Below are 57,671 nucleotides of genomic sequence, written 5' to 3'. Positions count from 1 at the left end.
CCCTCAACGCCTTATACCACCGACGCCAATGGTCGCGGGCCTGCGTGGGCAAACTCCCTGTTTGAGGATAACGCCGAGTTTGGGCTGGGCTTCCGCCTGACGGTGGATCAGCACCGTGTACGCGTCATGCGTTTAGTGGAACAGTTTGCTGATAACATTCCGGCTGAACTGAATGACGCCCTGCACGCTGAAGCTACGCCAGAGGTGCGCCGTGAGCAAGTTGCAGCACTGCGCCAGCACCTGAAAGATGTCGACGGCGCACAGCAGTTGTTAACCGATGCCGATGCGCTGGTCGAGAAATCTATCTGGCTGATTGGCGGTGATGGCTGGGCTTACGATATTGGTTTTGGGGGACTGGATCACGTCCTGAGCCTGACCGAGAACGTCAATATTTTGGTACTGGATACCCAGTGTTACTCCAATACAGGCGGACAAGCGTCGAAAGCTACACCGCTCGGGGCCGTCACTAAATTTGGTGAGCATGGCAAGCGCAAAGCTCGCAAAGATCTTGGCGTCAGTATGATGATGTACGGGCACGTATATGTTGCACAAATCTCTCTGGGCGCGCAGTTGAACCAGACGGTGAAAGCTATCCAGGAAGCGGAGGCCTATCCAGGTCCGTCGCTGATTATCGCCTATAGCCCATGTGAAGAGCATGGTTACGATCTCGCATTAAGCCATGATCAGATGCGTCAGCTCACGGCAACCGGGTTCTGGCCGCTGTACCGCTTTGATCCACGTCGAGCAGATGAAGGTAAGCTGCCGCTGGCGCTGGACTCTCGCCCACCGTCAGACGCCCTGGCCGAAACATTGCTTAACGAGCAGCGCTTCCGTCGCCTGAATGCCCAACAGCCAGAAGTCGCAGAACAGCTCTGGAAAGACGCCGCAGCCGATCTGCAAAAACGCTACGACTTCCTTGCGCAGTTGGCTGGAAAAGCGGAAAAGAGCGGTACCGAGTAATGCTTTTATCTCAGTATTAACCTGGAACCCAAAAAAAAAGCCCGAACAGTTGTTCGGGCTTGTCAATTTATTCGCTGGCTAATTAATAATAGCTATCAATACGTCAACGAAAAATAAAACGTGACAATAAAGGCATATAACACGCGCAGAATAGCCCAACACACTTAAATTGTATAATTTTTATTTTATATATTTACCAACAATACATTCACCACAATTATCACCATTTCCGTAGAATTATTTCTTTAAGGTTTTACTTAAGGCGTAACAATTCATATTTATCCCTTTACGGAACTTCTCCTTTAGCATGCTTTTACTCCCTACATGGGTAGTCACAGGTTAATAAAAAACTAAAGGATTATTTCAATGAACAGAAAAGTACTGGCTCTCGTAATTCCTGCCCTGCTGGCTGCAGGCGCTGCTCACGCTGCTGAAGTTTATAATAAAGACGGCAACAAATTAGATCTCTATGGCAAAGTAGACGGCCTGCATTATTTCTCTGATGACGCTAACAGTGATGGCGATCAGACTTATATGCGTATGGGCTTCAAAGGCGAAACTCAGGTTAACGATATGATTACCGGTTACGGCCAGTGGGAATATCAGGTTCAGGCTAACGGCACCGAAGGTGATAAAGGCGACTCCTGGACTCGTCTGGCATTCGCAGGTATTAAAGTCGGCGACTACGGCTCATTCGACTACGGCCGTAACTACGGCGTAATGTACGACGTTGAAGGCTGGACCGATATGCTGCCGGAATTCGGTGGCGACTCTTACACCAAAGCAGACAACTTCATGACCGGTCGTGCGAACGGCGTGGCGACCTACCGTAATACCGACTTCTTTGGTCTGGTTGACGGTCTGAACGTGGCGTTGCAGTATCAGGGCGCGAACGAAAATCAGTCACCAGAGCAGGAAGGCACCAATAACGGTGGCGACGATCGTAACATGAAGAACTCCAACGGTGACGGCTTCGGTATCTCCTCGACCTACGATTTGGGGATGGGTGTAAGCTTCGGTGCAGCATACACCTCTTCTGACCGTACTAACGAGCAGGTTAACGATTCTACGGCGGGCGGTGATAAAGCTGACGCGTGGACAGTCGGTCTGAAATACGACGCGAACAACATCTACCTGGCAACCATGTACTCCGAAACCCGCAACATGACCCCTTATGGTGGCTCAAACGGTAGTGATAATACGATTGCCAACAAAACTCAGAACTTTGAAGTGACTGCGCAATACCAGTTCGACTTCGGTCTGCGTCCGGAAGTGTCTTTCCTGATGTCTAAAGGTAAGGATCTGGGTGTAAACGGATCTGATGGCGACCAGGATCTGGTGAAATATGCATCCGTTGGCGCTACTTACTACTTCAACAAAAACTTCTCCACCTATGTTGATTACAAAATCAACCTGCTGGATGAAGATAAAAACTTCTACAGCCAAAACGACATCTCTACCGATGACGTAGTAGCACTGGGTATGGTTTACCAGTTCTAATCCGTCAGCCCGCTGGCAACAGCGGGCTCTCTTTATGTTCTAACAATTCTGTTTTATCCAGATCAAAACATTATATCTGTTGCGCTAAAACACATCTTTGATAGATGATATCTTGCATTAAGACCTGTAGTAGAGGATACCTGCAATGAATCATCATCCTGTAAAATCATCCCGTATTGCGGTGATGCTGCCAACTTACTGATTTAGTGTATGATGGTGTTTTTGAGGTGCTCCAGTGGCTTCTGTTTCTATCAGCTGTCCCTCCTGTTCAGCTACTGACGGGGTGGTGCGTAACGGCAAAAGCACTGCCGGACATCAGCGCTATCTCTGCTCTCACTGCCGTAAAACATGGCAACTGCAGTTCACTTACACCGCTTCTCAACCCGGTACGCACCAGAAAATCATTGATATGGCCATGAATGGCGTTGGATGCCGGGCAACCGCCCGCATTATGGGCGTTGGCCTCAACACGATTTTACGTCACTTAAAAAACTCAGGCCGCAGTCGGTAACCTCGCGCATACAGCCGGGCAGTGACGTCATCGTCTGCGCGGAAATGGACGAACAGTGGGGCTACGTCGGTGCTAAATCACGTCAGCGCTGGCTGTTTTACGCGTATGACAGGATACGGAGGACGGTTGTGGCGCACGTCTTCGGTGAACGCACTCTGGCCACACTGGAGCGTCTTCTGAGCCTGCTGTCGGCCTTTGAGGTCGTGGTATGGATGACGGATGGCTGGCCGCTGTATGAATCCCGCCTGAAGGGAAAGCTGCACGTAATCAGCAAGCGTTACACTCAGCGCATTGAGCGACATAACCTGAATCTGAGACAACATCTGGCAAGGCTGGGACGGAAGTCACTGTCGTTCTCAAAATCGGTGGAGCTGCATGACAAGGTCATCGGGCATTATCTGAACATAAAACACTATCAGTAAGTTGGAGTCATTACCCCGTATTGCATCCGTCGGCTATGACGAATCCTCCCGTACGCTAGAAATTCGCTTTCACCAGTTGTCTACTCTGCAATATCAGCATGTCCCTGCTCGTATTTTTCGTGATTTCCTGAGCGTCGTTTCTAAAGGTCGATTTTACGATGGAGTAATAAAAGGAAAGTTTCCTGAAATAAAAATAAAGTGATGCCAAAATGTGATCTTTGTCATTGTACATAAAGTGCCATTACGCGGTAAGCTTTGGGTGGATACTTAAACAGGAGGTTTTATGAACAGAACGATTCTTGTACCCATCGATATTTCAGACTCAGAATTAACTCAACGTGTTATTGCCCATGTTGAAGCAGAGGCAAAAATTGACGATGCACAGGTTCATTTTTTGACCGTAATTCCGTCACTGCCCTATTATGCTTCCCTGGGATTGGCCTACTCGGCAGAGTTACCGGCCATGGAAGATCTGAAAGCCGAAGCAAAATCTCAACTGGAAGAGATTATCAAGAAGTTCAATATCCCAACGGACAGAGTGCACGTTCATGTCACAGAAGGTGCGCCAAAAGATAAGATTCTGGAGATGGCCAAAAAATTACCGGCTGATATGGTCATTATTGCCTCACATCGACCTGACATCACTACCTACCTGCTGGGGTCTAACGCCGCAGCCGTGGTGCGTCATGCGGAGTGTTCGGTACTGGTAGTCCGCTAAGCTGTCTGGCCCGCACATCGCTGCGGGCTTTTTGTTTCTACCTGTTATACCCCACGATTCCTGTCCTAAATGTGCTGACATTTTTCCCGCTTATCCGTACCATACACGCCACAGTTTTTATATCAGACTTCTTTTGCCGGACTATCCGGCGTGATGCATACTCTTCTGATGCCACACTATGAATTGAGCCTCTATTAAATGTCTCAAAATCAAGATATTAGTTGGGATAAACCGCCACTCATTAATACTCTCGTTTAGACTGCAGCCACCAGCAAAATGTTTAAACCACTCACCCAGCTAGTCCAGCCAATATGACGCAGCATTACATGCCTAATCTTAAGTATTCTTTTCCATCAACTAACCTCACCATTCTGTATGATTCTTAGCCTCCTCCTTTGCTTTTGCCGTCTGTTTTCAAAAGGACTTAAAAATACTCATCTACACATTTTTATTGCCGATAACTTTAGTATCAAACTCACGTCATAAAATACTGATGGCCGGCAGGCGAGGAATAACATGAAACTGATCAATTACGATAAAAATGCACTTCAGCAAATCCACGACTGGAAAAACCCACAACGCGGTTTTCTGGCTAAATCATTTGATTTAATCAGTAAACCTCTTAACAGCGCCGGAGAGTTGATGCTTTCTACACCGGTCGTCGGCGAAGCCATTCAATCTTCTGTGCAGGGTCTGGTGGGAGTCTGTAACGATGCCGCACTGTGGTCAGTGCGACCAGAGGCGATTTTCGAAGAGTTCCGTAATGACGGGCATGTCCACATCAATCGATATGAAGATATTGAAACGTTGCGTCTTGAGGACATCGATAAAACCGTTGGCTGGCTGGCAGCTAAGTATAAGGGCATCGCACTGGCGGAAGGTGCAGGCACGGGCATGATGGGGATTGCAGGGATGGCTATCGATATACCTACTCTCATTACATTGAATCTACGAGCCATTGGCGAATATGCGACGTATTACGGTTTTGATATCACCCGTCAAGAAGAACGACTTTTTGCCTTTAATATTTTGGGGCTATCTTCTGCTTCATCGACTATGGCGAAAAATGTCGCCATGGCACAACTGGTAAAAATATCGCAACAGGTCGCCAAGAAAGTGGTCTGGGAAGAGTTGGAAAAACAAGTGTTTGTGAAGATTATTAAGCAGATTGCCAACAGTCTTGGGATTCGACTCACCAAAGCAAAACTAGCTCAAACGATTCCCGTCGCAGGCGCGGCCGTTGGTGGAGGTTATAACGCCTATTTCACCAGTAACGTCTGCGAAGCGTCCTACCATCTATATCGTGAGCGCTTCCTGGCGATGAAATACGATCCGTCTGTGATTGATCTCACGGTAAAGCCTGCGGATGATTTTTTCCCCGGCGACGGCGATCCGGTTTTCGAATGAGCAGAATATCCTCCGGCATAGCCGGAGGTTTTTCTGATACGCCTATCAGGCTCTCTTACCAGCCGCGTCCTAACAGGCGCATACGATCTGACATTTGCATCAAACTTAGTTAATTACGGCCCGTAAACGGGCTATCCGGATACGAGAGTTATAACTGCGCATACAACATCAGACTGCTTTCCCCTTTCAGATCTCCCATAAAGCCGGATACGCTCATCTTCGGTAGGATTTCCAGAAGTATATGGATGTGATCCGCACACATTCTGCTTCTAGAACATTCACACTTCTCTATTCGCACAGCTTTCTTAAGATGCTGCCAATCGCTTTACGGAACCTCCAGCCTAGCTGGAGGTTTTCTGTGCACAATGAAAAAGGCCGCTGTAAGTATCCCGCGTAATCGTGCCATTCACATTTAGAGATCATCCGGCATAATCAATCTGCCAACGAAGGAGATCGCTATGCGTAAAGCCCGTTTTACTGAGCATCAGATCATCGCTGTGATTAAGTCGGTTGAAGCCGGACGAACTGTTAAAGATGTCTGCCGGGAGACCGGTATCTCTGAAGCCACCTACTACAACTGGAAGTCCAGATACGGCGGCATGGAGGCTTCTGATATTAAAAAGATCAAGGATCTTGAGGACGAGAACCGACGTCTCAAACAGATGTTTGCCGACCTGAGCCTTGAGAACCGGGCGCTGAAAGACGTTATCGAAAAAAAACTTTAAAACCAGCCTTTAAGCGTGAGCTGGTCACTCATCTGATAACGACATTTGGACTCAGTATCCGTCAGGCCTGCCGGAGTCTGAACCTGAGCAGAACGGTTTACCATTACCGTCCGGATACCACGCGTGACGAACCCGTTATTGTCGCGTTGCAGGCAGTGGCAGAGCGATATCCACGATACGGTTTTCCAAAACTTTTCCAGGTTCTGAGGCGGCAGGGACACCCGTGGAACCACAAAAGGATCCACCGTATTTATTGTCTGCTGAAGCTGAATTTTCGCCGTAACGGCAAACAGCGGTTGCCGGTGCGTAATCCCTCGCCACTGGCCACGCCGGAAGCGCTGAACCAGAGCTGGTCTGTCGATTTTATGCATGATGCCCTGGTCTGTGGCCGTCGTTTTCGCACGTTCAATGTCGTTGATGACTTTAACCGTGAGGCGTTGTCGATTGAAATCGATCTGAATCTGCCAGCTCAGCGAGTGGTCCGTGTACTCGACAGGATCGCGGCAAATCGCGGGTATCCGGTCATGCTGCGCATGGATAATGGTCCGGAATTTATCTCTCTGGCACTGGCTGAATGGGCAGAGAAACATGCAGTAAAACTGGAATTTATCCAGCCAGGTAAGCCGACGCAGAACGCTTTCATTGAGCGCTTTAACCGGACATACCGTACAGAAATACTCGATTTTTATCTGTTCAGAACGCTGAATGAAGTGCGGGAAATCACGGAGAAATGGTTGTCAGAATATAACTGTGAACGCCCGCATGAATCACTGAACAATATGACACCGGAGGAATACCGACAGCACCATTATTTGGCCGGGATCTCAAAAAATGCATGGAACTAAAACGGGTCTATTTACAGCAGACGCGTATTTGAATAAAAACCCCGTCAGCGCGGGGAGTGGATTGCTACTTTGTTTTTCTGCAAATCCCACAGATTGGATTTAACGACCAGACTAGAAAGTTGATGGTTAACTAGGGGTTTACGGAAAGCAGATATGAAAAAACCCCGGCGAATACCAGGGCCTATATTAATTTAATCAAGTTAAAGATAGTATTATCGGATTTTCACAACAGTAAGCGTTATATTACCTAACGCACCAGAGTCAACGTTACCGCCTTCAACTTGTACAACATATTTATTAGAGGCACTTGTATATTCTTTCTTATTGGTCTTTTTCCCCCAAGGGCAATCCCAATAAAAGCGGCCAATTTTTTCAGGGCCATTATACATAACGAAACTGCCCTCAGTGCCAACAGCAGCATCTGAACGCCCACATGCGCAGATCGTGGCCTCATCGGCAGTCGAAGAGCTGGTAATCACCATTGCATTTATTCTATCTGGTGATAACTCCTGATCTTTATTTCCTAGTTTATAAAATTTTCCACTATCGTGTGATGCGTTTCTAATGGATACGGATTGTCCTTCAGCGACAACTATTTTAATTTCTGCCCATTGAGCGTAAGCCATAATTCATCCTTAATTTTCATTGGAATATAAAATAATTTATCGTTACTCGACTGTATCGACGAATAATTAGTACCATTTAGATGGTGTTAAATTTGTGACAAACCACTCAATTTCAGACTTAACCAAAAATATCCACCAGCCATTTATACATATATTGACAAAAAGCAACCTGTAAATTTGGAACACAAAACAACCAAATTTATTTATTTCAAAAATATAACAATAGATTCAATTAATATTGTGAATAACTATATCAAGTCAAGCCACATTATATTTAACATGGTATACATGAAGAATAACTCTCTGAAAAAAAACTGAAGCCAGGAGTTTTTTGCACACCTTGCAAACCGACGATGTGACAGGGGTACTGGTGCAATGCACCTCGCGAATACTCCTATCGTATCGCCGGAAAGCAAAAACCCCGCGCTGGCGGGGTTCTCGTTGTGTTTAAATTGTTCGCTTAGCGCCGCTGCCATCATGGCGCAGCTCTGCCAAGCATATATAAATCATCCACTTTACTGGCCCGTTTTCAACGTTTTTTCTAGAATAAACACTTATTACTAATTTTTTAGTTCTGCGAGGCCTTGCCTCCCGTGCACTGATACTCAATATAGACATCCGCCTGCCTGCACCCCATAGGGCCAGGATCTGTGCATTGTGACGTTTGGCCACCGAATGCCTCGGCCCCCTCGTACCCCCAAATCCTGCACTTTTGTGCCGCCAGGGATTGCCCCTGCGTCATATCAACATTCGCCTTTTCAAATGCTCCGTAGCTATCACCAACGTGATAGCCCATTCTAATTGTCCCGTCGGCTTTGCTCCCACCGACAGGCGTCATCTGTTTTTGAACGGTGCAGCCGGATAGCGCTAAAATACACAAACAACACAATGATATTTTTTTCATGATAAACCCTATTCATTTTAGGTTTTTTCATGATGAGCCATGAGTTTAGGGAAACATACTGCTACTCGCTGTTTTAGGATTACGTTTACCCGGTTCCTGGTTAGCGTTTATCAGTACGCAACTGACGACGAGCCTCCAGATACACCCGCGCTCCGAATATCTCAACGCACCAGCGCACGCGCTTGCGGGCCTCGTCTGCTGTCAGCCAGGGCGCAATCTGCTGAATATTCCGGGTCAGGTCCGAAATTTTTTTTCTCGTCGTGTAGTAGCTCGCACCAATAATATAAACCGGATCATTCTGTTCGAACGCCTCCAGCACGCACTGCTCCATAAAATCTGCATCATCGTCCGCTAACGCCTCGTTGAGAATACTAACTAGCGCTTTTGCGCACCCTAAGACAAAAATAATCTTTCACCATCGTGAATATGGCGCTACCGGGATCCAGAAAGTGCACTTTGTTTTCATGCCCAGGATGCGCAAGGGAGAACAAAAACCCTACTACTCTATGAGTAGCATAGGTGCCAGATGGAACGCTGCTGTAAAACGTGCTGGTATTCGTCGCCGTAATCCGTACCATACGCGGCATACTTTTGCTTGCTGGCTGTTATCGGCTGGAGCGAACCCATCATTTATAGCTAATCAGATGGGGCATGAAAACGCGCAGATGGTATACGAAATTTACAGTGCATGGATTGAAGAACTGAACAGCGAACAGGTGAAAATGCTCAACGCCAAACTTGCCCTGTAAAAAAATTTTGCCCCTTATATGCCCCTTTTGGAGTCAGAGACAGTAAATAATGCAAGAAAATCAACAAGTTACAAAGAAAGAACAATACAACCTGAACAAATTGCAAAAACGTCTGCGCCGTAACGTGGGCGAAGCGATTGCCGACTTCAATATGATCGAAGACGGCGATCGCATTATGGTGTGCCTTTCCGGGGGGAAAGACAGCTATACCATGCTGGAGATCCTGCGTAATTTGCAGCAAAGCGCCCCGATCAGTTTTTCCTTAGTTGCGGTTAACCTCGATCAGAAACAACCTGGCTTCCCGGAGCACATTCTGCCGGAGTATCTGGAGCAACTGGGCGTTGAGTATAAGATTGTCGAAGAAAACACCTACGGGATCGTCAAAGATAAAATCCCTGAAGGCAAAACGACCTGCTCGCTCTGCTCTCGCCTGCGTCGCGGCATTCTGTACCGCACGGCAACTGAGTTAGGTGCCACCAAGATTGCGCTCGGTCACCATCGCGACGATATCCTGCAAACGCTGTTCTTAAACATGTTCTACGGCGGGAAGATGAAAGGTATGCCACCGAAGCTGATGAGCGATGACGGTAAACATATCGTTATCCGTCCGCTGGCATACTGCCGTGAGAAAGATATTGAGCGTTTCTCCGAAGCGAAAGGTTTCCCGATTATTCCATGTAATCTGTGCGGCTCACAGCCTAACCTGCAGCGTCAGGTCATTGCCGATATGCTGCGCGACTGGGACAAACGCTATCCAGGGCGTATTGAAACCATGTTCAGCGCAATGCAGAACGTTGTACCTTCACATCTTAGCGATATCAATCTGTTCGATTTTAAAGGTATCAGGCACGGTTCAGAGGTTGTGGACGGCGGTGATTTAGCGTTCGATCGTGAAGAGATCCCGCTGCAGCCTGCGGGCTGGCAGCCAGAAGAAGATGATGCTCAACTGGATGAGCTGCGCCTGAACGTCGTGGAAGTGAAGTAAGTCGATAGTTCCGGATAAGCGGAGCGCCATCAGGCGCTCCGACGAGTGGTTATTTCAATAACCGAACCCGGCAAGTCTTGCCTTTTATCTTACCGTTTTGCAATTGCTTCCATGCCTTATGCGCTACAGTCTGGCGAACAGCGACATAGACATGCGCCGGATGAACGGCAATTTTGCCGATATCGGCGCCTTCCAGACCAATATCACCGGTCAGCGCGCCGAGAACATCGCCGGGACGCATTTTAGCCTTTTTACCGCCATCAATGCATAACGTCGCCATCTCAGCTTCCAGCGGCAGGATTGGGCCGTTAGCTGGGGCTGGCAGCCAGTTCAGCTTCAGTTGCAGCATTTCAGAAAGAATATTGGCCCGCTGCGCTTCTTCCGGTGCACAGAAGCTAATCGCCAGACCACTGTTGCCGGCACGCGCGGTACGTCCGATACGATGGACGTGGACTTCCGGATCCCACGCCAGTTCGAAGTTAACCACCAGCTCAAGTGATTTAATATCCAGACCACGCGCGGCCACATCGGTAGCAACCAGAATGCGCGCGCTGCCGTTGGCAAAACGTACCAGCGTCTGATCGCGATCGCGCTGCTCAAGATCGCCATGCAGTGAGAGCGCGCTTTGCCCCGCCGCATTCAGTGCGTCACACACGGCCTGACAATCTTTTTTGGTATTACAAAAAACTACGCATGATGCAGGTTGATGCTGACTGAGCAATTTTTGCAGCAGCGGAATTTTGCCATGGCTGGAAGTTTCGAAAAACTGCTGCTCAATCGCCGGCAGCGCGTCAACGGTATCAATTTCGATCGTTAATGGATTTTGTTGCACCCGGCCACTAATGGCGGCAATGGCTTCAGGCCAGGTCGCAGAAAACAGTAAGGTCTGACGCGAAGCTGGCGCAAAGCGAATGACATCATCAATCGCATCGCTAAAGCCCATATCCAGCATGCGATCGGCTTCATCCATCACCAGCGTATTCAGGGCATCCAGAGAAACAGTGCCTTTTTGCAGATGGTCGAGTAAACGCCCTGGCGTTGCGACAATAATATGTGGCGCATGCTGCAGGGAGTCACGCTGTGCGCCAAAGGGCTGCCCACCGCACAACGTTAAGATCTTGGTGTTAGGCAGAAAGCGCGCTAAGCGACGCAGCTCACCCGCCACCTGGTCAGCAAGCTCGCGCGTTGGGCACAGCACCAGGGACTGCGTCTGAAACAGCGCGACATCAACATGCTGTAATAATCCAAGACCAAAAGCCGCCGTTTTGCCACTGCCGGTTTTAGCCTGCACGCGAACATCTTTCCCCGCCAGAATTGCCGGTAACGCAGCAGCCTGAACAGGCGTCATTTCAAGATAACCCAGCTCGTTAAGATTCTCGAGTTGGGCAGCAGGTAAAACATTCAGGGTTGAAAAAGCGGTCACAATTTAATCTCGCGGTAAAAACTCACAATCAGCAGGCGCGTATCCTCGCAGATCTGCGCCCGCGATGCGACAATTTAATCGGCTCTTCATCCGGTGGCGGATCCGGCATTGGCTGCGGACGAGGTATGGGATCGGGAATGGGAACCGGGTCGGTCGGTAGCGAATCAGTGTGCGGCGTTGCAATCAGACAGTTCATATACCCCTCCAGTTATTCAGGTTGGCTCTTTTAGGGTAGACGCTGATTTCCTGCAGGCAAAAAAAAGCCGACTAATCTAAGTCGGCGTCGTACGAATCAATTGTGCTATGCAGTAATTCAAAAAAGGAAGTAAGACAATATGGAGCGCAACGCCCATCGCTTGACGTTGCATTCACCTGCGAGAGAGATATTGCCCCGAATAGGTAGATGGTTTATTGACTTCGCTCAAAAACCAGGACGTTTTCATGCGCAAAAGTCACTAAAAAACGTTGTTGTTACAACCATTTACTACGATGCAACCATAAAGTAACACCACCAATCAGGACCACTAACAGAATACAAAAAAGTGAGAAGCCAAACTGCCAGCCGCCGCCAGGGATACCGCCAAGGTTAACGCCAAACAGCCCGGTTAAAAATGTGCTGGGAAGAAAAACCATTGCCATCAATGACATTGTATACGTTCGGCGAGCCAGAGACTCCTGCATAACCTGCGCAATTTCATCCGCCATAATACCGGTCCTGGCAATACAGGCATCTATTTCATCCAGCCCTCTCCCTAGCCTGTCAGCGATATCCTGCATCCGCCGCCGATGGTCGTCGGTCATCCAGGAAAAACGTTCGCTCGCCAGCCGGGAATAGACATCGCGTTGAGGCGCCATATAGCGGCGCATCACAATTAACTGCTTACGCAGCAATGCCAGGAAACCACGCGGCGGAATCTGCTGATCGAGCAGGTTATCTTCCAGATCGATAATCTTATCGTGCAGTTGTTCGATAAACTCACTGGCATGATCGGTTAATGCATCGCAAACATCCACCAGCCAACTACCACAATCAGCCGCTCCCGTGCCTTCCTGGAGATCGCTGACCACATCATCCAGCGCCAAGACTTTACGCTGACGTGTTGAGACAATCAGACGTTCATCCATATATAAGCGCATCGCAACCAGTTGGTCAGGTCGCTCGTCGGTGCTGCCGTTAATACAGCGCAGCGTAATCAACGTACCTTCCCCTACTCGGCTTACGCGTGGGCGCGTGCTTTCACCCGCCAGCGCATCACGCACGTTATTGGGAAGTAAAGGCGTTGTCGCCAGCCATTGCGCGCTTTCAGGATGGGTATAATTAAGATGCAGCCAGCAGGGATGTTGACTGTCGATAACATCGTTATCTTCCAGTGGTTTCACCCCACCACGGCCATCCAACAGCCAGGCAAACACGGCATCCGGCACATTAACATCCGTTCCCTTAATGGCTTCCACAGCGCCTCCACAAACATTCAGCTTTTTTCGTTAGTCTAGCTGTCAGAATATGTTAAGCAATATCTCATTGTCCCATTGTGCTGAAATGATTCATAAAAAGTATCTGATAATAAGAAAAGCGCCGACGAATGCGGCGCTGGTTACGAGATGACCGTCTCAGGCCCGCTGGCGTCTCTCTGATTCAAGCGCATGACTTAAGCGAAATTTATGCGTTCGCGATTGAAGGTCAATCACCTGGTTTTTCAGGATACCTGATGAGTCAGAAAGCTCATCAACCATAATGGCATTACTTTGGGTGACGTTCTCCAGTTCGGCCAGAGCATGGGTAATTCTGATAATTCCTTTCTCCTGCTCCTGCGTAGTGGTTAATATCTCGCCCATCAGTTGGTTTAATTGCCCGGCCCCCCCGACAATATCATGCATGTTTTTCTCAGCTTCACGCACAATAGCAGCGCCTTGCTGAACATTTTGATGGGTTTGAGCAATCAGTTGCTTAATATTCTTAGCTGCATCTGCACTGCGGTGTGCAAGCATTCTTACCTCACCGGCCACCACAGAAAAACCTTTGCCATGTTCACCGGCCCTTGCAGCTTCCACAGCAGCATTCAATGCCAGAATATTGGTCTGGAATGCAATACCATCTATCAGCGTAATAATTTCTGTCATTTGCTGTGCGCATTCGGTGATTGAACGCATATTTGTCGCAACCTGCACCATTAATTCGCCACCTTGACGGGCGCATTGCGTGGCAATTGTTGCCTGGGCGCTGGCTATTTGCGTGTTATCAGCATTATTTCGCGTATTAACCGCTATTTCATCCATGTTGGCAGCCGTCTGCATTAATGCTCCGGATTGCTGTTCTGTTTTCACTGAAAGCTCGGCGCTGCGTTCCGCCAGCTGTTCAGAAAGCGTCATCGCCGTTTGCGAGGATGTCCTGATCTCATTAACGAGTGCTGAAATATTACTTGATAAGCTAGGTGATGCTGCCAACTTACTGATTTAGTGTATGATGGTGTTTTTGAGGTGCTCCAGTGGCTTCTGTTTCTATCAGCTGTCCCTCCTGTTCAGCTACTGACGGGGTGGTGCGTAACGGCAAAAGCACTGCCGGACATCAGCGCTATCTCTGCTCTCACTGCCGTAAAACATGGCAACTGCAGTTCACTTACACCGCTTCTCAACCCGGTACGCACCAGAAAATCATTGATATGGCCATGAATGGCGTTGGATGCCGGGCAACCGCCCGCATTATGGGCGTTGGCCTCAACACGATTTTACGTCACTTAAAAAACTCAGGCCGCAGTCGGTAACCTCGCGCATACAGCCGGGCAGTGACGTCATCGTCTGCGCGGAAATGGACGAACAGTGGGGCTACGTCGGTGCTAAATCACGTCAGCGCTGGCTGTTTTACGCGTATGACAGGATACGGAGGACGGTTGTGGCGCACGTCTTCGGTGAACGCACTCTGGCCACACTGGAGCGTCTTCTGAGCCTGCTGTCGGCCTTTGAGGTCGTGGTATGGATGACGGATGGCTGGCCGCTGTATGAATCCCGCCTGAAGGGAAAGCTGCACGTAATCAGCAAGCGTTACACTCAGCGCATTGAGCGACATAACCTGAATCTGAGACAACATCTGGCAAGGCTGGGACGGAAGTCACTGTCGTTCTCAAAATCGGTGGAGCTGCATGACAAGGTCATCGGGCATTATCTGAACATAAAACACTATCAGTAAGTTGGAGTCATTACCGATAAGCTATTGATGCCAGGAATTAGTCTACCCGCACAGTTATTACCAAACTCGGGAATACTGATTGCCAGATTCCCGGATGTTACCTCTTCAATGCTTCTTTTAACCGTATTAATCGGCATGACCAGATATTTCGTCATGTACCACCACAAACATAATATAGAAATAATGCTTACCGCATTAGTACCAATAATAATTTCTGGGGTAGCCGAAAAAATCATTTCAACAACATTGAGCGCAACCGCCGTAATGAGCAGAAATAAAATAATAAAGGTTCTGACGCTTATATCATTTAACATTTTAACCCTGTGCACCAAGAAATAACGTGGATGTTATTTTTATAGCATCTGCAATACAGATTTCCATTGCTCTGTGACGAAAGCTGAACTTTCAATGAGAGCCAGCAGACCTTTTACTTAAGTCAATAAATTACACTACCCATTCATAATAGTTCAGCACTTTATCCCGGCAATGGCGGTAATGTTCCCCACCATCAGATTATTGTGATGGCGAGCACGTGACGAGCATAAAACACACAGAAACATAATTTTTATGAATACTTATATAAGTAATGGCTTGTCATTTTCAATATCTTGCTCTTCGCTCTAATACTCATTGTAAAAACACAAGAACATTCCTGGTTTTATCAGGTTAACTGGACAAAACCTGCTAGATTTATCATCACGGCTTTTTTTCGATAGGTAGCAAGATGTTGCACGTGTCGTGGGACCCTGTATTGATTGGGATTTCCTTTGTTGTCGCGTTTATTGCCTCCTTTATTGCCCTCGACAGTGCGGGTAAGGTAGCAATCTCCAGCAAACGTGAATCTACCTTCTGGCGGCTATCTGGCGGCGCTACGCTGGGTATGGGGATCTGGTCGATGCATTTTATCGGTATGCTGGCCATGAAAATGACTATGCCGATCAATTATCACCTATCACTCACCGCGTTTTCGTTCTTTATTGCGCTCATTTCTGCAACCCTCGCCATCAATATCGCTATTTCCGGTAATACGCTATCAACAAAACGACTGGTCATTGCCACCAGCATATTGAGTGCCGGCGTTGTCACGATGCACTACGTTGGCATGTATGCCATTATCGAACATGTGGCCATCTCATGGGATCGCTCGCTGATTTTGCTCTCTGTGATTATTGCCGTCGTTGCGTCTGGCGTAGGTTTATGGCTCGCCTTCCATTTACGCCAAAACACTCGTCGTGTACTGATTAACCGACTTATTGCTGCCCTTATTATGGCGCTGGCAATTGCTTCTATGCATTACACCGGTATGGGAGCGGCAACGTTCACCCATTTTGGACACACTGCGCACGATGGGCTCAGTACGCTGGAACTCTCTGTCTGGGTCTGTGCCGTCACGCTAATTATTTTGGGTATCATGCTGGTCGTCTCGATGGTGGATTCACAACTGCGCACTTCCCGACTGGCTGACAACCTGCATCAGTTGAACTGCCAGCTTGAACATCAGGTCCACTTCGACGCGCTGACGGGACTTGCTAATCGAACGCAAATAGATACCCGCTTACAAGCCTGCCTGCGGCATTCCAAATTGCATCAACAGCATTTCGCGTTGGTATTTATCGACCTCGATCGTTTTAAAGTCGTTAACGATACCTGGGGGCATCACATCGGCGATCAACTGCTGATTGCCAGTACACAGCGTATCTACAGTTGCCTTGATGACTCAATGACGCTGGCAAGACTGGGGGGAGATGAATTTATCCTGCTGGTCCCAGACTGCAACCAGCAGGCTATCTCCGCCTTGCTTGCGCAAATTTCAGATGCGATCGGTGACCCCTTTACCTTATTCGGTCATACCATTCGGGTTTCGTTAAGTGCGGGAAGCAGTATTTATCCCGAACATGGCTCGACTCTGCATGAGCTAAAAGTGAAGGCTGATATGGCGATGTATCATGTCAAACAGGCGGGCAGAAACGGCTGGGCTATTTATAGTCCCCAGATGGAAGCTATCGCTGATACGCCGCCGACATTTCTACAGGAACTTTCACAAGCGCTTGAACGCAACCAGTTTGAGCTATGGTATCAGCCTAAATATACCGCCGGAGATCATTCTCTGACTGGTTTTGAAGCGTTATTACGCTGGCATCATCCGGAGCGCGGCATGCTGCTACCGGCTGAATTTCTGCCTGCGCTGGAAGAAACGGGCCTGATTATTCCCGTCGGCAAATGGGTTATCCAACAGGCATGTTTGCAGTTGCATCAGTGGACATTACAAGGGAATACAGAATGGACGCTCGCCGTTAACCTCTCCCCCGCTCAGTTTGAACAGCATGATATTATTGATGTTGTTTGTAACGCCCTGGCGCAATACCAACTTTCACCTGCCTGTCTCACGCTGGAGCTCACGGAGAGCACTGCACTTAAAAATTTAAAACGCAGTATTGAAATCCTGAATGCTTTTTCGGCTTTGGGGATCACCGTTTCTATTGATGATTTCGGCACTGGTTATTCAAATATATTGATGTTGAAGTCACTTCCGGCACGGGAATTAAAAATCGACAGGATATTTGTCAAAGATATTAGCGAGAACAGTAAAAATACAAAAATTGTGTCTACCATTATTGACATAGCTCACTCCATGAATATGCGCGTGGTGGCTGAAGGAATAGAAACCCAGGAGCAGGAATTACTTCTTACCCAGATGGGATGTAGCATGCTGCAAGGTTTCCTGTTTGCAAAACCGCTGCCAGCGCATAAGATTCATGAACTGATCCAATCAGAAAACAGCATCAAACAAAAGCCAGTCGTACAACCCTTGTCTCACCGACAATCAATAACTTTGTGAGACTGTAATATCTAAAATATTCGCCATTAAACGGGCAACACAGCAGATAAAGATAACGGGATTATCGATGAGCACAACCGAGCTGCATTCACTGGATTTGTTAACCTTTCCGGTGTGGATTGTTTCGCCACAAACCGAAGAACTGGTGTTCGCTAATATCGTTGCACGTGAGTTAATGCGGGATCTCTGTTTTTCCCCACTGCGCAAGGGCATATTCTCAACGCATTCTCAAAATGATTTAACCATGTATCTCAGTGACTTGAGCAATCATCATCACGTTGTTGAGATCCTCACGGTTTACCGCGATGGTGAGGAAATCGCGTTGGCCAGCCGCCTGTCCATTAAATCTCTGCCGGGCGTGGGGGATGTTATCCTTTTCGAAGGCATTGAAACGCCTACTGCGCAAGGTCTGAAAGCCAGCCGTTCAGCAACTTATCAACGAAAAAAACAGGGCTTTTATGCGCGTTTTTTCCAGACCAACTCCGCGCCAATGTTACTGATTGATCCGTCCCGCGATGGCCTGATCGTTGATGCAAACCTCAGTGCCCTGAATTTTTATGGTTACAACCTTGATGTGATGTGCCAGAAACATACCTGGGAGATCAACATGCTGGGCCGCCATATATTGCCGGTGATGCATGAAATCGCCCATCTGCCCGGCGGCCATAAGCCTTTGCACTTTGTCCATAAACTGGCAGACGGCACCTCACGTCATGTACAAACCTACGCCGGACCGATTGAAATTTACGGTAATAAACTCATGTTGTGCATTATTCATGACATTACCGAACAAAAACGGCTGGAACAGGAGCTTGAGCATGCCGCTCTGCGTGACCCTTTAACGGGATTACTTAATCGCCGACATTTTTATCAGGTAACCGAGCCGGAGCAGACGCATGCGGTATCATTGACGCAGGACTACAGCCTGTTATTGATCGACATCGATCGTTTTAAAAGCATTAACGATCTCTTCGGTCATTTAAAAGGCGATGAAGTGCTTTGTGCTCTGGCCCGCACACTGGAATCCTGTGCACGAAAAGACGATCTTATTTTTCGCTGGGGTGGTGAAGAATTTGTGCTGCTGCTGCCGCGAACCTCGCTGGATGTCGCCCTCAATCTTGCAGAAGTGATCCGCGCAACGGTAGCCAAGGTTACTCTCCCTGGTCTTCCCCGCTTTACCGTCAGCATTGGCGTTGCGCGGCACGAAACGAACGAAAGTATTGATGAATTATTCAAACGCGTGGACGACGCGTTGTACAAAGCCAAGCACGAAGGCAGGAACAGAGTACTGGCCGCCTGATGAATACGTTGATCAGCGGCTGCGCTTAGCGTGACGCTCCCAGTTTTCCTGTTTTGCCTGCGCGGTTTTACGTAATGCCACATAGCATGCCCCGCTGCCGCCGTGATGCGGCAAAGCGGCGCAGTAGGCCTGGACGTCATCAAATTCTGTCAGCCAGCGCGCCACATAGCTGCGAACAATATTGGCATGAGCGTTATCGTCACGCCCCTTACCGTGTATCACTAGCACATTACGTAATCCATCTTGCTGTGCCTGCAGAATAAAACTGAATAGCATCTGGCGGCATGTTTCTACGGGCTGGCGGATGAGATTAAGGCTCGCCTGCTGCGGATATCTTCCGGTTCGCAGTTTGTCAGTCACGCCGTGCTGTAAACCTTCGCGACGAAACTCAAGCGGCTCGTTCAACGGGATAATATCGAGAAACCCCGTCGTGAGAAAGTTATCCAGTTGAAGCGTATCGATACGCGCCGGAGTGCGGATATTACGCGTTGGCTGCCAGTGTACATCGGCGCAGCCCTTCAGTGGTTGGACATCCCCCATAGCATCCAGAAACAGCGAAGCATCATCAAGATTCATGTTTCTTCCTCCAGCGAATTACGACGAGCATTATCATAACCGCGCACTATTATACCGACAACGGTTTACGATTATTTCCAATAATTCACCTGGCTCGCTCCGCTGAAAAGATCTACTCACGACATACAGATATCCGTTTTTAGGGGTATAGCTGCAACTGTTGCTGCCGTGATAATGTGTAACCTCGCCTGAACGCTGTAATGAGAGAAACGGATGCTGAACTTACTGGAAGATACCATCGACACGCCGCTGGGCCCGCTGTGGGTTATTTGTGATGAGCAATTTCGCCTGCGCGCGGTGGAATGGGATCAGCACCGCGATCGCATGGAACAATTGCTGGATATTCATTACCGCACAGAAGGTTATCAGCGTATTACAGCCAAAAACCCTGGCGGATTAAGCGATAAACTGTCGGAGTATTTTGCCGGGAATCTCAGCATTATTGACACGCTGGAAACGGCAACGGCTGGCACGCCTTTCCAGCGTGAAGTCTGGCAAGCATTACGCACTATCCCGTGTGGGCAAGTCATGCACTATGGTCAACTGGCCGAACAGTTAGGGCGCCCCGGTGCAGCAAGAGCCGTCGGTGCGGCCAATGGCGCCAACCCGGTAAGCATTGTGGTCCCCTGCCATCGCGTCATTGGGCGTAACGGCACCATGACTGGATATGCTGGCGGCGTGCAGCGAAAAGAGTGGTTATTGCGTCACGAAGGTTATTTGCTACTCTAGATTCCAGGCAATTAATGCCTTATTCGTCACACTTTCGCATAATGTGACCACAAATTTAATGCGGTTAATCAAGGAGTTACAAACATTCATTCCGGTTATACCTGAATTATTCTCTATTGGGAGTAGCTCAGGCTTACGTGCTCACCAAAAAGATGTTAAAATTGACAAATATCAATTACGGCTTGAGCAGACCTATGATCCCGGAAAAGCGAATTATACGGCGCATTCAGTCTGGCGGTTGTGCTATCCATTGCCAGGATTGCAGCATCAGCCAGCTTTGCATCCCGTTCACACTTAACGAGCATGAGCTTGACCAGCTCGATAACATCATCGAGCGCAAAAAGCCTATCCAAAAGGGGCAAACGCTCTTTAAAGCAGGTGATGAACTTAAATCACTCTACGCTATCCGCTCCGGAACGATTAAAAGCTATACCATTACCGAACAAGGCGATGAGCAAATTACCGGCTTCCATCTGGCGGGTGATCTGGTCGGTTTTGACGCGATTGGCAGCGGACATCACCCGAGCTTTGCCCAGGCGCTGGAAACCTCAATGGTTTGCGAAATTCCTTTCGAAACCCTTGATGACCTGTCCGGAAAAATGCCGAATCTGCGTCAGCAGATGATGCGTCTGATGAGTGGCGAAATCAAAGGCGACCAGGATATGATCCTGCTGTTGTCGAAGAAAAATGCAGAAGAGCGCCTGGCGGCCTTTATCTACAACTTGTCTCGCCGCTTTGCCCAGCGCGGATTCTCGCCTCGTGAGTTCCGCCTGACCATGACCCGCGGCGACATCGGTAACTACCTGGGTCTGACGGTTGAAACCATCAGCCGCCTGTTGGGTCGTTTCCAGAAAAGCGGTATGCTGGCAGTGAAAGGCAAATACATAACTATTGAGAATAGCGACGCGCTGGCAGTTCTTGCTGGCCACACGCGTAACGTTGCGTAATCTTTCCGCAAGCATTTCTGTTATCCTTCTGTCAAATCGCTAAATTTTCCCGATTTATTGATCTGGCAGGAGGTTCTCCCCTGTTTCAATCCACATTATTGGGTTACTCTTTTAATTACAAACTGCGATGACAGTTGTAAGGAGACCCTGTATGGCTATGTATAAAAATATGCTGGTCGTCATCGATCCAAACCAGGACGATCAACCAGCATTACGGCGAGCTGTTTATTTGCATCAACGGATTGGTGGCAAAATTAAAGCCTTTTTGCCAATCTATGACTTTTCCTACGAGATGACTACCCTGCTGTCGCCCGATGAGCGTACGGCAATGCGTCAGGGGGTCATCAGCCAGCGAACAGCATGGATCCGTGAACAAGCAAAATACTACATCGAAGCAGGGATCCCTCTTGAAATTAAAGTGGTATGGCATAACCGTCCCTTTGAAGCCATCATCCAGGAAGTCATTAGCGCTCAGCATGACCTGGTCCTCAAAATGGCACACCAACACGACCGCCTCGAAGCCGTAATTTTCACGCCTACCGACTGGCATTTATTGCGCAAATGTCCAAGCCCGGTATGGATGGTTAAAGATCAGCCATGGCCTGAAGAGGGCAAAGCGCTGGTTGCGGTGAACCTCGCCAGTGAAGAGCCTTATCACAACGCGCTCAATGAAAAACTGGTCAAAGAGACGCTGCAACTAGCAGAACAGGTTAACCATACTGAAGTGCATCTGGTTGGCGCCTACCCTGTTACGCCAATCAATATCGCAATTGAACTACCTGAGTTTGACCCCAGCGTTTATAACGACGCGATCCGTGGACAGCATCTGCTGGCCATGAAGGCGTTGCGCCAGAAATTCAGTATCGATGAGAAAGTGACGCACGTTGAAAAAGGATTGCCTGAAGAGGTCATTCCTGATTTAGCCGAGCACTTGCAGGCGGGTATTGTGGTACTGGGTACCGTCGGTCGTACCGGTATTTCTGCCGCGTTCCTTGGTAACACCGCTGAACAGGTTATCGATCACCTACGCTGCGACCTGCTGGTCATCAAGCCGGATGAATATCAGACGCCAGTTGAACTGGATGATGAAGAAGACGATTAACCACACAACTCAATGCCGGATGGCGATCTCATCCGGCATAACAAACGCTTAGTGTTGCTCTTCGCCGCCGAGGAAATAGATTCCCAGCGGGATAGCCAACAGAATCGTAAACACCATGCTGTAGACACAAATCATTGCCGATTGAATGGCGTACATTGAAGCGGTCCAGTCGGATAGCGGAATGTCATACTGTTCAATCACACCACCGATCGTCGCTCGCGTCACGACCGACGCTGCGATAATAAACACCCCAAGCAGGCACAACAGAAACTTCCGTCCCTTCGCTGTCTTCAGCTTAGCCATGATCATAGTACTGTCCTTTTGCAGATGAAAACCTTGTTACTTTGCGCTAACAATACCATGACATCAACTGACTGTCTGCTACATAAACCGCTTTCAGGGTGGATACCAGCGCTATTTCGCCGAAAATAGCGCTAATTGCATTATATATCTCCCCTATGGATTAATGATCTGACCGCCAGAACTGAGTAAAATATTCGAGGATTAGGATATCAGAAGATATTTCACTACCACGGAGCTGTTGGAAGAATCATGATCGCTGAACTGTTTATAAATAATGCGTTTAATTTGACGGTAATTCTCAGCTGCTGTGCCGCGCTGGTTCTGATGAGCGTCTGGTATCATCGTGGAGAGCGTCGCTGCAAAGGATTCATATTTCATGCCGCGCAATTTCTTGTCTATGCCATTATCATCGGGACGTTAGGCAGTATTGCTAATAACGTTATCGAAAATTACAGCCTGAAATTTATCTCCTCCAGCGTGGTCGACTTTATCTGCACCTCGTTGATTGCGCTGATCCTTACCATCAAACTTTTTCTGGTAATTAATCAGTTTGAAAAGACGCAGATTAATAAAGGCAGAGATATCACCAGCGCGAGGATCCTGTCGCGAATCATCAAGATTACCATCGTGGTTGCCATCATTTTGCTGTATGGCGAACATTTCGGTATGAGCTTATCCGGCCTGTTAACCTTCGGCGGCATCGGCGGTATCGCTGTAGGTATGGCAGGCAAAGACATTCTGAGCAACTTTTTCTCAGGGATTATGCTCTACTTCGACAGACCCTTTAGCATCGGCGACTGGATCCGCTCCCCGGACCGCAATATTGAAGGTACAGTTACGGAAATCGGCTGGCGAATGACCAAAATAAACACCTTCGATCATCGTCCGTTATATGTCCCGAACTCGATTTTCTCCTCTATCAGCGTAGAAAACCCAGGAAGGATGACGAATCGCCGCATCAAAACGGTGATCGGGTTACGATATGAAGATGCTGATAAAGTCAGTGCCGTTGTCGAGTCGGTCAGACAAATGCTGCAAAACCATCCGGGAATAGACCAGAAACAAACCCTGCTGGTTTATTTTAATGAATTCGCCGATTCATCGCTGAATATCATGGTGTATTGCTTCACGAAAACCACCGTGTGGGAGAAATGGCTTGCGATACAGCAGGACGTTTATTTAAAGATTATTTCGATAGTCAAGGCAAACGACGCCGACTTTGCGTTCCCCAGCCAGACGCTGTATGTGGATAATCCTGAAGTATCGCCATCGACACACTAACAAAAGAAAAGGCGCGGAAATCCGCGTCTTTTTTCTGCACTTATTTCAATGAGGCAATATCAATGACAAAGCAGTACCAGCGCCAGCGTTGGAATATACGGATTCAGGTCATGTAGATACGGAACTGTATCAATAATCAGCTCAAACTGATTCACTTCGGGCATCGGATTCTTTACCTGCAGAACGCGTGCCCCGCACAGCTCAGGGGAGCAGGTTGTACTCAGCGTCGCTTACCGGTTCAAGCCACTCGTTCGATGCGCCAGCGGCCGGGATTTCCACAGCGATATGGGCAAACCAGCTATCACGCGCAGCACCGTGCCAGTGTTTCATTCCCGCCGGGATGTGTACGACATCACCAGTTTTCAGTTCGCGCGCCGGTTGATTCCACGCCTGATACCAGCCTCTGCCGCCGGTCACCAGCAAGATTTGTCCCCCTTGATGATGGATATGCCAGAAGTTACGACAGCCCGGCTCAAATGCTACGTTACCAATGACCACGCCTTCCATGGAGAGCATAGTCAGATAGCTGTCGCCAGTGAAATATTTCGCATACGCTTCATTTTTCTCTCCGCGAGGAAAGACGCTGTTACCATCAAATTGTTGATTCATAATCTCCGCGCCGGCGCTGGAGACGGTATTCCGTTGATTTTGCATTTCGACTCTCCAAAACGGTGGCAGCACGCGCCACCGGATGCTGAAAACTATAAAAATTATAGAGACTCGACAGGCGGGTGATTAGAGGTGAAAAGAAGGACAACCTTATGAATCATGCTCATCAATAGTCGGTAACAGGTACAACATTTCTACTGGAGATGGCGTGAAGCCTTAGGCCACAATTTCAATCAAATTGCCGTCAGGATCGCGTATCACCGCTTCGTAATAGCCATCACCGGTGGTGCGCGGGTCAGAAACTAATATCCCCTGTTCTTTTGCACGCATCGCCATGGCATCAACGTTTTCACTGCCGCCAACTGAAATGGCGAGATGCACCCAGCCTGAGGTGTTATTGTCGGGAGCATGGTTTGTCAGTCCAGGCTTAGTCATTAACTCAATCGCGATATCCTCACCAATTTTGACAAAATAGGATTCAAATCCTGGATTGGTTTTACTGCAGTATTTTTCGTTGATCTTTGCGTCAAAAAACGTGACCCAGAATTGAGCTTGTTGCTCAAGATCCCGTGTCCATAACGCCATATGCGCAACCTTCATAGCTAACCTCTTCTTGTTGTATCCAAACAATAGGTTCCCTAAAGGGATGTTGACATCGTGAACCATAATGCACAATTATGCTTGTTATTGCTCGATGTTTATTTCACTGGAGTATTGATGCTCGATTACGCAGCATTCCCTGAACAGCGCCAGGCGCTTATCTATCAGATCCTGCAGGAAAACGGCAGAGTCATCTGTTCCGAACTCGCCAGCAGGTTAGGCGTTTCGGAACATACAATCCGCCGCGACCTGCATGAACTGAGTAAAGATGGCGTGTGTAAAAAAGTCTATGGCGGCGCGGTCATTGCACTCCCTGAATCCGAAGACATCACCGTGCGCAAGAGTATTAATGTGGCGAAAAAGAGCAACATCGCGCAGAGATGCGCCCGGATGGTCAAATCCGGAAGCTGCATTTTTATCGACACGGGCAGTACTAATCTGGCGATGGCTGAAGCCCTACCCGCCGAGCTGGCGTTAACCGTGGTAACAAATTCCCCGGAGATTGCCGCCGTTTTACTAAAAAAACCACTGTTTGATGTCATTATGCTGGGCGGCACGGTGCAACGATCTTCTGGAGGGTGCGTGGGTGCCACCGCTATCTCGCAGGTGCAGGGCATTTTATTCGATCAGGGTTTTATTGGCGGCTGCGCGATGTCGCCTGAATCCGGCTTAACCGGATTTGATTACGCGGATTGTGAGTTCAAAAAAGCGGTGATCAAACAGTGTAATGAAACCATTGTCGCGCTGACGGCTGAAAAGATCCCGGCCGTCGCCCGTTATGTCGTTACCGAAAGTAGCAATATCGATGTAATTGTCGTCGAGGAAAATATCAGCAAAGAGTATGCCACGGCGTTTCAGGCGCACGACATTCGTATTTATACAGTGTAACCCATTCTATTGGGTGATACTTTTCCATTGCTTTCATGACTCACCTTCCCCACAGCCTTGCCTGTTCGGGAAATCGCCAATGCAACGTCCCGAACAGGCCAGCGATATCAGTGCTTCACAATATACATTGTGCGGCTATAAGCCACATCTTCAGGGTTAGTAATCGGATACCCTTTCAGCCACGGTTTAATTAAACGCCCGTTGGTGTACTGATAAATCGGCGCAATGGGAGCCTGTTCCATCAGAATGTTCTCCGCAGCGTTATAATCAGCATTGCGTGCTTTCTGCGTATTCTCCAGGGTTGCCTGGGTCAACACTTTATCGTACGCCGGATTATTAAAGCGGGAGATATTGCCCGTATGGGTTGATGTTAATAGCGACAGGAACGTAGATGGCTCATTGTAATCGCCCACCCACGAGGCGCGGATCACATCAAAATTACCGGTATTGCGGCTATCGATATAGGTTTTCCACTCCTGGTTTTGTAGTTTCACGTCAACGCCGAGATTTTTCTTCCACATAGACGCGACAGCAATAGCAATCTTCTGATGATTTTCAGAGGTGTTATACAGCAGCGTCAGTTTAAGTGGTTTCTGTGGACCATAGCCCGCCGCACGCAGCAGCGTTTTCGCCTGAGCGTTCAGCTCTTCCTGACTCATTTGCTCAAACGGTGAAGGTTCCGGCACAAACCCTGCCGTTACATCCGGCGTAAAATGCCATGCGGGCTTTTCGCCGGTACCCAGAACTTTCTCCGCCATCAGGCGACGATCGATAGTCATGCTGAGCGCCAGGCGCACGCGTGAGTCGGCAGTCGGTCCCTTCTGGGTATTAAAGGCATAGTAGTAAGTGCCAAGCTGCGGCGGGGTATAAACCTGGCCCGGGATGTCCTTCAACAGTTTCTGATACATGTTTTTCGGGAACGACTCGGTAATATCGATATCACCAGCAAGATAGCGCTTGGTCGCTGCCGATTCCTGGTTAATAGGCAGGAAGGTGACTTTTTGCAGCACCGTTTTGGCGTTGTCCCAATAATGCGTGTTCGGCACAACGTCCAGTTTTTCGTTCACCACGCGATCTTTGAGCACATAAGCGCCGTTACCAATTAGATTGCCTGGTTTGGTCCAATCTTTACCGCTCTCAACGTTAGCTTTTTGTACCGGATAGAAAGCAAAACTCGCCGTCAGATTAGCAAACCAGGGCAGCGGTTTATCCAGTTGGACCTTCAATGTACGCGCATCGATCGCGCTAACGCCGAGCTTATCTGGCGAGGCTTTTCCATCGATGATCGCCTGTGCGTTGTTAATACCCGCCAGCGCAGCAAACCAGGCAAACGGCGACAGCGTTTTCGGGTCAACCAGACGCTGCCAGCTATAGACAAAATCCTGCGCCGTTACCGGCGTACCATCTGCCCATTGCGCATTGTCGCGCAGCGTAAACGTCCAGATACGGTTATCGTTACTTTTCCACTGAGTGGCAACACCGGGCACGATCTCGCCCTTCTCATTCTGGTTGACCAGCCCTTCAAATAAATCACGAATAACCTGAATTTCAGGAAGCCCGACGGCTTTTGCCGGATCCAATGACGCCGGTTCGTCTTTGATATGACGCACCAGTTCTTGTTTTTCTGCCAGTACCGTTCCGCTGGGAACATCAGCAGCCCAGGATAATGAAATGCTGCTTACCAATAGCGCACAACAGGTTACTGAAACAGAATGCTGCATAAAATACCCTCAATTCCGGCTACTAAGTGAATGTGTAATTATTTGTATCGCCAGCAGGAAATGCAATTAACTTTCGACAAGGAAATAATATTACATCTGAAAAGATAAGTGTGTGAAAACGATTTGATTATCCATACATTTTGCACAACACTGCGAGTAACAATCCACGCATTCAGAGATGACTATGACCGTTACCCGACCCCGTGCCGAGCGCGGCGCATTCCCACCTGGAACCGAACATTACGGACGTTCATTATTAGGCGCGCCGCTAATCTGGTTTCCCGCAATGGCGGCCGATCGCGAAAGCGGTCTGATACTGGCAGGAACGCACGGCGACGAAAACGCATCGGTCGTCACCCTTTCCTGCGCATTGCGTACGCTTAACCCTTCCTTACGTCGTCACCATGTGGTGCTGGCGGTTAACCCTGACGGTTGCCAGCTCGGGCTGCGCGCAAATGCGAACGGAGTGGATCTAAACCGTAACTTTCCCGCTGCCAACTGGAAAGCGGGTGAAACGGTGTATCGCTGGAACAGCAGCGCAGAAGAACGCGATGTGGTGTTGTTGACCGGCGAAAATCCGGGCTCAGAACCAGAAACCCAGGCGCTGTGCCAGCTTATTCACCGAATTCATCCTGCGTGGGTGGTCTCTTTTCACGATCCGCTGGCCTGTATTGAAGATCCCAGGCGCAGCGAATTAGGCGCGTGGCTGGCGCAGTCGTTTGAATTACCTCTCGTCACCAGCGTAGGTTATGAAACGCCCGGCTCATTTGGAAGCTGGTGCGCAGACCTGAACTTACACTGTATAACCGCCGAATTTCCGCCCATCTCTTCAGATGAAGCGAGCGAGAAATACCTGCTGGCCATGTCCAATCTCCTGCGCTGGCACCCTAGAGATGAAGTTGTCCGGTCGTAAAATGCAGGCCCGGCTCCGCGTCGCTGGCAAGCCAGGTAGGGCCATCAAGATCGGCAAAGTTAACCTGCGGCGTAAGCGGTAACGCCGCGCCAATCGCCCGGGAAGTACACAACATGCAGCCCAGCATTAGCGCAAATCCCTGCTCGCGGGCTTCGGTTGCCAGCGCCAGCGCCTCCGTCAGGCCGCCTGTTTTATCCAGTTTGATATTGACCATTTCATAGCGCCCGTGCAGCGCTTTCAGGCTGCTGCGGGTGTGGCAGCTTTCATCTGCGCAGATCGGCAGCGGATGCACAAAATTTTCCAACGCGGCATCGTCCTGCGCTGGCAGCGGCTGCTCCAGCATCGCCACCCCTAAATCAGCCAGAAGCTGGCAGCGTGCCGCCAGACCTTCTGCCCGCCAGGATTCATTGGCGTCGACAATAATCGTGGCATCAGGGACTGCTGCACGAATAGCAACCATCCGCTCGCTAATCAAGCGCGCATCCAGTTTAACTTTTAGCAGTTTCGCGCCATTTTCCCACAGTGCAGCCGCACTCACCGCCATTTGTTCCGGCGTGCCAATTACCACGGTTTGCGCCGTCGTCACCACTTCCGCCAGTTCACTTCCCACCAACTCTGCCAGTGACAGTTGCTGTTGACGCGCACTCAGATCCCACAACGCGCAGTCCACAGCATTACGCGCGGCTCCCGCTGGCAGCAGCTTTTGCAGCTCTTCACGCGTCAGTCCATTTCCCAGTTGTGGGGCAATGCTCATAATTTGCGCCAGCACTGAGGCATCGCTTTCACCATAGCGCGGATACGGTGTGCACTCGCCGATACCCGTGACGCCGTTTTCTGCCACTTCAACCACCACCACATGCGCTTCGGTTCTGCTCCCACGGGCAATAACAAAGGGAGTGTGCAGCGGCCAGGCTTCCTCATATACCTTAACTGTTCTCATTTGCTTTCCTTAATGCAGTCCCTGAAGCGGATATCCGCAAATAGCGTTTGCCGTGTTAACTGCTGATGGCATAAACTAGCCTCGACGTTAACTATATGTAAACAGGAAGATAACCATGTCACAAACCGTTCATTTCCAGGGCAACCCGGTTACAGTTGCCGGCTCAATTCCTCAGGCTGGAAGCAAAGCTCAGGCTTTTACCCTTGTGGCTAAAGACCTGTCTGACGTTACGCTGGGCCAGTTCGCAGGCAAGCGCAAAGTGCTGAATATTTTCCCAAGCATCGATACCGGCGTTTGTGCGGCATCGGTACGTAAGTTTAACCAACTGGCGACAGAAATCGACAATACCGTCGTACTGTGCATTTCGGCCGACCTGCCATTCGCCCATTCACGTTTTTGCGGCGCGGAAGGTCTGAGCAACGTTATCACGCTGTCCACCCTGCGCAACGCAGAATTTCTGAAAAACTACGGCGTAGAAATCGCTGAAGGCCCACTGAAAGGTCTGGCCGCACGTGCCGTGGTCGTTATTGATGAAAATGACAACGTCGTTTTCAGCCAACTGGTCAATGAAATCACCAACGAGCCAGACTACACTGCTGCGCTGGACGTACTGAAAGCTTAAGCCACGTCTTGCACATACGGAGGTAATGAATCTGTTGCCTCCGGCGTATTGCTACGTTCACCTTATGTTTGTCACTTCTCTGAGGCAATACGACCTGTGAACGTGTTAAGGGTACTATCGCCGTACCCTTAACAATCCCGGCTCCCGGCTGGAAAATTGCCGCTCCGCGGTTCCCTCCGTTTATTCCTCCAGGCTACCGGGCCGGGCGCGAGGTAGCATCCCTGCAAAACGCGCCCTGAACCCGCATCCCTGCGGGTTCTCCCGGCCTTACGGAAACACGTCGGCAATTTTCAGCCGGACCAGCCCACACCTGACCTCCTGCACTTTTATTGGAATATATCTGAACAGCAAAACAGATTTAACTGGAAGTCAGTGCGCAGCAGCGATGACCCCGGTCCGGCTGAAAATCGATGAGGCGTTGACGGCTGACCGGGTCTGCCCGCAGGGATGCGGGCAGAGGGAACGGCCTGCAGGGACGCAGGCTCGGTCCCGACCCGACAGGCAGACGGCATAAGACGAATGAATCGCGCAGCGACGATTTTCCCGCCGGGAGCCTGGGTTGCAAGGGAGGCGGCGGTGAGCCTCCCTTGCACGTTCACAGGTATCTGCGCTTCAGAAAAGTAATACCACTGAGGTGAACGGAACCCTGAGCCGAAATCACATGTTCTCCATAATGCTTAACTGACAAGCATTACTCCGGCCAGGAGGCATTTTCATTTACCGCGTTACTCTTCGCTTTTTTTCTGCTGGCTCAGGCCGTATTCACGCAATTTGTTGGCAATCGCGGTGTGCGAAACGCCGAGGCGCTTGGCCAGTTTGCGCGTGCTGGGATAATTCATATAAAGCTGCGTCAGCACAGAGCGTTCAAAGCGGCTGGTAATTTCATCCAGCGATCCTTCCATCACCTCTTCTCCGACCGCAACCGTTGCCGCATCGTAATCCGGCAGTAAAATATCCTGCGGCCGCAGCTCATAGCCTTCAAGCTGGGTCAGCGCCCGGTAGATGGCATTTTTAAGCTGACGCACGTTGCCCGGCCAACCATAGCGGGTTAACACCGTGCTGAGATCGGCAGACAACTTCGGACGCGGCACGCCCTGCTCGTCGGCGAAGCGCGCCACAAACAGTTCGGTAAGCGGCATAATATCCTGCGGGCAATCGCGTAGCGGCGGCAGATTTAGCGTCAGTACATTCAGACGATAATAGAGATCTTCACGGAAAAGCCCTTTCTGCACCATTTCCACAAGGTTCTTTTGCGTCGCGCAAATCACGCGGACATCAACATGAACTTCGTGATCTTCTCCCACGCGGCGGAACGTGCCGTCATTGAGAAAACGCAGCAATTTGGTCTGCATACGCGGCGACATTTCACCAATTTCATCTAACAGAACCGAGCCGCCATTCGCCTGCTCAAAGAAGCCTTTTTTGCCTTCGGGGGCATGGCCAAACAACTCGCTTTCGACCGCATCTTCAGGAATTGACGCGCAGTTCAGCGCCAGATACGGCTTCGACGCACGCGGGCTTGCCAGGTGGCAGGCATGGGCAAAGAGATCTTTGCCGGTGCCGGTATTACCGGTAATCAGCAGCGGCGCACTCAGTGTCGCCAACTTACGCGCCTGTTCCACTACGTGTTTCATTTTGGCGCTGACGGCAATAATCTGGCTAAACGCGCTCAGATCCTGCGTAGTCATATTTTGCAGCTGACGCCCCATCCGGATGGTGGAGCGCAGCATGACAACAGCACCGGTCAGCATCTGCTCCTGATTTTCACCCTGCAAATGGACAGGCGTAATCTCCATCAGGAAGTTCTGTCCGTTAATTACGACATGCTCGCTATGAGAATCCTGCGGATTGCTTTCGAGCCAGCGCTGGAAGTTAAACCCATTGATTAACTGGGCGGCGGTATGATTGCGCATCCGATCCTGAGTGTGCGCGAAAAGCTGACAGCTCGCAGGGTTCGCCATCTCGATTTTGCTTTTCATATCCAGAGAAAGGACCGGTTCTGGTAACGCCTCAAGCAGCGCGCTCAGCGCAAGATGTTCACGTTCTGAAGGCATCCAGGGCACGGTACGCACATCCGTAACCCCTGAAATACGGCGGATTTCAGCCATCAGGCTACTGAAGTTGGTGAACTCCAGTTCCGCAAAATTGAGGTAAATCCGCCCGATGGGGTCAATCTCGATACCGCGTAAATCAATGCTTCTCAGCACCAGTAAATCGAGCAATTCGCGGGTCAGACCAAGTCGGTCTTCACAAAAGACTTCCAAACGCATAGGAACCTTCACCTGGACAAGGGATTATGTATTAAATGATAAGACAGTATTGGGTTTGCAGGAAGAACTCTGTCAACAAATATTGACAGCTCGCTGGAAAATCAGGCGCCAGGACGTAAAGTTAAACGACTGGCGCCCAATTTTTAGCTAACTTTCGCGCGGAGATTTGTTCTTTTGTAAGGTTTCTTTCACCTGACCAATCAGTTGACGGCGAAAATCGCCCAGTCGTGGCTTATCGTCATCGATCCACGGCAGCGGTCGGCAAAGTTCCATGGCTTTAATACCCAGACGCGCCGTTAATAATCCCGCGCCAATACCCTGCGCGGCACGCGTCGATAAGCGAGCGGCTAAATCCTGCGACATCCAGTCCATTCCCACTTCCCGCACCAGCTCACTGGCCCCGGCAAAAGCGATATTTAGCAGCACCAGGCGGAACAAACGCAGGCGGCTGTAATAACCGAGTTCAATGCCATACAGCGATGCGATGCGATTAATCAGCCGCAGGTTTCGCCAGGCAATAAACGCCATATCCACCAATGCCAGCGGACTGACGGCAATCATCAGCGTGGACTCCGCCGCTGAACGGCTAATCTCACGTCGGGCCTGCGCGTCCAGCACCGGCTGCACAAGATGGGCATACAGGCTGACGACTTCGCGATCGTTCTGCGTTTCATGAATTGAGGCATACCAGCGCTGTAGCGCCGGATGGGACTGATCGATACCCGCCTGCTGCGCCAGCTTTTCACAAAATGCACGACCTTTTCCGGTTCCATGGCTGTGGAGCAGATCTCGCGCTTCATCACGCTCGTGCGCACGCTGGCGCAAACGCCATAGCCGACGCCACTCGGTCGCAACCGATCCGACACCTGCGCCGATAATCAATGCGCCAGCGGCACATCCTCCCAGCGCAACCCAGTCCTGAGTCTGCCAGGCGTTCATGGTCCATTGTACGCCCTGAGCGACAACGCTCGCGCCAAACAGCGCCAACCCGCCCATTACCATTTTGCGCCACAAACTGCGTTTGGGGCGTAGGGCCGCATCAATGACGGCCTCAGCCTGACCTTCGTCTTGCAGAGGTTCATCCACTGTCGCCGGAGAAAAAGTCTGCGCCTCTGTTTCGTTGAACATCTGCTGCGCTTTAAACGCCGCGTTTTGTTCCACGTCCAGCGGACCTGAGAAATCGATACGCGGTTTTAACGGCTCGCTCATCGCAATTTATCTCCTATTAAAAACTCCATCGCGGCATCAAGACGAATATGCGGTAAGGGTTTATCAACATCCATAACCTGCGGGCGAAACGCTTCAAACTGAAAGCCCTGGCTGTCCCAGAATGCTTGTCCAGGTAAACGCGCGGGCACTTCCCCCGGATAAACGGTTAGCGGTTCACCATCGCTCAGACGATGACCACGCAGCGCCGGGATCTTTTCGCCTTTCACATCGATCAGGCCGCTGGTGGTTGCCTGTACTGATGCCAGTCCCAGACAATCCATGCTGATACCTTCGAACGCAGCGTTTTGCCAGGCGTCCTGGATCAACTGCTGCAATAACGACACCATATTGGCGTGCTGATCGACCGTGACGTGGTCGGCTTTGGTGGCGGCAAACAGCAGTTTGTCGATCACCGGAGAAAACAGCCGACGAAACAGCGTACGCTGTCCGTAATGGAAACTTTGCATCAGTTGGGTGAGCGCCAGACGCATGTCATTAAACGCCTGTGGCCCGCTGTTGAGCGGTTGCAGACAATCGACCAGCACAATCTGACGGTCAAAGCGCAGGAAGTGATTCTTATAAAATCCCTTCACGACTTTTTCACAGTAATAATTAAACCTGTCGCGCAGCATGCCCGCATTGGTGTGTTTGTCTGCCTGCGCCAGCTTCGATTCCCCCCAGACATCAACGTCCGGCCACGGGAAGAACTGCAGCGCAGGCGCGCCCGCCATATCTCCGGGCAGAACAAAACGGCCCGGCTGAATAAAATGCAGTCCCTGCTGCTTGCACTGGTGCAGATACTCCGTCCAGGCGGCAGCGATTTCCGCCAGACGGTTTTCATCAGCAGGCGCCAGCGGATCCAACCCCTGGCATAACTGCCGCCATCTTGCCGACCATTCGCCCCGCTGTCCCTGTAATAATCCGGTCATTTGCCGCGACCAGCTGAGATAATCCTGGGCCAGCATCGGTAAATCGAGCAGCCACTCCCCCGGATAATCGACGATTTCCAGGTACAGCGTGGAGGTGTCTTTAAAGTGGCGCAGTAAAGAATCATTGGATTTGTAGCGCAGCGCGAGGCGTATTTCACTCACACCGCGCGTAGGTGTCGGCCAGGTCGGCGGCGAGCCATACAGCTGCGCCAGTCCCTCATCATAGGTAAAGCGCGGAATACCAAAATCGCGTTGTGGAACCCGTTTAACGCCGAGCAGACGCTCTTCGCGCACGCAACTGAGCAACGGCAGACGCGCACCGGCATGAATATTGAGTAACTGGTTTACCATCGCGGTGATAAACGCCGTCTTACCGCTACGGCTAAGTCCGGTGACAGCCAGGCGCAAATGCCGGTCTACGCCGCGATTAACCAGCGAATTGAGTTCATTTTTAAGTCGCTTCATCGCCATCCCGTTTTGCTGAAGGAACCGAAGAAATTATAACAAACAGGAAGTAAAGATAGGGGTCAATTCTTACTTATCAACTACCTGAGCTGTAACAGGCGGCATTATTCTTACCGCCTGAAGCAGAAGGAATGCGAGCGGTTTATTGATTCTCTACTTTAGGAAGCGCTATCTGATTGATGCCACCTTCGTTGGTCACCTGCGTGTAGCCCATTTCCGTCAACATATCCTTCGCCTGCCCCGATTGACGCCCGGAGTTGCAGTACAGCTTCACGGTGTCGGTCTTATCAGGAACTTCAGCAGCAATACGCGCCTTCATCTCTTTTAATGGAATGTTGACCGCCCCCTGAATATGCTGCTGTTGATACTGTTCAGGAACGCGAACATCAATCCAGTGCTCGGCTGCAAAAACCGGCATGCCGATGACCAGTGCCAACGCTAATACGCCTTTTTTCAACATAATATCTTCCTGACTGATAGTTGGATTTAACCAACACACTATACGCCAGTTCTTAAGAAAATATTGCGATCGCATTATCACCCTCTGCACCCGTGGACGAGACTTCCTCTGGTTGCGCATACTGCGGTTAGTTTTTTGATTTTTCTGCCCGCATTCCGATATTGTTGTCATTCGCCAATTAACTCCATAATATGTTCGCCATTGACTCTCGGACGGAGCTTGGGATCTATGTCTCCTACCATTTATGATATTGCACGAGCCGCTGGCGTATCAAAATCCACGGTATCGCGCGTGCTTAATAAGCAAACCAATATCTCGCCGGAAGCGCTTGAAAAAGTGCTGCGTGCTATTGATGAGTTACAGTACCAGCCCAATAAACTTGCTCGCGCACTCACCTCTTCCGGGTTTGATGCAATAATGGTGATATCTACCCGTTCAGCAAAAACAACCGCCGGTAATCCGTTTTTCTCTGAAGTGCTGCATGCTATTACTGCCAAGGCTGAAGAGGTCGGTTTTGATGTCATATTACAGACGTCGCGAAGCACTGAAGATGATTTACAAAAATGTGAGAGCAAAATTAAGCAGAAATTGATCAAAGGTATCATTATGCTGAGCTCTCCCGCCGATGAATCTTTTTTTGCGAGGCTGGATAAATACAACGTACCGGTCGTGGTTATTGGAAAGGTTGAAGGCGACTACGCCAATGTCTATTCTGTAGACACAGATAATTATCGCGACAGCATTACGCTAACTGATGCGCTGATTGAGAGTGGACACCGTAATATAGCCTGTTTGCACGCGCCGCTTGATGTTCATGTTTCTATCGATCGCGTTAACGGATATAAAGCCAGCCTTCAGGCGCATAATATTAAAATTCGCGATGAATGGATTGTTGACGGGGGCTATACCCATGAAACAGCCCTGCTTGCTTCACGGAAATTACTGAGTCAGCAGCCGTTACCCGACGCCGTATTTGCCACCGACAGCTTGAAATTAATGAGCTTATATCGCGTGGCGGCTGAGAAAAATATAACCATCCCGCAACAACTTGCCGTTGTGGGCTACAGTAATGAGCTGTTGTCTTTTATGCTCACGCCCGTTCCTGGAGGAATTGATGTCCCTACCCAGCAGTTGGGTGAACAAAGCTGTAATTTATTATTTAACCTGATTGCGGGCGAGAAAGGATTACAAAATATCACAGTGAGCACGCAAATATCGCTGGCCGACTCACTGGTGTAAAAACTGGGGCATAAATGCCCCAGTATATTTTAGAATGCGTAGTTCACGCCTATACCAGCATAATGGAATCTGTCGCTTTCGCCTTCGTCGTGATCTTCCCACTCATAGGCATACTCCAGTGACATTGATAAACCATTCTGGAAATCATATGCATACAGTAAACCGAGACGATTGAAATTATGGCCTTCACGTTCCGGATCATCTCGCCAGTCCCAGTTTGACCAGCGATCAAGCCCCAGACGGGTATACGGCGTCAGGGTGGTATTGCCTAAAGACAACGGTAAATATGCACGAATTTCCTGGGTAGAGAACTCACCATTATTGCGCGAATCAGCCAGGTTAAAGCCGCGCTCAAGGTAATAGTTGACCGTTAAGCCCACCGTTTCGTTAAACCTGTAATTCAGACCGGTCTCGCTTTCGACACGACTATCGGAGTAGCCAGTAGTATTCAAATCATTAACGAATTGATACATCGACAGCCAACCGCTAAAGCGCAGGTCGTCGGTCAGTTTAACATCCCAATCCGGCTGAACTTTCCAGCGCTGCATATTAGCGGTGTCGTTTCCTGGTTCATTGACATAGTGATAACCGTAATTACGGAAGCCACCGGTCAAACCGAAATTAACATCCTCACTTTCCAGAAATTGATAGCGAATTTCCAGTTCCGGACGATCAAACCAGGTACCACGCTTACCTTCGCTGTAATCAACCGGTCCTTCCTGATAATAGGCCAGCGATATTTTCCATGGCCCATTAGATGCGTTGAAATAGACGGACGGCTCAGCCAGTCCATCCATATCTTCGCCCTGACCTTCAACGTTTTCTATTTCGTACATAGCACCAATATTAAAGTGCCAGTCATTATTTTCAGCAGCCTGCGCGCAGGCCATTCCTGCGCTCATAATCAGCGCAGTAGCGGACAGTAGGGTTTTCATTATTATTCCTTGTTAAAATACTCGCAAAAATGCCCCAAGGCTTGGGGGGGAGTTATTCCCCCCGGAATTTTATTGAATAGCCACTTCAGTTTCAGCATCAAAGAAATGGCATTTCGCCATATCAAAATGAATAGTGATATTTTCTCCTGCATGATAATCATTCACTGCCCCAGCACGGACCACCAACTCATGCCCCCCAACAATGGTATAAAGCATAAATTCAGCGCCGGTTAATTCTGCAACGCTAATTTTTGCCGATATACTATTTTCGTTATTAAGCTGCGGGTGTATATCTTCAGGACGAATTCCCAGAGTGACCGCCTGATGTTCATAACCCTGCGCTTTTAATTGTGCTAATTTATTTTGTGGAATCGTTAATTTCAGTGTTTCAGTAACAAACTTATCACCATCAATCGCGCCACGAATAAAGTTCATGGCCGGTGAGCCAATAAATCCGGCGACAAACATATTAGCCGGGTGGTTATAAACCGTTTTCGGCGCACCAACCTGCTGAACGATGCCATCTTTCATAATCACAATACGCGTCGCCATAGTCATGGCTTCGGTTTGGTCGTGGGTAACATAGATCATGGTGGTATTGAGTTTCTGATGCAGTTTGCTAATTTCAGCCCGCATCTGAACGCGAAGTTTGGCATCGAGATTCGATAAGGGTTCATCCATCAGGAAGACCCCCGCTTCACGTACAATCGCACGCCCCAGCGCCACACGCTGACGCTGACCACCGGATAACGCGCCGGGTTTACGCTGCAGATAATCGCGCAGACCAAGGATCTGCGCCGCCCAGTTGACGCGCTCCTCAATCACAGCAGGCGCTATTTTCTGCATTTTCAGACCAAACGCCATGTTGTCATAGACGGTCATGTGTGGGTACAACGCGTAGTTCTGAAAAACCATCGCAATGTTGCGTGATTTCGCGGCACATCGTTCATCCGTTTACCGTCAATCAGCAAATCGCCGCCGCTGATCTCCTCCAGACCGGCGATCATGCGTAACGTAGTTGACTTCCCGCAGCCGGAAGGTCCAACAAAAACAATAAACTCTTTATCTTCAATTTCCAGATTGAAGTCTTTAACGACGTGTACCTGGTTGTCGTAAATTTTTTGAATGTGTTGCAACGAAAGCTGTGCCATGTTGAATCCTTTACTTGTCGTGTTGCCAGAAAGCCGATAAGCACGGCCACGTCAGAAATTCGGTTGCCGGAAGCAGCAAGTCTGCCCCATTCAGCCCTTTACCGATGCCGACAGAAAGCATGCCGCAGGCGTTGATTGCATCAATTCCCGCTTGTGCATCTTCTATGCCAATACATTGTTGCGGGTCAACGCCAAGACCCGCGCAGGCTGCCAGGAAAATTTCCGAATCCGGTTTCGAGCGGGTGTGCAATGCCGCATCCGCACAAAAATCAAAGCAAGAGCTAAGATTAAGCGCTTGTAAAATAGCCGGGGCATTGCGCGACACAGAGGCCAACCCCACCGGAATCCGTTCTTCCCGCAACGTCATCAACAGCTCACGTATTCCCGGTAATACCGAGTTAACCGTCAGCTGGCGCAAAGAATGGACATACAGTCTGTTTTTTCTCTCGGCCAATTGTGCGCAGGCCTCGGGAGAAAACGCCCCCGCCTTCCCACCATGGTGCAAAATACGCTGTAGTGATTCGCCGCGACTAATCCCTTTCAGGCTGTCATTAAATACTTCGTCGATCACAATCCCTATTTCATCGGCTACCTGCCGCCAGGCCAGAAAATGCAGATGCGCGGTATCGGTAATCACGCCATCCAAATCAAAAATGATGGCCTGTGGTTTGAGTATCATTCATCGCCCCTTTCTGTGGTAGCGGTCCCATAAGTGGGCGAAATAATGGCGTCATTGCGGATTACGGTTTCCCCCTGCACGGAGACCTTTTCACCATTGACCCAAAGGACAATCTGCTCAGTGCTGTTAATACGGATTTCAGCCGCATTAATGATTACCTGCATATCGATGCCCTGCCAGCGCAGCGGGAAAGACAGCGTTTGCCAATGAGCCGGTAAGGCAGGAGCAAGGTGTAACTCCCCGTGGCGAATATTCACGCCGGCAAAACCCTGGATTGCACCCAGCCAGATGGCGCCCGTTGCCGCAGCATGAATGCCGTCATCGCAGCTATGTGGGTCCTCCCCGAGATCGATAAGCGATCCTTCACGCCAGAACCGATAGCCCTGTGCCGGATCACCGCAACGCGCTGCCACAATCCCGTGGATCGCTTTACTCAACGAGGAGTCATGAATTGTGCGCGGCTCGTAAAAGCGCAGGTTTGCCAGACAGGTTTGCGGGCAAAATTGCTCCGGTAACATGTAGGTCAGCATCACCACATCGGCCTGTTTGAGAATTTGCATCTCATTGACTTCTGCACGGGAGTAATCGAGCAAAATCGTCTGCTTGCCCGCGTTGGCTTTGTACTGTGACAGATCGATAGCCGGTTTGCTCAGGAAGGTATCGTCCTGAGGAAGCACGCCATCGGGCTGAACTTCCGGTCGCCAGAGATGCTGTAAAAAATACTCTGCGCGGTGAATAAACGTCTCATCACCGCAGCCCAACCGACGGGCAAAACCCAGCGCCTGTTCCACGTTGTACCAGGCCATGTAGTTGGTGAACGCGTTGTTGTTCACATGCTCAGTGTATTCATCCGGGCCAATCACATCGTGGATCTCTAAACGATCATTAACCATGACCGCCCTGCTGATCCAGAACTTCGCCGTTTCCAGCAGCAACGTCATTCCCTCACGGGACATGAAGTTTAGATCCCCTGAGGTATGCCAGTAATTGATTACCGCCCAGGCAATATCCGCCACGAGGTGATGTTCAGCCTGCGCGGAGGCCACTTTCTGACGCAGTCCGGTACGGATGTTGATCGCCGCAAATTCAGGCGTTTCCTCATCACCGCTGCGAGCGCTTTCCCAAGGGAAAAGCGCTCCCTGCCAACCGTTACGGCGGGCTTTCTCACGCGCCCCCGACAGATTATGCCAGCGGTAACGCAACAAACTTCTCGCGGTTTTCGGCTCGGTAAAGAGATGAAACGGTAACAGAAAGACCTCGGTATCCCAGAATATGTGGCCTTTATACCCTTCCCCCGTCAGACCTTTGGCCGCAATACTGCTGCGCTCATCGTGGTCAGGAGTCATCACACGCAGATGATAGAGCGCATAGTCCAGCGCTCGCTGATCGCTGGCATCAGTGCTGGTGACCTGAACGCGACGATTTTGCCACCAGGCATGCCAGTTAGCAGCCGACTCAGCCAGCAGAGCGTCATAGCCCTGCTGCGCGCACGCTTCCAGGTTGCGCAGCGACTGGCGTCCCCAGGTCTCAAGCGACAGGCTGCGTTCGCTCGCCCAGTCTACCCAGCTAATTTTTGTCAGCGTGACGCGCTGTCCGGCTTTCGCCTGCACGCTGTTGTGTTGTAACAACCGACGTTCTTTCGCAGTGAAGCAGCGCTGCGCTGCACCGTCTACATCGCAATACGTGGTGATAGCGATATCATTACGATTGTCCTGGGTGGTGTAAATCCCTTGCATAAGATGCTGGCCAAAGACCCGAACCTGCGTTTCATCCAAATGCTGACGACCATGATTGGTCATCGTGGCGTCAATTCCGGTCGAGATACCAATGCTGGCATCGCCATCCAGTGGCGTGACGACAACTTCCATAGCAAACAGCGGCAGTTTTTGTGCCGAGACAAATCGCCGGCTCTCAATGGCAAAACGCGCCCCACCAGACGCACGCCAGGTAAGCGCACGGCGTAATTCCCCACTGGCAAAATCCAGTTCACGTTGCCAGCTTTCGATAACGCCGCTGGTGAGCGAGAAAATCTCACCATTGAGTGAAATCTCCACCCCCACCACATCAGGCAGATTAACCAGTTCATTAATCTCGCCTTTCCCTGCCCGGTGATACAGTCCAGCAAGGTACATGCCGCGAGTTTGTAAGGTGTAGGCTTCCTCGTGGCTGGCGCGAATCCCCATATAACCGTTACCGGTCGTCATGAGTGACGCATATTTATTCAGGTTGTGTGGGCAAAAAGCCGGTTCAGTTAGCATTACTGGCCTCGTCATAAGTCTACGTAGGTCCCTGTTTCAGCCGATTGATACAGTGCGGCAACCAGTTGTTGAATAACGACGCCTTGCTCTGCGTCAGCAATAGTGACAGGCTCGCCCTGGACATGATTCACAAAAGCTTCCATGCTGCGATAATGTCGATTGTCATCGGCCATTTCACGCTGAAGCAGTACGTCAAGCGTACCCTCACGATCGGTATAAACCTGGGCCGGGAATAACGTCGCCCCTGCCAGATCGCCGCAGAAATTAACGTTCATAATCGATTGTTCCGGGATATTCAGCGCGAAAGAGGTTTCCAGTCGCAGGATACCGCCGTTATGAAATTCAATCGTCCCGAACAGAGAATCCTCCACGGTATACGTCTCGGGATCCCATTTCCCAAACTGGCCGCTGTTTTTACGCGTGCCAATGCGTTGATAGCTGTGTGCGTTAACGCGCTTTACTGCCGGAAACCCCAGCACATACATGGCGGCATCAAGCATATGGATGCCGAGATCAATCAGCGGCCCGCCGCCCTGCAGTTCTTTGTTGGTAAATACCCCCCAGCCGGGCACGCCGCAGCGGCGCAAAGCGCGGACATTGGTGACATAGATTTCACCCAGCACGCCGGCCATCACCTGCTCACGAAGCAGCTGCGTATCCAGTGCGAAACGATGATGAAAATCATAAGCCAGAACTTTCCCCCTTCGACGCGCCGTGTTACACATTTCCAGCGCCTCGGCTGGCGTCATCGCCGGAGGTTTCTCACACATCACATGGCATCCGGCGTTCAGCGCCAACATAGTGTGTTCATAATGAAAACGATTGGGTGAACAGATGCTGACGATATCTGGCTTAGCCTCGCGTAGCATCGTCTGAGGATCGTCCCAAACCTGCGGATTGCCGTATTTCTCTGCCAACGCCTGTGCCTGTGACAGGCGGCTGTCACAGACAGCCACCAGTTCCAGATCGTTGCGGGTGCAGTAGTACGAAGCATGAACTTTATCCGCCACCTGCCCGGCGCCGATAATGGCGATGCGTAGCGGAGAGCTTGTCAGTGCACTTTTCACAGAAATCCTCTTAGCAGGTACGCAGCCAGGCCAGTGACTGACGGTACGCTTCCGGCAGGTTCTCTGCCCGTACACGCCCTTCGTACACGACGTAACCCTGATAATTATCTTCACGCAACTGGTCAAACAGCGCAGTGAAATCCAGCGTACCGCTCCCCGGCTGATAACGATGGTTATCCGCAATATGGACGTGTCCCAGCAGATCGCGATTGTCATGCAGCGCCTGAGCCATATCGTCTTCTTCGATATTCATATGGTAAAAATCACCAATGATTTGCACATGCTTCAGGTTGTTTTCCACGATATAGCGACGGGCATCCGCCAGGGTGTTGATCATATGATCCTGATAGCGATTAAGCGGCTCCAGATACACCACCGTCCCCGTACGCTCGGCAACTTTATCGAGATAAATCAATGAATCACTTACTGCTTTACGATCGCCTGCCAGGCTGCGCGGAGAGGTCATCGGCGGTAAGCGGAAGGTAAACATGCCCCATGCAGCGGGTACAATAATGCCCTGCCCACCGACTTCGGCCAGCGCTTCGAGAATGTGGGTAATCTGCTGTAAGCCATTCAAACGACGCTCTTCGATAAAATCACCGATCCAACCGTCATATCCTCCACAGGCGGTGGTGACGGGCAGGCCTGTTTCTTTGATTGCTGCTTTCACTTCTGCCAGGTTGTTAACCAGCAGCTTGCCGTCAATTTCAAAACCGTCAAACCCCATCTCTCTGATGTAACGGAATTTCTCGAGAATATTTTCCGGAAAAAAAACCTGGTTCTGTGTTCCAATTTTCATCTTCTGCATTCCTTAATTAAAACGTCACGCCCATTTTGATGCTCTTTTCCGGATGGCGATCGACATACTGCATATAGCTTTCCGGGCTGCTGGCAAATGTCACTACCGGGTCAATAAGTTCTTCACAGTTCAGGTAACCGTTCATCAACAGTTCCCAACAGGTCTCCTCAATACGCTTGCGGCTCCAGCGCGGATAATCTGGATTTGGCTCACTGCAGGCACGGGAGAAGACAATTTTGGCGTTGTTGAAGTGCGCTTCACGCCCCAGGTTGAAGCCTTCAGCAAAAGGTTTCGCGAAAGCGACATAGGAGATGGTTCCACCATAGGCCAGACCGCGTAACGCCGATTGCAACGCATCCGCATAGCCGCTGGTTTCGATAATCACATCCGCGCCCTGCTTGCCGGTCAGCTTCTTAATTTCCATGCCGACATCGGTGCCAATAGGATTCAGACAGAAATCCGCGCCATGACGACGCGCGATATCGCAACGATGGGCAATCGGATCCACGCCAATGACCACCGAGGCTCCCGCTTTCTTAGCCAGTTGGACGGCAATCTGGCCAATTGCCCCTAAGCCGATGATGACAACAAAGTCGCCGACACGCACATTGGCGTCGCGCACGCCACTCATGGCGAACTGTGCCGGGTCATAGCACACGGCATTTTTCCACGAACTACCTTCCGGCATTTTGCGCAGTTTGTAGTTGTTTACCGCATTAAAGAAAACCGTTTCTGCCAGTGGGCCGTAGCCGCAAACTGAATCGCCAACGGCGTATTCGGTCACATCACTGCCACACTCAATAACATCGCCCACCACCATGTTGCCAAGCTGGAACTTGCCGAATTCAATCCCGCGCGGCGCCCCTTCCGGACGCGGCATGAACATTTGCCATTCGCCGTTAAAATCTTCGTCAATAAACGGACTGGCAGCGCGAAAATCGACCACTTCCGTGCCATGTTTTGGCGCACCAAAGCGAACGCGAACTTTCACTTCATTGGCGGATACAGCTCTGTCTTCATATTCCACCAGCGCCGCAACACGCGGTTCTGTGGCAACTAACTTCTTCATTTACAACTCCTTAATTAAACTGGCCGCTTAGCCTTTCACGCCGCCTGCGGTCAAACCACTTTTAATAAAACGTTCGGAAAGCGCATACATAATGACGACCGGCAATGCAGTGACTAACGATGCCGCCATCATGCGTCCCCAGATATAGTCAGGCGTACTGAACAGCGCGTTCAGACCGACCGGTAAGGTAAAATTGCTGGCGCTGGAGAGGAAAATCGAGGCAAACAGATAGTCATTCCACGCCACCATAAAGCAGTACACAAAGACCGAAACCAGACCGGACATCGCCAACGGCACGGTAATGCGAAAGATGATCTGCAGACGGTTCAATCCATCCATCATCGCGGCTTCTTCTATTTCATCCGGAATGGTGTCGAAGTAGCTTTTCAGCATGAACACCGCGGTCGGCAGCGTCTGGGTGACCATGGTGATAATCAACGCCATTTCGGTGTCATAGATGCCAAGTGCCGTAATGATTTTGAATAGCGGCACCACCAGCAGAATCCCCGAAAACATGTACACCGTGTAAAAGCTGGCATTGATGGTCATTCGCCCCTTAAAACGCAGGCGGGAAAGCGCATACGCTCCGAGTACGCCGAGAAATACCGCCACCACCGAAGAAGTGACCGATACCACCAGGCTATTACGGAAGTAGTCAACAAACGGGAAAATCATCGGGTTGAAGATGTCGATGTAATGTTCCAGCGTCCATTGCTGCGGTAACAACGTCGGATGCAGAGAGATCGCCTCTTTGGCGCTTTTAAATGAGGTCATCAACATCACAAAAAATGGGAATAGCGTGATGCCCAGGAAGACAATTAATCCACAGTAAAAGCCGATGCGGCCAAGTGTGCGCTTATTTGTTGCCATTGAGGTTCACCCGTTTTCTGGTCAGCAGGATAACAGCGAAAATAATGACGAAGAGGACGACAGAAATAGCGGCTGCTTTGCCTAAGTCGTTAAATGCAAACGCTGTTTTATAGAGATAGACCCCGAGAATATCGACTTTAGTGGTCAGCAGATAAACATCGGCGAACATGTAAAACATCCAGATCGTGCGCAGCGTGACCACGGTTGCCAGCACCGGCATAATCGCTGGCAGCGTGACGATACGAAACCGTTGCCAGGCATTCGCGCCGTCCATTTCTGCCGCCTCATACAACGATTTATCAATCGTCTGTAAAATCGCCAGAAACGAGATAAAGGCATACGGAAAGTAGCGCCAGATGGCGAACAGCACGACCAGCGCGAAGCTACTGCCGGGATTGTCGAACCACAGCGGTGCCTGATCGTAGAGATGCAACAGATCCACGCCGAGGTAGTTCACAATGCCGTAGCCGTTGTTGAACATGTATTTCCAGGCAAACACCAGCGAAATTGATGGCGTCACGTAAGAGAGGATGACCAGTGAGCGCGCCGTTTTCCGCAGACGAAACTCACGGTTAAAAAACATCGCTACGCCCAGCCCCAGTACCGTGCTTCCTGCCACAACCAGCGCGGTATACCAGACCGTCATCCACAGCGAATGCCAGAATCCGGGATCGGATAAGATACGGATATAGTTGCTCAACCCGACAAACGTAGACTCAATTTGCGGATTCAGCGGCAGTCGCATAAAGCTGATTTCGATGTTAGATATCATCGGCCACGCCACTAAACCGCCCAGCAACAGCAAGCTGGGCGCCAGCAGCAGCATGGCGAATGGCATATCAGATCGACCTGAAAAGAACTTATTCATCACGGCTTTCCATTTCCCCATTAGCGCTGTTCAACGAGGTCATCCAGTTTTTTCTGGCTCGCTTCAATCGTGGTGACGAGGTCGGCTTTGCCTACCGTCACGTTGTGCACCATTGAGCTCACAACACCGGAGCCTGTGACGTCGCCCATGCGGGTGAAGTTCTTATCGCCGACGGCACCAAACACCTGGATATTCGGCAGTTCGGCAATCAGCTGATCGGGTAATTCACCCAGCGCTTTGATGACAGTGTTATCTTTCCACGTCGGGGTATTCACCACTGCTTTGTTGACCGGCAGCGCCGCCCCTGGCGACATCATGACCCAGTCCGCGATGTTGTCGGCCTGCTCCATAAAGGTGACAAATTTCTCTGCCGCTTCTGTCTCTTCAGACTTTTGACCCGCGGTAATGGTTAACGACGTCAGCATGCCGTAAACAGCGGAGTTTTTTTCCGTCGGCACCATAAAGCCCACATTTTTAGGGTCACCCTCTTTAATCACCGCCGGGAGGATATAGGTGGAATAAATCGCCATCGGCGCCGTGCCGTTCATGAACGCGTCTTTGACTTCCATGATGTCGTTTGAGCCCGGCATGGTGTTCATTGCCAATTGGCGGTAATACTGCAGCGCCTGCGCCATTTCAGGTGTGTTGAGCGTTATCTTTCCTTGCGCATCAAAAACGTTGGCCTGGTTTGAGAGCGCGAACTGGGAAAATGACTGTTCGGTCAAAACGCTTTCCGCCGTGGGCAGCGCAATACCATATTTCTTACTACCAGGATTGTTTAGCTTCTGCGCCACGCTCAGCAGTTGTTGCCAGTCTTTTGGCTCTTCCAGCCCAGCTTTTGCCAGCACATCTTTGCGATACCAGATCCCGCCAATCCAGGCGCTAACCGGAACCCCGGTCCAGGCGGTACCGTCTTCAGTGCGCACAATACGCAGCACGCCATCATAAAAAGTACCTTCACCTACAGCGTTGATGACCTGCGCAACGGCTTTACGATCGATAAGTGATTCTTTATCCATAACTTTCGCGTAGTCATGGCTGGTTTCAATGACTTCAGGCAGTGAACCGCTCCGCGCCAGGGTAATGACCTTGGTGTTGTACGCATCTTCTTCTACAGGAACCTGTTTGACACTGATCCCCGGGTTCTCTTTTTCAAAACGCTCAATCAGTTTTGCAATAACCGCCTGCCGCTCCTGTTCAACAGAAGAGTGCATAAATTCAATCGCAACAGAGGACGTTTTATCATCCTTACACCCGGAAACCAGGGCGCAGGAAACCAGTGCTGAAATCAGCACAATTTTAGTTTTAAGCATGAAATGTTCCTTTTTATTACTTAACCCACATGACCTGCCAGGCGTTCAACGTTAATTCTTTACCTGAAATAGTTTTACCGCTAATCAAATCAAATCCATTTTCAACATCAATACTAATGGTTTGCGTATGACCGCTGACATTAAATAATCCAGTAATTTTTTCGCCTGTTTCCGCCGTACGTTTAATTTGCATTACAGCCGGTGTAACACTGCTAATCTGAAAATCACTATCAGGGTGAAATGCTTTATTACTACGACGTATTACAATTAACCGGGATAATTCATGATAAATAGCGTGGCGCAAACTGGTTTCATCTGCCAGCTCCGTTTCGATTTGGCTTATTTGATATTTTTTGCGGTTGATCGCGCGGTTATAACCTAGCGCCTCGACACCTTTATAATCATTGCGTGACCCAAGAATGCTTTGAATGTAAACCGCAGGTACACCCGGAAAACTCAGCAAAATGGCATGTGCGAGAATAAAACGGGAAAAACGTTCGGCATCACTACAATTGCCTGGCGTTAGTGCGTCCATATATGTGACGTTAATTTCATACGGACTGCGACTACCATCAGGGTTATTTTTCCAGTTAACCAGCGCGCCTTCCTGTTGTAATTCCGTCACCAGGCGCACGATCTCGTCTTCAGGTAACAAACCACGTAATGGGTTGAGACCAATACCGTCATGCGATGCGAGGAAATTAAACCAGGTGGTCTCACTGGACGGCAGTTCCAGTGATTGCGCCCACTGGCACAAGGTTGAGGTATCCTGGCGTTGTACCGCATGCAGCACCAGCGGCGGTAACGAGAACTGGTACACCATATGCGCTTCATCACGGCCATTTCCGTAGTAGGACACATTATCCTTATGCGGAACGTTTGTTTCAGTAATAATCGCCGTACCAGGCGCCGCACAGTCAGCAATAGCGCGAAATAGTTTGATAAGCTGATGCGTTTTTTCCAGGTGAATACAGGTCGTTCCTGGCTCTTTCCACATAAAGCCAACCGCATCCAGGCGGACATAATCAGCGCCCTGCTCAAGATAACTCAATAGCACATCGATCATCGCCAGTAACACTATCGGGTTGGCATAGTTGAGATCGATCTGGTCGTCGCTGAACGTCGTCCATAAATAGCGTACGGTGTTATCTTTTAGCGTAAAAGGCGTCAGTAACGGTAAGGCACGTGGACGCGTTACGTTGCTCAGGTCCGTATCAGGACCCATCGCAATAAAGAAATCTTCATAACCGTCAAGCTGTTGCAAATAGTTATTAAACCATTCGCTTTTCGCTGACATATGGTTACAAACAAAATCAAACATCAGTCGACTGGATTTACCCAATTGCTTAATATCATTCCAGTCACCGGTTTCTTCAGCAACCTGATGGTAATTAATTACGGAAAAACCATCATCCGATGACCACGGATAAAACGGCAACAGATGCACATGAGAAAATGTCGACTTAAGCCATTCATTATAAAACTGATTAAACATCGGCAGTGGTTTTTTGCCTGCCCCGTGGAATTGATCGGCGTAGGTAATAAGAACCACATCGCCCTCGTCCCAATGCGCTTTACGGATTTTTTTAATTAATCCCTGTGATTTCTCTAAACGTGCAATCAGCGCTTCATAGTGGCATGAAGTAAACGTATCACCATAAACTTCTGCCAGGCATTTTTGGATTTTTTGGTTCACCTTCAATTCTCGTGGTAGCGGTCCCATGAGTCAAGAGACTACTCTGCGGGAAATAAGCTGTCAATCGGCTGAGGTGGCCAGGAGGGGGATAATAAAAGAATTTCGGCAGCCAAAAAATCGTATTTGTGAGCTGCCGCAAATTAACAGAGGGAATGTTGATTAATTGTTGCTTGCTTTTGCTGATTCGGATTTCAGGGTTGATTACCTGAATAGCGTTTCGATAATTTTGCCGCTGCCCGACTCAAAACCGGCTCCAGGACCAACGCCAGCAGCATTTTAAGCGGGCGTCGAGCGACGGACTTCACCGCCCACCCTGCTACCCCCGCCGGGCCGTAACGAAGCGCAGTTAAAAGCACCAGCTTACCTGCTATTTTAAAGCCCGGCTTAACCCTTTGCCCGGCACGTTGCCAGCGATTGTTCATTTCTATCCTCACAATTGGCGGAAACGGCTGCGCAATGAAAAGGTATCAGAGGTGACATAACGCTCCATTTCACGCAAACGCTTTTCACTTGCCGCCAGCTCGCGATCGACGGCATCCAACAGCTCGCCGCTTGATGGCTGCTGCTCACCGGAAACCACATTGTCCGGCATCGGGTCCAACACAAACGTCAGCACGATGTAAGCGACGAAGGTAAAAAAGGCCAGACCAAAAAAGACGGACAACACCACCAGGATCCGTACCAGCTTCACAGGCACATCGAGGTAATGCGCAATACCTGCGCAAACCCCCTTCACCATGCCCTGTTGCGGAATACGCCACAGTTTTTTGTTCAGATTAACGCCTCCCATTAGCGGTCCCTCCAGTTTGGATGTTCAGCATCAAGGATGTCTTCCAGCGCCTGAATGCGCTCGCGCATCCGCTGTGCGTCATCGTTGAGTTCTACCAGACGTTGCTGTTCACTTTGCGCCAGTTCGCCACGACTGGAACGGTTGCTGTAATGCAGCCAGAGCCAAATCGGTAAAACGAACAGCACAAAGATGGTTAATGGGATAGCCAGAAATAGCGCGCTCATGAGTACTCCTTGCAGGTGATGAGCGGCGGCGCGTTCGGGCGCCGCCAGATGTTATTATTGCTTATCTTGCTGCATTTTGGCTTTAAGTTGCGCCAGCTGCTCGCTGATTTCATCATCTGCTTTCAGGTCAGCAAATTGCTGATCCAGAGACTGCTGTTTACCGAAGTTATGGCTTTCGGCCTCAGCTTCCATCTGATCGATACGACGCTCGAAAGATTCAAAGCGTGCCATCGCTTCATCCAGCTTACCGCTGTCCAGTTGGCGACGAACATCACGCGAAGAGCTCGCAGCCTGATGGCGCAGCATCAATGCCTGCTGACGAGCACGGGTTTCACTGAGTTTATTTTCCAGCTCACCGATCTCTTTTTTCATTCGCGCCAGCGTATCGTCAACCAGCGTCACCTCATGCTCCAGAGAAGCAATCAGATCAGTCAGTTTCTGTTTTTCGATTAAGGCAGAACGCGCCAAATCTTCTTTCTCTTTACGCAGCGCCAGCTCGGCTTTTTCTTGCCACTCTGCCTGTTGTGCGCTCGCCAGTTCTATACGGCGAGATAATTGTTTCTTTTCTGCCAGAGCGCGTGCGGAGTTTGAGCGCACCTCAACCAGCGTGTCTTCCATTTCCTGGATCATTAACCGCACCAGCTTCTGCGGATCTTCAGCCTTTTCCAGCAACGCATTAATGTTGGCGTTCACGATGTCGGCAAAACGAGAAAAAATACCCATAATGTAATCCTCACTTACTGTTCTGATATCGGGCTATGCCCTGCTGTTTTCGTAATGCACTTGGCGTGCCAACTTTTTAAATAATTGATTTTAATGTAAATATCCAATTTTACCTGACGGGAGAATTAGGGTAAATTGGTGAATAACACTAACAAGTGGTGAATTTCATCATGGCAGGATACAAAGACAATATTCTGGGCGAAGCGAACAGCTTTATTGAAGTGCTGGAACAGGTTTCTCATCTGGCGCCGCTGGATAAACCTGTACTGGTTATCGGTGAGCGAGGTACGGGGAAAGAGCTTATTGCCAACCGCCTGCACTACCTCTCCAGCCGTTGGCAGGGCCCATTTATTTCGCTTAACTGCGCGGCCCTCAACGAGAACTTACTTGATTCCGAACTGTTTGGTCACGAAGCCGGTGCGTTTACCGGTGCACAAAAACGGCATCCAGGACGTTTCGAACGCGCCGACGGCGGCACGCTGTTTCTTGATGAACTGGCGACCGCGCCAATGTTGGTACAGGAAAAACTGCTGCGCGTAATTGAGTATGGCGAGCTGGAACGCGTCGGCGGCAGCCAGCCCTTGCAGGTTAACGTGCGACTGGTCTGCGCGACCAATGCCGACCTGCCACGTATGGTCAGCGAAGGCACTTTCCGCGCAGACCTGCTGGATCGTCTGGCCTTTGACGTGGTGCAACTTCCCCCACTACGCGAGCGGCAAAGCGACATCATGTTAATGGCCGAACACTTTGCCATTCAGATGTGCCGCGAGATCGGGTTACCGCTTTTTCCGGGATTTAGCGCCGAGGCCAGAGAAACCCTCCTCCATTACCGTTGGCCGGGTAATATTCGTGAACTGAAAAACGTCGTGGAGCGCTCCGTTTACCGGCACGGTACCAGCGATTACCCGCTGGATGAGATCATCATTGACCCCTTCCGCCGCCATGTTGCGCAGCCACAGGCAGCACCACCAAAGCAGACATCTGTAGCATTACCGCTGGATCTGCGTGAATTCCAGCAGCAACAAGAGAAAGACTTTCTACAAACCAGCTTGCAGCAGGCGAAATTTAATCAGAAAAAAGCCGCTGAGTTACTGGGTCTGACTTACCATCAGCTACGCGCGTTGCTTAAGAAACACCAGATTTAGCGCGCCTCCGCCAACGTTATATTGGAGGGTTTGACGCTTTATTGTCAGCACTCGTCCATTAAAGTCACTTTCCCCTCTGACTTTTCGACTCACGGAGCATAAACGTCAGAGGGTCCCTGTCCCCCCATCAGAGCACCAAACCTGGCCGGATGTATAACTGTTCTCTTCAGCGGCCAAAGTGACATAAAGCGGCGCAATTTCCACTGGTTGACCCGGACGACCCAGCGGTGCATTTGCCCCAAACTTCTCCACTTTTTCCTGTGGCTGACCGCCACAGCATTGCAGTACAGTCCAGTATGGGCCTGGCGCTACGGCATTAACCCGTATCCCTTTCGGTGCCAGCTGTTTCGCCAGCGATTTAGTAAATGCCACGATCGCCGCTTTGGTCTGAGCATAGTCAAGCAGGATTTCACTAGGCTCATAAGCCTGTACCGAGGAGGTATTAATTATCACGCTGTCTCGTGAAAGATGGGGGATAGCCGCTTTGGTGATCCAAAACATAGCGTAGACATTAGTCTTGAATGTGGCATCGAAATCTTCTGTGGTGAGCGCCTCAATAGACTCGCAAAATTGCTGACGACCCGCATTATTGACGAGGATATCCAACCCACCCAGCCCTTTTACCGCCTGTTTAACCAGTTGGCCGCAAAAAGTTTCATCTCGAATATCTCCGGGGATAGCCACGACATTTCTGCCTGCTTTTTTTATCAAGTCGACCACTTCACGCGCATCGTCTTCTTCATCAGGTAAATAGTTGATCGCAACATCAGCGCCTTCACGGGCATAAGCGATGGCAACAGCACGGCCGGTGATGCTGCCAACTTACTGATTTAGTGTATGATGGTGTTTTTGAGGTGCTCCAGTGGCTTCTGTTTCTATCAGCTGTCCCTCCTGTTCAGCTACTGACGGGGTGGTGCGTAACGGCAAAAGCACTGCCGGACATCAGCGCTATCTCTGCTCTCACTGCCGTAAAACATGGCAACTGCAGTTCACTTACACCGCTTCTCAACCCGGTACGCACCAGAAAATCATTGATATGGCCATGAATGGCGTTGGATGCCGGGCAACCGCCCGCATTATGGGCGTTGGCCTCAACACGATTTTACGTCACTTAAAAAACTCAGGCCGCAGTCGGTAACCTCGCGCATACAGCCGGGCAGTGACGTCATCGTCTGCGCGGAAATGGACGAACAGTGGGGCTACGTCGGTGCTAAATCACGTCAGCGCTGGCTGTTTTACGCGTATGACAGGATACGGAGGACGGTTGTGGCGCACGTCTTCGGTGAACGCACTCTGGCCACACTGGAGCGTCTTCTGAGCCTGCTGTCGGCCTTTGAGGTCGTGGTATGGATGACGGATGGCTGGCCGCTGTATGAATCCCGCCTGAAGGGAAAGCTGCACGTAATCAGCAAGCGTTACACTCAGCGCATTGAGCGACATAACCTGAATCTGAGACAACATCTGGCAAGGCTGGGACGGAAGTCACTGTCGTTCTCAAAATCGGTGGAGCTGCATGACAAGGTCATCGGGCATTATCTGAACATAAAACACTATCAGTAAGTTGGAGTCATTACCAGCACGGCCAATCCCTGAATCCCCCCCGGTAATTAATACCTTGCGCCCATTCAATCGACCGCTTCCCTGATAGCTCTCCTCTCCATGATCGGGACGCGGTTGCATTTTTCCGGCCAGCCCTGGGAAGGGTTGCTTCTGCTGTGGAAAAGGCGGTGCCGGAAAACGCGCAGAATGAGTTTTATTGATGGTCTTTTTTTCATTGTTTAAGTCAGCCATTTAAATACCTCTCATTTTTTATCACAAAGATTATTAAGCGTAGACCAAAATGAGTGACATGACCTTTATAATTCACCGCAGTTTAATATTTCGCGTAATATCACCTCTACCGATAAACTAATCACCGCATCGCGCTTTCGAGTATTTTATGAGATTAAACCCTGCTTAACTCATGACTTTTATATCCATATATATCAATGAGATACATAAAAAACCTTAACAGGCCAGACAATTTCATTGAGTAACGAGATACCACTCAGAAGCGAGACGTTAATAAATCCCTATGCAACTGTTTTTCCTGTGTTCATCTACCTACGTCGCCTCGCTTATATTTTACCAACGTTATGATTCATTACTCTTTATCATTTAAGAATTATCTAACGCTCAGCATGAATAAATAGCAACCAAACTTAACATCTCAACCCTATCGAAATGGAGAACGAATGAAATTATCCATAGCACCATTATGAGATTATTTTTATATTTCACTTTCCCCGCGATATTGCTGATGCTCTCTCCTGGCGGTCATGGTCACTTTCCCCCACGTCCCCCTCACATTTTTCTGTCAGCCAGCGAATCCCGCGTTTTAACGAGTCAGATGGGCCATGAAAATGCTAAGATAGTTAACAGAGTAGATTCAAAGTGGATAGCAGGTATGAATTTTGACCATGTCGCGGTGTTGAACTCGCGCTTATCGAGCCTGTTACTCCCAAACACAAACGGTAATGGCAAATGTCATTAAATATTAGTAAGATAGCCCCTTTATTTATAATCCTTTAAAATTATGCGCCTGGTTTTATCATCTCTGATCGTGATGGCTGGATTTCTGAGTGGTCAGGCTGCTGCCGCGCCTGAACAGGCTTCGCATGCTGATATTCGTGACAGCGGCTTTGTCTATTGCGTTAGCGGGCAGGTCAATACGTTCAACCCGCAAAAAGCGAGCAGCGGTCTTATCGTCGACACCCTGGCAGCCCAGCTGTATGACCGACTACTCGATGTCGATCCGTACACCTATCGACTGGTGCCTGAGCTGGCTGAAAGCTGGGAGGTGCTGGATAACGGCGCAACCTACCGCTTCCATCTGCGTCGTGACGTCCAGTTTCAGAAGACGGCCTGGTTCACCCCCACCCGCAAACTGAATGCGGACGACGTGGTGTTTACCTTCGAGCGCATCTTTGATCGCCAGCATCCGTGGCACAATGTAAACGGTAGCAGTTTCCCCTACTTCGACAGCCTACAGTTCGCCGATAACGTCCAAAGCGTACGCAAGCTGGACAACAACACCGTTGAGTTCCGCTTAACTCAGCCCGACGCCTCCTTCATGTGGCACCTCGCCACGCATTATGCCTCCGTGATGTCAGCAGAATATGCGGCTAAATTGGCAAAACAGGATCGCCAGGAACTGCTCGACAGACAACCCGTCGGCACCGGACCGTACCAGCTTTCGGAGAATCGCGCAGGGCAATATGTTCGACTGCAGCGCCATGAAAAATTCTGGCGTGGTACTCCTCTGATGCCGCAGGTGGTTGTGGACCTCGGCTCTGGTGGCACCGGACGTCTATCGAAACTCCTGACCGGTGAGTGTGATGTTCTGGCCTGGCCTGCCGCCAGTCAGCTCAGCATTTTGCGTGATGACCCGCGCCTGCGTCTGACCCTGCGCCCGGGGATGAACATCGCCTATCTGGCATTCAACACCAATAAACCACCGATGGATAATCCCGCCGTGCGGCATGCGCTGGCGCTGGCCATTAATAACCAACGGCTGATGCAGTCCATCTACTACGGGACGGCGGAAACCGCAGCATCTATTTTGCCTCGCGCCTCGTGGGCTTATGACAACGAAGCTAAAATTACAGAGTACAATCCGGCAAAATCGCGCGAGCAGTTAAAAGCACTGGGGCTGGAGAACCTGACATTACAGCTTTGGGTACCCACCAGTTCTCAGGCCTGGAACCCCAGTCCACTGAAAACCGCCGAGCTGATTCAGGCTGACATGGCTCAGGTGGGTGTGAAAGTTAAAATCATTCCGGTAGAAGGTCGTTTTCAGGAGGCGCGATTAATGGATATGAACCATGATCTAACGTTATCCGGTTGGGCGACGGACAGTAACGATCCTGACAGTTTTTTCCGACCGTTGCTAAGCTGCGCCGCCATCAACTCGCAGACTAACTTCGCCCACTGGTGTAATCCGGAATTTGATAGCGTTCTGCGCAAAGCCCTCTCTTCGCAGCAACTCTCATCGCGAATTGATGCCTATGACGAAGCGCAAAATATTCTCGCGAAAGAGTTACCGATCCTGCCGCTGGCCTCTTCACTGCGTCTACAGGCTTATCGTTACGATATCAAAGGACTGGTGTTGAGTCCGTTCGGCAATGCATCTTTTGCCGGGGTTTCCAGGGAAAAGAAAGATGAGGTGAAAAAGCCATGATTATCTTCACCCTGCGTCGTTTTTTATTGCTGCTGGTCACCCTCTTCTTCCTGACCTTTATTGGATTCAGTCTGAGCTACTTCACGCCTCATGCGCCGTTACAGGGTGCATCGCTGTGGAACGCCTGGGTATTCTGGTTCAATGGCCTCATTCACTGGGATTTTGGTGTATCCAGTATTAACGGCCAGTTGATTTCAGAACAGTTGAAGGAGGTGTTCCCGGCGACGATGGAACTGTGCATTCTGGCCTTTGGTTTTGCGCTGATGGTTGGGATCCCCGTTGGTATGCTGGCTGGCATCACGCGGAACAAATGGCAGGACCGCTGCATCAGCGCCTTAGCGTTGATGGGCTTTTCCATTCCGGTTTTTTGGCTGGCGCTGTTGCTGACGTTGCTCTTCTCACTGACTCTCGGCTGGCTTCCCGTTTCGGGACGCTTTGATCTTCTCTATGAAGTGAAGCCCGTTACCGGATTTGCCATTATTGATGCGTGGATCTCCGACTCGCCCTGGCGCGATGAAATGCTGGTCAGCGCAATCCGTCACATGGTGCTTCCGGTGTTGACGCTTTCCGTCGCCCCTACCACGGAAGTTATTCGCCTGATGCGAATCAGCACCATTGAGGTCTTTGATCAAAACTATGTTAAAGCGGCCGCCACGCGCGGTCTGTCACGCTTAACCATTCTGCGCCGTCACGTTCTGCACAACGCCCTTCCGCCGGTGATCCCGCGTCTGGGCTTACAGTTTTCCACCATGCTGACGCTGGCGATGATCACCGAGATGGTCTTTAGCTGGCCAGGTCTTGGCCGTTGGCTGATTAACGCAATTCGCCAGCAGGATTACGCGGCAATTTCGGCGGGCGTCATGGTGATTGGCTCACTGGTTATCATCGTTAACGTCATCTCTGATATTTTGGGTGCTATGGCTAACCCTCTGAAACATAAGGAATGGTATGCCTTACGATAGCG

At 50.1% G+C, this 57,671-nt stretch carries 54 protein-coding genes and 8 pseudogenes (2 of these 62 cut by a window edge); 25 read left to right on the top strand and 37 right to left on the bottom strand.

All coding sequences use genetic code 11. From position 1 onward, the window contains the following. From nifJ to HV302_RS11995, 6 genes and pseudogenes are all read left to right on the top strand, one after another. Positions 1-960 (top strand): annotated as a pseudogene (gene nifJ, locus HV302_RS12020) (pyruvate:ferredoxin (flavodoxin) oxidoreductase); it begins 2,564 nt to the left of the window's first position. A 366-nt stretch (positions 961-1,326) separates the two neighbouring features. Continuing rightward, positions 1,327-2,460: a porin OmpC gene (gene ompC / locus HV302_RS12015; protein WP_016156616.1), complete on the top strand. Its 1,134-nt coding sequence runs from the start codon at positions 1,327-1,329 to the stop codon at positions 2,458-2,460. A gap of 235 nt (positions 2,461-2,695) precedes the next feature. Then, positions 2,696-3,393 (top strand): IS1 family transposase gene (locus HV302_RS12010; RefSeq protein ID WP_223429336.1). Its coding sequence is split into 2 segments (ribosomal slippage): positions 2,696-2,945 and positions 2,945-3,393, totalling 699 coding nucleotides; the frame shifts between segments, so codons are not numbered across the junction. Further along, entirely contained in the window at positions 3,386-3,595 is a 210-nt protein-coding gene (locus HV302_RS12005) for a KTSC domain-containing protein (RefSeq protein ID WP_181627458.1), read from the top strand. Before HV302_RS12010 ends, HV302_RS12005 begins: the two co-directional genes overlap by 8 nt. A gap of 81 nt (positions 3,596-3,676) precedes the next feature. Then, positions 3,677-4,111, top strand: coding sequence for a universal stress protein UspF (gene uspF, locus HV302_RS12000; protein WP_016153190.1), 435 nt, complete (start codon positions 3,677-3,679; stop codon positions 4,109-4,111). Between the two features lie 516 nt (positions 4,112-4,627). Then, positions 4,628-5,518: an EcsC family protein gene (locus HV302_RS11995; RefSeq protein WP_094761301.1), complete on the top strand. Its 891-nt coding sequence runs from the start codon at positions 4,628-4,630 to the stop codon at positions 5,516-5,518. A gap of 154 nt (positions 5,519-5,672) precedes the next feature. Here HV302_RS11995 and HV302_RS11990 read toward each other — a convergent pair. Further along, positions 5,673-5,848 (bottom strand): annotated as a pseudogene (locus HV302_RS11990) (transposase); the annotation flags it as partial. Between the two features lie 128 nt (positions 5,849-5,976). Here HV302_RS11990 and HV302_RS11985 point away from each other — a divergent pair. Continuing rightward, positions 5,977-7,088 (top strand): IS3 family transposase gene (locus HV302_RS11985; RefSeq protein ID WP_181627376.1). Its coding sequence is split into 2 segments (ribosomal slippage): positions 5,977-6,238 and positions 6,238-7,088, totalling 1,113 coding nucleotides; the frame shifts between segments, so codons are not numbered across the junction. A gap of 212 nt (positions 7,089-7,300) precedes the next feature. Here the strand turns inward: HV302_RS11985 and HV302_RS11980 are convergent. The 3 genes from HV302_RS11980 to HV302_RS11970 all read right to left on the bottom strand — a co-directional run bounded on the left by HV302_RS11980 (position 7,301) and on the right by HV302_RS11970 (position 8,949). Next, a complete protein-coding gene (locus tag HV302_RS11980; RefSeq protein ID WP_065554835.1) occupies positions 7,301-7,714 on the bottom strand; it encodes an aegerolysin family protein in 414 nt (137 codons plus the stop codon). 568 nt (positions 7,715-8,282) lie between these two features. Further along, positions 8,283-8,510 (bottom strand): YecR family lipoprotein, encoded by a 228-nt coding sequence (gene yecR, locus HV302_RS11975; protein ID WP_233596267.1) that lies wholly within the window; start codon positions 8,508-8,510, stop codon positions 8,283-8,285. 208 nt (positions 8,511-8,718) lie between these two features. Next, positions 8,719-8,949 (bottom strand): hypothetical protein, encoded by a 231-nt coding sequence (locus tag HV302_RS11970; protein WP_181627374.1) that lies wholly within the window; start codon positions 8,947-8,949, stop codon positions 8,719-8,721. Between the two features lie 58 nt (positions 8,950-9,007). Between HV302_RS11970 and HV302_RS11965 the strand changes: the two are divergent. Next, positions 9,008-9,367: pseudogene (locus tag HV302_RS11965) on the top strand (tyrosine-type recombinase/integrase); the annotation flags it as partial. 49 nt (positions 9,368-9,416) lie between these two features. Further along, complete coding sequence (gene ttcA, locus HV302_RS11960) at positions 9,417-10,352, top strand: tRNA 2-thiocytidine(32) synthetase TtcA (RefSeq protein WP_016153195.1); 936 nt, start codon at positions 9,417-9,419, stop codon at positions 10,350-10,352. Between the two features lie 49 nt (positions 10,353-10,401). On the opposite strand, the gene dbpA is transcribed toward ttcA, so the two are convergent. The 4 genes and pseudogenes from dbpA to HV302_RS11940 all read right to left on the bottom strand — a co-directional run. Then, the gene (gene dbpA, locus HV302_RS11955; RefSeq protein ID WP_104652046.1) at positions 10,402-11,775 is read right to left on the bottom strand and encodes an ATP-dependent RNA helicase DbpA; all 1,374 of its coding nucleotides are present in this window, start codon (positions 11,773-11,775) and stop codon (positions 10,402-10,404) included. 28 nt (positions 11,776-11,803) lie between these two features. Then, entirely contained in the window at positions 11,804-11,971 is a 168-nt protein-coding gene (gene ynaL / locus HV302_RS11950; protein ID WP_016153197.1) for a proline-rich small protein YnaL, read from the bottom strand. A gap of 275 nt (positions 11,972-12,246) precedes the next feature. Then, positions 12,247-13,230, bottom strand: coding sequence for a zinc transporter ZntB (zntB, locus tag HV302_RS11945; protein WP_016153198.1), 984 nt, complete (start codon positions 13,228-13,230; stop codon positions 12,247-12,249). A gap of 156 nt (positions 13,231-13,386) precedes the next feature. Continuing rightward, positions 13,387-14,205: pseudogene (locus tag HV302_RS11940) on the bottom strand (methyl-accepting chemotaxis protein); the annotation flags it as partial. 56 nt (positions 14,206-14,261) lie between these two features. On the opposite strand from HV302_RS11940, the gene HV302_RS11935 reads away from it, so the two are divergent. Next, positions 14,262-14,959, top strand: a protein-coding gene (locus HV302_RS11935) for an IS1 family transposase (RefSeq protein ID WP_223429336.1) whose coding sequence is annotated in 2 segments (ribosomal slippage) — positions 14,262-14,511 and positions 14,511-14,959 — 699 coding nt in all. Because the reading frame shifts where the segments join, the coding sequence is not laid out codon by codon here. A gap of 14 nt (positions 14,960-14,973) precedes the next feature. Here the strand turns inward: HV302_RS11935 and HV302_RS11930 are convergent. After that, a pseudogene (locus HV302_RS11930) lies at positions 14,974-15,273 on the bottom strand (methyl-accepting chemotaxis protein); the annotation flags it as partial. A gap of 410 nt (positions 15,274-15,683) precedes the next feature. Between HV302_RS11930 and HV302_RS11925 the strand changes: the two are divergent. Further along, positions 15,684-17,798, top strand: coding sequence for a putative bifunctional diguanylate cyclase/phosphodiesterase (locus HV302_RS11925; protein ID WP_109017870.1), 2,115 nt, complete (start codon positions 15,684-15,686; stop codon positions 17,796-17,798). 67 nt (positions 17,799-17,865) lie between these two features. Then, a complete protein-coding gene (locus tag HV302_RS11920; protein ID WP_046274553.1) occupies positions 17,866-19,098 on the top strand; it encodes a GGDEF domain-containing protein in 1,233 nt (410 codons plus the stop codon). Between the two features lie 12 nt (positions 19,099-19,110). On the opposite strand, the gene smrA is transcribed toward HV302_RS11920, so the two are convergent. Further along, positions 19,111-19,674 carry a DNA endonuclease SmrA gene (smrA, locus tag HV302_RS11915; RefSeq protein ID WP_053388543.1) on the bottom strand — a complete coding sequence of 188 codons (564 nt, stop codon included), beginning with the start codon at positions 19,672-19,674 and terminating at the stop codon, positions 19,111-19,113. Positions 19,675-19,887: 213 nt separating this feature from the next. On the opposite strand from smrA, the gene ogt reads away from it, so the two are divergent. From ogt to uspE, 3 genes are all read left to right on the top strand, one after another. After that, positions 19,888-20,403: a methylated-DNA--[protein]-cysteine S-methyltransferase gene (gene ogt, locus HV302_RS11910; protein WP_075848156.1), complete on the top strand. Its 516-nt coding sequence runs from the start codon at positions 19,888-19,890 to the stop codon at positions 20,401-20,403. 194 nt (positions 20,404-20,597) lie between these two features. Beyond that, a complete protein-coding gene (fnr, locus tag HV302_RS11905) occupies positions 20,598-21,350 on the top strand; it encodes a fumarate/nitrate reduction transcriptional regulator Fnr (RefSeq protein WP_003020397.1) in 753 nt (250 codons plus the stop codon). 151 nt (positions 21,351-21,501) lie between these two features. Continuing rightward, complete coding sequence (gene uspE / locus HV302_RS11900) at positions 21,502-22,452, top strand: universal stress protein UspE (protein ID WP_016153204.1); 951 nt, start codon at positions 21,502-21,504, stop codon at positions 22,450-22,452. A gap of 48 nt (positions 22,453-22,500) precedes the next feature. Here uspE and HV302_RS11895 read toward each other — a convergent pair whose 3' ends face one another. After that, entirely contained in the window at positions 22,501-22,761 is a 261-nt protein-coding gene (locus HV302_RS11895) for a DUF2534 family protein (RefSeq protein ID WP_003020403.1), read from the bottom strand. 243 nt (positions 22,762-23,004) lie between these two features. Between HV302_RS11895 and HV302_RS11890 the strand changes: the two genes are divergently transcribed. Further along, entirely contained in the window at positions 23,005-24,036 is a 1,032-nt protein-coding gene (locus tag HV302_RS11890; protein ID WP_181627373.1) for a mechanosensitive ion channel family protein, read from the top strand. A gap of 201 nt (positions 24,037-24,237) precedes the next feature. Here the strand turns inward: HV302_RS11890 and HV302_RS11880 are convergent, their stop codons facing one another. Both HV302_RS11880 and HV302_RS11875 read right to left on the bottom strand, forming a co-directional pair. Next, positions 24,238-24,645, bottom strand: coding sequence for a cupin domain-containing protein (locus HV302_RS11880; RefSeq protein ID WP_181012498.1), 408 nt, complete (start codon positions 24,643-24,645; stop codon positions 24,238-24,240). Between the two features lie 216 nt (positions 24,646-24,861). Beyond that, on the bottom strand, positions 24,862-25,245 hold the full coding sequence (locus HV302_RS11875) for a VOC family protein (RefSeq protein ID WP_181221773.1): 384 nt from the start codon (positions 25,243-25,245) through the stop codon (positions 24,862-24,864). Between the two features lie 117 nt (positions 25,246-25,362). On the opposite strand from HV302_RS11875, the gene HV302_RS11870 reads away from it, so the two are divergent. Continuing rightward, complete coding sequence (locus HV302_RS11870) at positions 25,363-26,133, top strand: DeoR/GlpR family DNA-binding transcription regulator (RefSeq protein WP_016153208.1); 771 nt, start codon at positions 25,363-25,365, stop codon at positions 26,131-26,133. 107 nt (positions 26,134-26,240) lie between these two features. Here HV302_RS11870 and mppA read toward each other — a convergent pair whose 3' ends face one another. Further along, positions 26,241-27,854, bottom strand: coding sequence for a murein tripeptide ABC transporter substrate-binding protein MppA (mppA, locus tag HV302_RS11865; protein WP_016153209.1), 1,614 nt, complete (start codon positions 27,852-27,854; stop codon positions 26,241-26,243). 184 nt (positions 27,855-28,038) lie between these two features. On the opposite strand from mppA, the gene mpaA reads away from it, so the two are divergent. Next, positions 28,039-28,767, top strand: a complete 729-nt coding sequence (gene mpaA / locus HV302_RS11860) for a murein tripeptide amidase MpaA (protein ID WP_016153210.1) — start codon at positions 28,039-28,041, stop codon at positions 28,765-28,767. Here the strand turns inward: mpaA and ycjG are convergent. Continuing rightward, positions 28,742-29,707 (bottom strand): L-Ala-D/L-Glu epimerase, encoded by a 966-nt coding sequence (gene ycjG / locus HV302_RS11855; protein ID WP_181627372.1) that lies wholly within the window; start codon positions 29,705-29,707, stop codon positions 28,742-28,744. The two genes, mpaA and ycjG, sit on opposite strands and share 26 nt — an antisense overlap. A gap of 115 nt (positions 29,708-29,822) precedes the next feature. Between ycjG and tpx the strand changes: the two genes are divergently transcribed. Further along, positions 29,823-30,329, top strand: coding sequence for a thiol peroxidase (gene tpx, locus HV302_RS11850; protein WP_016153212.1), 507 nt, complete (start codon positions 29,823-29,825; stop codon positions 30,327-30,329). A 326-nt stretch (positions 30,330-30,655) separates the two neighbouring features. Here tpx and HV302_RS28020 read toward each other — a convergent pair whose 3' ends face one another. From HV302_RS28020 to pspE, 5 genes are all read right to left on the bottom strand, one after another. Continuing rightward, a complete protein-coding gene (locus HV302_RS28020; protein ID WP_202048128.1) occupies positions 30,656-30,928 on the bottom strand; it encodes a hypothetical protein in 273 nt (90 codons plus the stop codon). 126 nt (positions 30,929-31,054) lie between these two features. Beyond that, positions 31,055-32,599 (bottom strand): transcriptional regulator TyrR, encoded by a 1,545-nt coding sequence (gene tyrR, locus HV302_RS11845; protein WP_016153213.1) that lies wholly within the window; start codon positions 32,597-32,599, stop codon positions 31,055-31,057. Positions 32,600-32,746: 147 nt separating this feature from the next. Further along, positions 32,747-33,808: a YcjF family protein gene (locus tag HV302_RS11840; protein ID WP_016153214.1), complete on the bottom strand. Its 1,062-nt coding sequence runs from the start codon at positions 33,806-33,808 to the stop codon at positions 32,747-32,749. Further along, complete coding sequence (locus HV302_RS11835) at positions 33,805-35,202, bottom strand: YcjX family protein (protein WP_181627371.1); 1,398 nt, start codon at positions 35,200-35,202, stop codon at positions 33,805-33,807. Before HV302_RS11835 ends, HV302_RS11840 begins: the two co-directional genes overlap by 4 nt. Positions 35,203-35,344: 142 nt before the next feature. Continuing rightward, positions 35,345-35,662, bottom strand: coding sequence for a thiosulfate sulfurtransferase PspE (pspE, locus tag HV302_RS11830; protein ID WP_016153216.1), 318 nt, complete (start codon positions 35,660-35,662; stop codon positions 35,345-35,347). A 228-nt stretch (positions 35,663-35,890) separates the two neighbouring features. Between pspE and HV302_RS11825 the strand changes: the two genes are divergently transcribed. Next, the gene (locus tag HV302_RS11825) at positions 35,891-36,901 is read left to right on the top strand and encodes a LacI family DNA-binding transcriptional regulator (RefSeq protein WP_181627457.1); all 1,011 of its coding nucleotides are present in this window, start codon (positions 35,891-35,893) and stop codon (positions 36,899-36,901) included. A 29-nt stretch (positions 36,902-36,930) separates the two neighbouring features. On the opposite strand, the gene HV302_RS11820 is transcribed toward HV302_RS11825, so the two are convergent. The 15 genes and pseudogenes from HV302_RS11820 to pspA form a co-directional block, all read right to left on the bottom strand. Beyond that, on the bottom strand, positions 36,931-37,836 hold the full coding sequence (locus tag HV302_RS11820) for an OmpG family monomeric porin (RefSeq protein WP_016156630.1): 906 nt from the start codon (positions 37,834-37,836) through the stop codon (positions 36,931-36,933). A 69-nt stretch (positions 37,837-37,905) separates the two neighbouring features. Further along, a pseudogene (locus HV302_RS11815) lies at positions 37,906-38,987 on the bottom strand (ABC transporter ATP-binding protein). 10 nt (positions 38,988-38,997) lie between these two features. Beyond that, a complete protein-coding gene (pgmB, locus tag HV302_RS11810) occupies positions 38,998-39,666 on the bottom strand; it encodes a beta-phosphoglucomutase (protein ID WP_181627370.1) in 669 nt (222 codons plus the stop codon). Further along, positions 39,663-41,939, bottom strand: coding sequence for a glycoside hydrolase family 65 protein (locus HV302_RS11805; RefSeq protein WP_181627369.1), 2,277 nt, complete (start codon positions 41,937-41,939; stop codon positions 39,663-39,665). Before HV302_RS11805 ends, pgmB begins: the two co-directional genes overlap by 4 nt. Then, the gene (locus HV302_RS11800) at positions 41,936-42,991 is read right to left on the bottom strand and encodes a Gfo/Idh/MocA family protein (RefSeq protein ID WP_016153222.1); all 1,056 of its coding nucleotides are present in this window, start codon (positions 42,989-42,991) and stop codon (positions 41,936-41,938) included. The genes HV302_RS11805 and HV302_RS11800 overlap by 4 nt, the downstream gene beginning before the upstream one ends. A gap of 10 nt (positions 42,992-43,001) precedes the next feature. Next, entirely contained in the window at positions 43,002-43,790 is a 789-nt protein-coding gene (locus HV302_RS11795) for a sugar phosphate isomerase/epimerase family protein (RefSeq protein ID WP_181627368.1), read from the bottom strand. Between the two features lie 16 nt (positions 43,791-43,806). Continuing rightward, positions 43,807-44,859 (bottom strand): zinc-dependent alcohol dehydrogenase, encoded by a 1,053-nt coding sequence (locus HV302_RS11790; protein WP_181627367.1) that lies wholly within the window; start codon positions 44,857-44,859, stop codon positions 43,807-43,809. Positions 44,860-44,886: 27 nt separating this feature from the next. Next, a complete protein-coding gene (locus HV302_RS11785) occupies positions 44,887-45,729 on the bottom strand; it encodes a carbohydrate ABC transporter permease (protein WP_003020474.1) in 843 nt (280 codons plus the stop codon). Next, positions 45,716-46,597, bottom strand: a complete 882-nt coding sequence (locus HV302_RS11780) for a carbohydrate ABC transporter permease (RefSeq protein ID WP_003840754.1) — start codon at positions 46,595-46,597, stop codon at positions 45,716-45,718. The genes HV302_RS11785 and HV302_RS11780 overlap by 14 nt, the downstream gene beginning before the upstream one ends. A 20-nt stretch (positions 46,598-46,617) precedes the next feature. Next, positions 46,618-47,910 carry an ABC transporter substrate-binding protein gene (locus HV302_RS11775; protein ID WP_019076863.1) on the bottom strand — a complete coding sequence of 431 codons (1,293 nt, stop codon included), beginning with the start codon at positions 47,908-47,910 and terminating at the stop codon, positions 46,618-46,620. A 16-nt stretch (positions 47,911-47,926) separates the two neighbouring features. After that, positions 47,927-49,633, bottom strand: coding sequence for a sugar phosphorylase (locus HV302_RS11770; protein WP_326928709.1), 1,707 nt, complete (start codon positions 49,631-49,633; stop codon positions 47,927-47,929). Positions 49,634-49,797: 164 nt separating this feature from the next. After that, complete coding sequence (gene pspD, locus HV302_RS11765) at positions 49,798-50,028, bottom strand: phage shock protein PspD (RefSeq protein ID WP_003833267.1); 231 nt, start codon at positions 50,026-50,028, stop codon at positions 49,798-49,800. An 8-nt stretch (positions 50,029-50,036) separates the two neighbouring features. Next, complete coding sequence (gene pspC / locus HV302_RS11760) at positions 50,037-50,396, bottom strand: envelope stress response membrane protein PspC (RefSeq protein ID WP_003020497.1); 360 nt, start codon at positions 50,394-50,396, stop codon at positions 50,037-50,039. Further along, on the bottom strand, positions 50,396-50,620 hold the full coding sequence (pspB, locus tag HV302_RS11755) for an envelope stress response membrane protein PspB (RefSeq protein ID WP_016153227.1): 225 nt from the start codon (positions 50,618-50,620) through the stop codon (positions 50,396-50,398). Before pspB ends, pspC begins: the two co-directional genes overlap by 1 nt. A gap of 54 nt (positions 50,621-50,674) precedes the next feature. Beyond that, complete coding sequence (gene pspA, locus HV302_RS11750) at positions 50,675-51,343, bottom strand: phage shock protein PspA (RefSeq protein ID WP_016153228.1); 669 nt, start codon at positions 51,341-51,343, stop codon at positions 50,675-50,677. Positions 51,344-51,498: 155 nt separating this feature from the next. Here pspA and pspF point away from each other — a divergent pair, with 155 nt between their 5' ends. Further along, positions 51,499-52,488: a phage shock protein operon transcriptional activator gene (gene pspF, locus HV302_RS11745; protein WP_029139556.1), complete on the top strand. Its 990-nt coding sequence runs from the start codon at positions 51,499-51,501 to the stop codon at positions 52,486-52,488. Positions 52,489-52,593: 105 nt separating this feature from the next. Here pspF and HV302_RS11740 read toward each other — a convergent pair. Then, positions 52,594-53,295, bottom strand: a pseudogene (locus HV302_RS11740) (SDR family oxidoreductase); the annotation flags it as partial. Positions 53,296-53,350: 55 nt separating this feature from the next. Here HV302_RS11740 and HV302_RS11735 point away from each other — a divergent pair. After that, positions 53,351-54,048 (top strand): IS1 family transposase gene (locus tag HV302_RS11735; RefSeq protein WP_223429336.1). Its coding sequence is split into 2 segments (ribosomal slippage): positions 53,351-53,600 and positions 53,600-54,048, totalling 699 coding nucleotides; the frame shifts between segments, so codons are not numbered across the junction. A gap of 15 nt (positions 54,049-54,063) precedes the next feature. Here HV302_RS11735 and HV302_RS11730 read toward each other — a convergent pair. Then, positions 54,064-54,279, bottom strand: a pseudogene (locus HV302_RS11730) (NAD(P)-dependent dehydrogenase); the annotation flags it as partial. Positions 54,280-55,063: 784 nt separating this feature from the next. Between HV302_RS11730 and sapA the strand changes: the two are divergent. The 3 genes in view from sapA to sapC are tightly spaced (each overlapping or abutting the next) and all read left to right on the top strand, a layout consistent with a single transcriptional unit that may run on beyond the window. Further along, positions 55,064-56,707, top strand: coding sequence for an ABC transporter substrate-binding protein SapA (gene sapA, locus HV302_RS11725; RefSeq protein WP_016153232.1), 1,644 nt, complete (start codon positions 55,064-55,066; stop codon positions 56,705-56,707). Continuing rightward, complete coding sequence (gene sapB / locus HV302_RS11720; RefSeq protein WP_003020545.1) at positions 56,704-57,669, top strand: peptide ABC transporter permease SapB; 966 nt, start codon at positions 56,704-56,706, stop codon at positions 57,667-57,669. The genes sapA and sapB overlap by 4 nt, the downstream gene beginning before the upstream one ends. Beyond that, positions 57,656-57,671: the start of a peptide ABC transporter permease SapC gene (gene sapC, locus HV302_RS11715; protein WP_016156640.1), read on the top strand. It continues 875 nt past the right edge of the window; 16 of the gene's 891 nt are visible here — the first part of the coding sequence; its start codon is at positions 57,656-57,658; the stop codon falls past the right edge of the window. Before sapB ends, sapC begins: the two co-directional genes overlap by 14 nt.

Source organism: Citrobacter sp. RHBSTW-00859 (assembly GCF_013729795.1).
In the GTDB taxonomy this organism is placed as follows: Bacteria; Pseudomonadota; Gammaproteobacteria; order Enterobacterales; family Enterobacteriaceae; genus Citrobacter; species Citrobacter braakii.
The sequence above is the reverse complement of the archived record's forward strand: the minus strand, read 5'-3'. Positions and strand labels throughout refer to the sequence as shown.

Bases quoted from the DNA above. Each gene is read 5' to 3' on its own strand.
- ompC (WP_016156616.1), top strand. From the start codon at position 1,327: ATGAACAGAAAAGTACTGGCTCTCGTAATTCCTGCCCTGCTGGCTGCA.
- uspF (WP_016153190.1), top strand. From the start codon at position 3,677: ATGAACAGAACGATTCTTGTACCCATCGATATTTCAGACTCAGAATTA.
- HV302_RS11995 (WP_094761301.1), top strand. From the start codon at position 4,628: ATGAAACTGATCAATTACGATAAAAATGCACTTCAGCAAATCCACGAC.
- HV302_RS11980 (WP_065554835.1), bottom strand. From the start codon at position 7,714: ATGGCTTACGCTCAATGGGCAGAAATTAAAATAGTTGTCGCTGAAGGA.
- yecR (WP_233596267.1), bottom strand. From the start codon at position 8,510: ATGGGCTATCACGTTGGTGATAGCTACGGAGCATTTGAAAAGGCGAAT.
- HV302_RS11970 (WP_181627374.1), bottom strand. From the start codon at position 8,949: ATGGAGCAGTGCGTGCTGGAGGCGTTCGAACAGAATGATCCGGTTTAT.
- ttcA (WP_016153195.1), top strand. From the start codon at position 9,417: ATGCAAGAAAATCAACAAGTTACAAAGAAAGAACAATACAACCTGAAC.
- ynaL (WP_016153197.1), bottom strand. From the start codon at position 11,971: ATGAACTGTCTGATTGCAACGCCGCACACTGATTCGCTACCGACCGAC.
- HV302_RS11925 (WP_109017870.1), top strand. From the start codon at position 15,684: ATGTTGCACGTGTCGTGGGACCCTGTATTGATTGGGATTTCCTTTGTT.
- HV302_RS11920 (WP_046274553.1), top strand. From the start codon at position 17,866: ATGAGCACAACCGAGCTGCATTCACTGGATTTGTTAACCTTTCCGGTG.
- smrA (WP_053388543.1), bottom strand. From the start codon at position 19,674: ATGAATCTTGATGATGCTTCGCTGTTTCTGGATGCTATGGGGGATGTC.
- ogt (WP_075848156.1), top strand. From the start codon at position 19,888: ATGCTGAACTTACTGGAAGATACCATCGACACGCCGCTGGGCCCGCTG.
- fnr (WP_003020397.1), top strand. From the start codon at position 20,598: ATGATCCCGGAAAAGCGAATTATACGGCGCATTCAGTCTGGCGGTTGT.
- uspE (WP_016153204.1), top strand. From the start codon at position 21,502: ATGGCTATGTATAAAAATATGCTGGTCGTCATCGATCCAAACCAGGAC.
- HV302_RS11895 (WP_003020403.1), bottom strand. From the start codon at position 22,761: ATGATCATGGCTAAGCTGAAGACAGCGAAGGGACGGAAGTTTCTGTTG.
- HV302_RS11890 (WP_181627373.1), top strand. From the start codon at position 23,005: ATGATCGCTGAACTGTTTATAAATAATGCGTTTAATTTGACGGTAATT.
- HV302_RS11880 (WP_181012498.1), bottom strand. From the start codon at position 24,645: ATGAATCAACAATTTGATGGTAACAGCGTCTTTCCTCGCGGAGAGAAA.
- HV302_RS11875 (WP_181221773.1), bottom strand. From the start codon at position 25,245: ATGAAGGTTGCGCATATGGCGTTATGGACACGGGATCTTGAGCAACAA.
- HV302_RS11870 (WP_016153208.1), top strand. From the start codon at position 25,363: ATGCTCGATTACGCAGCATTCCCTGAACAGCGCCAGGCGCTTATCTAT.
- mppA (WP_016153209.1), bottom strand. From the start codon at position 27,854: ATGCAGCATTCTGTTTCAGTAACCTGTTGTGCGCTATTGGTAAGCAGC.
- mpaA (WP_016153210.1), top strand. From the start codon at position 28,039: ATGACCGTTACCCGACCCCGTGCCGAGCGCGGCGCATTCCCACCTGGA.
- ycjG (WP_181627372.1), bottom strand. From the start codon at position 29,707: ATGAGAACAGTTAAGGTATATGAGGAAGCCTGGCCGCTGCACACTCCC.
- tpx (WP_016153212.1), top strand. From the start codon at position 29,823: ATGTCACAAACCGTTCATTTCCAGGGCAACCCGGTTACAGTTGCCGGC.
- tyrR (WP_016153213.1), bottom strand. From the start codon at position 32,599: ATGCGTTTGGAAGTCTTTTGTGAAGACCGACTTGGTCTGACCCGCGAA.
- HV302_RS11840 (WP_016153214.1), bottom strand. From the start codon at position 33,808: ATGAGCGAGCCGTTAAAACCGCGTATCGATTTCTCAGGTCCGCTGGAC.
- HV302_RS11835 (WP_181627371.1), bottom strand. From the start codon at position 35,202: ATGAAGCGACTTAAAAATGAACTCAATTCGCTGGTTAATCGCGGCGTA.
- pspE (WP_016153216.1), bottom strand. From the start codon at position 35,662: ATGTTGAAAAAAGGCGTATTAGCGTTGGCACTGGTCATCGGCATGCCG.
- HV302_RS11825 (WP_181627457.1), top strand. From the start codon at position 35,891: ATGTCTCCTACCATTTATGATATTGCACGAGCCGCTGGCGTATCAAAA.
- HV302_RS11820 (WP_016156630.1), bottom strand. From the start codon at position 37,836: ATGAAAACCCTACTGTCCGCTACTGCGCTGATTATGAGCGCAGGAATG.
- pgmB (WP_181627370.1), bottom strand. From the start codon at position 39,666: ATGATACTCAAACCACAGGCCATCATTTTTGATTTGGATGGCGTGATT.
- HV302_RS11805 (WP_181627369.1), bottom strand. From the start codon at position 41,939: ATGACGAGGCCAGTAATGCTAACTGAACCGGCTTTTTGCCCACACAAC.
- HV302_RS11795 (WP_181627368.1), bottom strand. From the start codon at position 43,790: ATGAAAATTGGAACACAGAACCAGGTTTTTTTTCCGGAAAATATTCTC.
- HV302_RS11790 (WP_181627367.1), bottom strand. From the start codon at position 44,859: ATGAAGAAGTTAGTTGCCACAGAACCGCGTGTTGCGGCGCTGGTGGAA.
- HV302_RS11785 (WP_003020474.1), bottom strand. From the start codon at position 45,729: ATGGCAACAAATAAGCGCACACTTGGCCGCATCGGCTTTTACTGTGGA.
- HV302_RS11780 (WP_003840754.1), bottom strand. From the start codon at position 46,597: ATGAATAAGTTCTTTTCAGGTCGATCTGATATGCCATTCGCCATGCTG.
- HV302_RS11775 (WP_019076863.1), bottom strand. From the start codon at position 47,910: ATGCTTAAAACTAAAATTGTGCTGATTTCAGCACTGGTTTCCTGCGCC.
- HV302_RS11770 (WP_326928709.1), bottom strand. From the start codon at position 49,633: ATGGGACCGCTACCACGAGAATTGAAGGTGAACCAAAAAATCCAAAAA.
- pspD (WP_003833267.1), bottom strand. From the start codon at position 50,028: ATGAACAATCGCTGGCAACGTGCCGGGCAAAGGGTTAAGCCGGGCTTT.
- pspC (WP_003020497.1), bottom strand. From the start codon at position 50,396: ATGGGAGGCGTTAATCTGAACAAAAAACTGTGGCGTATTCCGCAACAG.
- pspB (WP_016153227.1), bottom strand. From the start codon at position 50,620: ATGAGCGCGCTATTTCTGGCTATCCCATTAACCATCTTTGTGCTGTTC.
- pspA (WP_016153228.1), bottom strand. From the start codon at position 51,343: ATGGGTATTTTTTCTCGTTTTGCCGACATCGTGAACGCCAACATTAAT.
- sapA (WP_016153232.1), top strand. From the start codon at position 55,064: ATGCGCCTGGTTTTATCATCTCTGATCGTGATGGCTGGATTTCTGAGT.
- sapB (WP_003020545.1), top strand. From the start codon at position 56,704: ATGATTATCTTCACCCTGCGTCGTTTTTTATTGCTGCTGGTCACCCTC.